The sequence below is a fragment of the Anaeromyxobacter soli genome (assembly GCF_022808855.1).
GTDB lineage: Bacteria > Myxococcota > Myxococcia > Myxococcales > Anaeromyxobacteraceae > Anaeromyxobacter > Anaeromyxobacter soli.
This window is the reverse complement of record NZ_JAKZLF010000010.1, coordinates 1-55,589: the sequence shown is the minus strand read 5'-3', so window position 1 is coordinate 55,589 and position 55,589 is coordinate 1. Positions and strand designations below refer to the sequence as shown.

Here is a 55,589-nt window from a genome sequence, read left to right as displayed (position 1 = left end):
GCAGCTCGTCGGCGCGGCGCTCCAGGTCCTGCGCGGTGGCCTCGATCTCCTGGGCCGCGCCCGCGGTGTGCTGGACGCCGGAGCTCAGCCCCTGCACGGCCCCGCTGATCTGCGCGGCGCCCGTCGCGAGCGCGCGCGTCGCAGCGGCCATGTCACGGACCTGCTCGGCGCTCTTGCGGATGTCCGCCACGAGCCGGCCGAGCACCGCCCCCGCCCGCTCCGCGACCGCCACCGTCGAGTCCGAGAGCTCGCCGATCTCCTGCGCCGCGCCGCGGCTCCGCTCGGCGAGGGAGCGCACCTCGGAGGCCACCACCGCGAATCCCCTGCCGTGCTCGCCGGCGCGGGCGGCCTCGATGGCGGCGTTCAGCGCGAGGAGGTTCGTCTGGTAGGCGATCTCCTCCACGATCCCGGTCTTCTCCGCGATCTGCCGCATGGCGGCCACGGCCTCGGTGACGGCGCGTCCGCCCTCCTCCGCCGACGCAGCCGACGCGAGCGCCGAGCGCTCCGCCGCGTCGGCGTCCCGCGCGGTGGCGACGATCGTCGCCGAGATCTCCTCGACGCTGGCCGCCGCCTCCTCCGCCGCGGCGGCCTGCTCGGAGGTCGTCCGGGCGATGAGCTCCGCGCCCCCCCGCAGCTTCTCGCTGCCCGACGCCACGCCGTCCGCCGCGTCGCGGACCTGCCCGACCGCGCCGCGCAGCTGGCCGACGGTGTCGCGCATGGCCGAGAGCACCTGCCCCGCCTCGTCCAGGGCGCGCGCCTCGATCCGGATCGAGAGGTCGCCCGCGGCCATCCGGGCGGACGCGGCGGCCGCCTCGCGCAGCGCGAACAGGCTGCGCCGCAGCGAGCCGTACAGCAGCGCCCCGGCGACCACCATCATCGCGGCGATGAGGGCCATCGTCGTCCAGCCGTCGCGCACCGACGCGGCGTGGAGCGCGGTCGCGTCGCGGAAGAAGAAGAGGACCCCGGCGACCTCCCCGCTCGCGTCCCGCAGCGGACCGATCCCGGCCACGTACCACGCGTCGCCGCGCCGGAAGAGCCGCGCGACCGGGGCCTCGAGCCCGCCGGCGAGCCCCACCGCGCCGCCGAGCTCGTGCGCGAGCGCCCGGTCGGTCGCCTCGAGCAGCTGGAACTCGCCGACGACCTCCTTCGTCGGCTCCGCCCCCTTGGCGCGCAGGTAGTCGGTGCGCAGGAACAGCGCGGCGTCCTCGCCGGTGACCGCCTTCGTCTGGGCGAAGAGGTGGTCGATCTCCTCGGCCACCTCGAGGTACCCGAGCGGCGCGCCGCCGAGCGACACCGGCCGGACGCTCCGCAGCGAGAAGAAGTTCTTGCCGAGCTCGATGCCGTGCGCGTTCCGGCCGGTCTTCGCGGCGGCGAGGAAGGTCGCGCGCTTGAGGACGTCGTCCCGCTGCTCGGGCTTGTGGGCGCGCAGGAAGACGCGCCCGTCCGGATCGATGAAGTACATGTGCGTGATCGCGTTCGTCGCCTTCAGCTCGGCGAACAGCGGGGCGGCCGCGGCGAGGAGCCCGTCGCGATCGTGGGTGGCGAACGGCGCGAGGAGGCGCTCCTGGTGCGCGAGCACGGTGAGCGCGCGCGAGAGCCCCTCCGCGTCGGCGGCGACCGCGGCGTCGAACGCCGCCACGTCGGCCAGCATCTCTCCGGAGGCGGCGTCGAGGAGCTGGCGCTCCCGCGCCGATCGCGTGACGAGGGCGGCGAGGGCGATGGTGAGAGAGAGCACCGCGGCGAGCGAGACGAGGAACCTGTTCCTGAGCGATGCGGTGCGCACGGCGAGCGACCTCCAGTTGGGGGCGCACCGAGTTTCGCATCCCGGAGGGGGTGTGCAAACTCCGATCGGCCCCCGTCGGCGAGCGACATGGCCGCGACCCGGGATTTGCCTGTAGAGCCGATATCGCTCGCATGTGCGTTGACGTAGGGTGAACGAACCCTCGGCCCCGACTCGCCCCGCCACCCCCCCCCGATCCCGGGCGCAGTCGCGTCGGCCCCTTCCCTCGGGTACAACCCCCGCGCGTGCAGCGGCTCCCCATCGACGACATCCTGGCGGACGCGGTCGCGGCGCTCCGCGCCGGGCCGTCCCTCGTCATCGAGGCGCCGCCGGGCGCGGGCAAGACGACCCGGGTCCCCCCCGCGATCCACGCCGCCGGGCTCGCGGGCAAGGGCGAGGTCGTGGTGCTCGAGCCGCGGCGGCTCGCGGCGCGGCTCGCGGCACGGCGGGTCGCGGAGGAGCGGGGCGAGCGCGCCGGCGAGACGGTCGGCTACCAGGTGCGGTTCGAGGAGGTGGCGGGCCCGAGCACGCGCATCCGCTTCGTGACCGAGGGGCTCCTCACGCGCCGGCTCCTCGCCGAGCCGTCGCTGCCCGGCGTCGGGGTGGTGGTCCTCGACGAGCTCCACGAGCGTCATCTCCAGGGCGACCTCGCGCTCGCCCTGCTCCGCCGCCTGCAGCGGACCTCGCGGCCCGATCTGAAGCTCGTCGCGATGTCGGCGACGCTCGACGCCGGACCGGTGGCCCGGTTCCTGGGCGCCGCCTCGCTCCGCTCGGAGGGCCGGCGCTTCGAGGTCGCCGTCGAGTACCTCTCCCCCGAGGAGGCGGCCCGGCCGGACGTCCGGCTCGAGGACGCGGTCGCGCGCGCCGTGCGCCGGCTTCACCGCGAGGGGATCGACGGCGACGTGCTCGTCTTCCTCCCGGGGGCCGCGGAGATCCGGCGGGCGCGGGAGGCGCTCGCGGCGTGGGCAGCGACCGCGGAGGTGGACCTCCTGCCCTTGCACGGCGATCTGCCGCCCGAGGAGCAGGACCGGGCCGTGCGGCCCGGGCCGCGCCGGAAGGTGATCCTCTCGACGAACGTCGCCGAGACCTCCGTCACCCTGGAAGGAGTGGTGGCCGTGGTGGACTCGGGGCTCGCGCGCGTCGCGTCGCACTCCCCGTGGTCGGGGCTCCCGACCCTCGAGCTCCGCAAGATCAGCCGGGCCTCCGCCGCACAGCGCGCCGGCCGCGCCGGCCGCACCCGGCCCGGGCGCGCGCTCCGCCTCTACACGCGCCACGATCACGACGCCCGCCCCGGGTTCGAGGTGCCGGAGATCCTCCGCGAGGACCTGTCGGAGACGCTCCTCGCCCTGGCCGCCCTCGACGCCGCCGAGGGGCTCGAGTGGTTCGAGCCGCCGCCTCCGGCCGCGTGGGAGGCCGCGCGCGGGCTGCTCGTCCGGCTGGGCGCCATCGACCCGCGCGGCGCCATCTCCGAGGCCGGTCGGCGCATGCTCCGCCTGCCCGTCCACCCCCGCCAGGCGCGGCTCGCGATCGAGGCGGCCGCGCGCGGCGCCCCCGACGCCGGCGCGCTCCTCGCCGCCCTCCTGGGCGAGCGCGACGTGCGCGATCGCCGCGCGCTCGCGGGCGGAGCGCTCCCGCCGACCGGCCCTTCCGACCTGCTCGAGCTCGCGCAGGCGTTCGAGGAGGCCGCGCGCGCGCGCTTCGCGCCGGAGCGGCTCCGGCGCATGGGGCTCGAGCCGGGCGCGGTGCAGGCCGTCGAGCGGAGCCGGAGGCAGCTGCAGCGGCTGCTGAGGTCGATCGGGCCGCCCTCGACGTCGTCCCCGTCCCCGGCCGCGCCCTCCTCCCCGCTCGCCGGCACCACCTCCGAGGAGCACGCGCTGCTCCTCGCCACCCTCGCCGCCTATCCGGATCGCGTCGCGCGGCGGCGCGCGCCGGGGTCGGACGAGGTGGTCCTCGTCGGCGGTGGCAGCGCGCGGCTCGACCCCGCGAGCGTGGTGCGCGAGGCGCCGCTCCTCGTGGCGGTCGACGCGGAGGAGCGCCGCGGCGATCGCCGCCCGCCGGGCGCCCGCGCCGCCGAGGCGCGGGTGCGCGTCGCGAGCGCCGTGACCGACGAGATGCTGCTCGATCTGTTCCCTGCGGCGCTCCGCTACGAGGACGCCGTCGGATGGAACGGCGCCGCCGAGCGTGTGGAGGCGACCGAGCGGCTCGTGTACGAGGACCTGGTGCTGGAGGAGGTCCGCGCGCCGAAGGCGGATCCGGAGAAGGTCGCCGCGCTCCTCGCCGAGGAGGCGCTGGCCCGCGGGCCGAGCGCGTTCGCGCCGGAGGGCGCCGTGGACCGGCTCGTCGCGCGCCTCGCCTTCGCGGCGCGGCACGCGCCGGACGCGGGCCTCTCGCCGCCCTCCGACGAGGAGCTCGCCGCGGCGCTCCGCGACCTGTGCGCCGGGCGGCGGAGCTTCGCGGAGCTGCGCGAGGCGGACCTGCCCGGCGCGATCCTCGCCCGCCAGGACCCGAGGGCCCGCGCCGCGCTGGAGCGGCTCGCGCCCGAGCGGCTGACGCTGCCCGGCGGGCGCAGCACCCGCGTCCACTACGAGGCCGGCAAGCCGCCCTGGATCGAGAGCCGCCTGCAGGACTTCTTCGGCCTCGCGCAGGGCCCGGCGCTCGCCGGCGGGAAGGTGCCGCTCGTCCTGCATCTGCTCGCCCCGAACCAGCGCGCCGTGCAGGTGACGACCGACCTCGCCGGCTTCTGGGAGCGGCATTACCCGTCGATCCGACGCGAGCTCGCCCGGCGCTACCCGCGCCACGCGTGGCCGGAGGATCCGCGCCACGCCTCGCCGCCGCCGGCGCGGAGGTAGCGGGCGCCTCGAGCGCGGCCTCGGCGGGCGGCGGGCGGAACCTCCGGGGCTTGGCCGGGCCTCCTCGCGTTGCGAGCTTCGGATCCGTGGCCTCACGCACGAAGGTCCAGCCTTATCGCGCACAGCTCGCGCAGCTCGTGGACGAGGCGCCCGAGGGCGCCGCCTGGGTCCACGAGATCAAGTACGACGGCTACCGGATCGGCTGCGCGATCGAGGACGGCGCCGTCACGCTCTGGAGCCGCAACGGCAAGGACTGGACGGCCCAGTTCCCGGAGGTCGCCGCCGCCGCGCGGAAGCTGAAGGTCCGCTCGGCGCTCCTCGACGGGGAGGTCGCCGCCGTACTGCCCGACGGGCGCACGAGCTTCCAGGCGCTGCAGAACGCCTTCGGCGCGGGGCGGCGCGAGCTCCTCTACTTCGTCTTCGACCTCCTCCACCTCGATGGGCAGGATCTGGCCGAGCGCCCGCTCCTCGAGCGCAAGGCCGTCCTCGCGCGGCTCGTCGGCGAGGGCGCCGGGATCATCCGCTACGCACAGCATTTCTCCGGGAGCGGCCGCGACGTCCACCGGGAGGCGTGCCGGCTCGGCCTCGAGGGCATCGTCTCCAAGCGGATCGACCGCCCCTACCGTCCCGGGAGGAACGCCACCTGGGTCAAGGCGAAGTGCGTGCTCCGGCAGGAGCTCGTCGTCGGCGGCTTCACCGATCCCGAGGGGGCGGCCCGCGACGCCATCGGCGCGCTGCTCGTCGGCTACCCGGAGGGCGGCGCGCTGCGCTTCGCCGGGAAGGTCGGGACGGGGTGGACGAACGAGGGCGCCCGCGCCCTGCGGGAGCGGCTCGCGCCGCTCTCACGGAAGGAGTCCCCGTTCACGCCGCCGCCCGCCGGCGGGCTGGGCCGCAGCGCGCACTGGGTCCGGCCCGAGCTCGTCTGCGAGGTCGCGTTCACCGAGTGGACGCACGACGGCAAGATCCGCCACCCGTCGTTCCAGGGGCTCCGGGAGGACAAGCGACCGGAGGACGTCGTGCGCGAGCGGCCGGGGGCGACCCCGACCTCGTCCCCGAACGATTCCCCCACCGCGAGCTCGACCCCTGGCCGCTCGGCCTCCTCGACCCGAAAGTCGACCCCGGGCCCGCGCCGGCGCCGGCGCTCGACCGGCCCGCGAGCGACTCCCGCCGGGCGTTCCCGAATCGAGCGCCGCCGTTAGATTGCCGACATGGGACGCGTCCGCGTCGGCACGAGCGGGTACCAGTATCGCCACTGGCGCGGCGTCCTCTATCCGGAGGGGCTGCCCCAGCGCGAGTGGCTCCCGCACTACGCCCGGTTCTTCGACACGGTCGAGATGAACGCGACGTTCTACCGGCTCCCGACGCCGGAGGCGGTCGAGCGGTGGCGCTCGGTGGTGCCGCGCGGGTTCACCTTCGCGGTGAAGGGCAGCCGCTACCTCACGCACCTCAAGCGGCTGCTCGACGCCGAGACCGGGCTGGAGCGCTTCTACGCGCCGGTGTCGCGGTTCGGCCGGAAGCTCGGGCCGGTGCTCTGGCAGCTTCCCCCGCACATGAAGCCCGACCTTCCCCGCCTCGATCGGTTCCTCGGACGGGTCCCCGCCGGCCCCCACGTCGTCGAGTTCCGGAACGAGGGCTGGTACTCGGAGGAGACGTGTGACGTGCTCGATCGTCACGGCGCCGCCTTCTGCGAGCACGACCAGATCAGGCGCCCGCCCCCCCGCCTCACGGGACGCTTCCGCTACGTGCGCTTCCACGGCACGACCGGGCGCTACTCGGGGCGATACGGGGTGGAGGCGCTCCGGCCGTTCGCGGCCGAGCTCCTCGCGTGGACGGAGAGCGGCGGCGACGCGTTCGTCTACTTCAACAACGACCTCGGCGGGCACGCCGTGCACGACGCCCTCACGCTCCTCGCCCTCGTGGGCGAGGAGCGCCCGGCGCTCGGCGCGTCGCCGTGACGCCCGTGCCCGGCGCGAGCCCCCGCCCCGGCGCCGAGCCGCCCGCTCGCCCGCAGCACGTGCGAACGCAGCGCGGCGTGCTCCCCCACGCGTGAGCGGGCGCGCGAGCGCGCCCGCGATATGGCTGCGACCATCCGGCACGCCGTCACGCACCGTGTGCCAGGGAGGTTCACCATGAGGAAGCGGATGGCAGCCGCCGTACTCTCGCTGGCGATCGCGATCCCCGCAGCGGCGGAGGGCGAGCGAGCCGCCGCGGCGCCGGATCTCGAGAAGCGCGTGGGGGAGCTCGAGGCGGCGTTCAACGCCCACGACGCGAACGCCCTGGCCGCGTTCTTCGCGCCGGACGGCACCTTCGTCAACCCGCGCGGTCAGCGCGCGTTCGGGCGGGAACAGGTGCTCGAGCGGTTCCGCGAGGATCTCGCCGGGCCGCTCAAGGGCTCGAAGCACCGCATCCGCATCGAGCGCGTCCGGACGCTCGGAGAGGCCGTGCTGCTCGACCTCGATCAGGACGTCACGGGGCCGAACCTCCCGGCCGCCGCTCCCCGTCCCGCCCACCCCCACGCCTCCGTCCTCATGAAGAAGGACGACTCCGGGCAGTGGATGGTGCTCGACGCGCGCGTCTACTTCTTCCTGCCCGGCGGACGACCCGGCGCCGCGCCCCCGGCCGCCCGCGGCGGTGCGAGAACGGGAGCCGGGCAGCGCTGAGCACGGCGGGCGATCCTCGCCCCTCTCGAGGGCTCCGGGGACGCCCGGCCGCCGACCCGTCCCGCCTCAGATCTCGAGCAGGATCCGCTCGGGATCCTCGATGGCGTTCTTCACCGCGATGAGGAACTGCACCGCCTCGCGTCCGTCGACGATGCGGTGGTCGTACGAGAGGGCGACGTACATCATCGGCCGCGCGACGATCGCGTCCCCCTCGACCACCGCGCGCTTCTCGATCTTGTGGAGCCCGAGGATCCCGGACTGCGGCGGGTTCAGGATGGGCGTCGAGAGCAGCGAGCCGTAGATGCCGCCGTTCGAGATCGTGAACGTACCGCCGGCGAGGTCGTCCATCGTGATGCGGTTGTCCCGCGCCTTCCTGGCGAGCTCGCCGATCGTCTTCTCCACGTCGGCGAAGGAGAGCGCGTCCGCGTCGCGCACGATGGGGACCACGAGCCCCTTGCCGCCGCCGACCGCCACCCCGATGTCGTAGTGGTCCTTGTAGACGATGTCGGTGCCGCGCACCTCCGCGTTCACCACCGGGAACGCGCGCAGCCCCTCGACCGCCGCCTTCACGAAGAAGGACATGAAGCCGAGCTTCACGCCGTGCTTCGCGAGGAACGTCTCCCCGTGCCGCTCGCGCAGCGCGAGCACGCGCGACATGTCGATCTCGTTGAAGGTGGTGAGGATCGCGGCGGTCTGCTGGGCCTCCACGAGCCGCCGAGCGACCGTGCGCCGGAGCGACGTCATCGCCACGACGCGCTCCCGGGCGGTCGCGCCGTCCCTGGGGGCCGGGGCGGGCGCGGGCGCGGGACCGCGCGCGGCCGCCGGCCGCTCGAGGGCGCGCACCACGTCCTCCTTGCGCACCTGGCCTCCGGGGCCCGAGCCCGCCACGGCGCCCAGCTCGAGCCCGTGCTCGGCGAGGAGCCGCCGCGCGCTCGGCGGGGCCCGGCGCGCACCCGCGGAGGGTGCGGGGGCCGCCGGCGCGGTACGCACGGTCGGTGGGGCCGCTGCAGGCGGGGTCGGAGCAGGGGGCGGAGGCTCGGCCCGCGCCACGGGGACGACGCCACCCGGCGTGGGGCCCGAGCCGAGCGGGGATGTCGCGGCCGCCTCGCCGGCGGCGCCTTCCTCGAGCTCCGCGATGGCCTCCCCCACCGCGACGGTGTCGCCGGTGCGCTTCAGCACCCGCTTCAGGACGCCCGCGGCGGGCGCCGGGACCGCCACCGTGGCCTTCTCGCTCTCGACCTCGACGAGCGGCTCGTCCACCTGGACGCGCTCGCCTTCGTTCTTGAGCCACGCGCCGATGGTGGCCTGCGTCACCGACTCTCCGAGAGACGGGACCTTCAGCTGGATGGACATGATCTTCAGCGCTCCTGGGCGGCCGCGCGCTCCGCGCGGATCCGCGAGACGGGCTCTCCGAGGGCCTCGCGCACGAGCTGCTCCTGCTCGAGCCGGTGGCGCGTCGCCGACCCGGCCGCCGGGCTCGCCGACGGTCCGCGCGAGACGAGCGCGATCCGCGACGGGAGCCGCGGCGCGAGGTGGGCGTTCACGTAGTCCCACGCGCCCATGTTCGACGGCTCCTCCTGCGACCAGACGATCTCGACCCCCGGGCGGAAGCGCGCGATGGCGGTCCGCACCGACTCCACGTCGAGCGGGTAGAGCTGCTCGAGCCGTACGATCGCCGCGTGCCGCGCACCCTGAGCCTCCCGCGCGGCGGCGAGGTCGTAGTAGAGCTTGCCCGAGCACAGGACGACCCGCGTCGTCTCCGTTGGGTCGACCCACTCGTCGTCGATCACGGGGCGGAAGCGCTCCTGCACGAGCTGATCGAGCGGCGACACGACCTTCGGGTGCCTGAGGAGGCTCTTCGGCGACATCACCACGAGCGGCTTGCGGTACGGCGAGCGCACCTGGCGGCGCAGCGCGTGGAAGTACTGGGCGGGGGTGGTGAGGTTCACCACGCGCCAGTTGTCGTCCACGGAGAGCTCGAGGAAGCGCTCGAGCCGCGCGGACGAGTGCTCCGGACCCTGCCCCTCCATGCCGTGAGGCAGGAGCAGCGCGAGCCCGGAGAGCCGGTTCCACTTGGCCTCTCCGGAGGAGAGGAACTGGTCGATGATGACCTGCGCCGCGTTCACGAAGTCGCCGAACTGCGCCTCCCAGACGGTGAGCGCGTCCGGCATCTCGAGGCTGTAGCCGTACTCGAACCCGAGCGCGCCCGCCTCCGAGAGCAGGCTGTCGCGGATCTCGACCGGACCCTGGCCGCTCCGCAGATGGGCGAGCGGCGAGTACGGGATGCCCGACTCGTGGTCGTAGAGCACCGCGTGCCGGTGGCTGAAGGTGCCGCGTCGCGTGTCCTGGCCGGAGAGCCGGATGCGCGTGCCCTCCCACGCGAGCGTGCCGAGCGCGAGCTCCTCCGCCATCGCCCAGTCCACCGGCTTCTCGCCGCGCACCATCTGGGCGCGCGCCTCGAGCACCTTCGCGAGCTTCGGGTGAACGCGGAAGCCGCGCGGGACCTCGACGAGCAGGTCGCCCACCTTCCGCAAGACGTCCGGCGCGACGCCGGTCTGCGGCTCCTCGCGGCCCATCGCCCCGCCGCGGAAGTCCTTCCAGAACCCGGTCATCGGCGGGGCGCCCGCCTGGACCGCGATCTTCGCCGAGTCGTGGTACGCCTCCTCGAGCCGCGCGCGGTAGCGCGCGACCATCTGCTCGAGCTCGCCGGCCGCGAGCGTCCCCTCCTTCACGAGCGCCTGCGCGTAGAGCGCCTTCAGGGTCGGCTTGCGCGCGATGGCCCGGTACATGACGGGCTGGGTGAACGCGGGCTCGTCCCCCTCGTTGTGGCCGTGCCGCCGGTAGGTCCACAGGTCGATCACCACGTCCCGGTGAAAGCGCTGGCGGAAGTCGACGGCGATCAGCACCGCCTGGGCGACCGCCTCCATGTCCTCGCCGTTCACGTGGATGATGGGGATCTGCAGCATGCGCGCGGGGCCGGTGCTGTAGGTCGTCGAGCGCGCGTCGCGGGGCGAGGTCGTGAAGCCGACCTGGTTGTTCACGATGACGTGGATCGTGCCGCCCACCGTGTACGCCTCGAGCTCCGACATCTGGAGCGACTCGGCGACGACGCCCTGGGCCGCGAACGCCGCGTCGCCGTGGACGAGGATGGGCAGCGAGCGCTGGCGCCCGGTGTCGCTGTAGCGATCCTGCTTCGCGCGCACCCGCCCCTGCACCACCGTGTCGATCCACTCGAGGTGGCTCGGGTTGAACGCGAGCGACAGGTGCACGAGGACGCCCTCGGCGCTCTCGCGGTCCGAGGAGTAGCCGAGGTGGTACTTCACGTCGCCCCCGCCGGCGTTCACGATGGCCGCGTCGCGGAACTCGGCGAAGATGTCGCGGAGCGGCTTGCCGACCACGTTGGCGAGCACGTTGAGCCGCCCGCGGTGCGCCATGCCGATGACGACGTTGCGCACCCCGTGGCCGATGGCCCGATCCACCGCGAGCTCGAAGAGCGGCAGGAGCCCCTCGGCGCCCTCCACGCTGAAGCGCTTCGCGCCGAGGAACTTCGTCCCGAGGTACTGCTCGAGCGTCTCCGCCTCGACGAGCTTCTCGAGCAGCCGCTTCTTCACCCCGGCGTCGAGCGACACGCGGTTGCGCGTGCGCTCCATCCGCTGCTCGAGCCAGCCGCGCAGGTCGGCGTCGTGCATGTGCGCGAGCTCGACGCCGATCGTCCGGCAGTAGGTCTCCTCCAGCCTCGCCACGAGCTGCCGGAGCGTGTCACCGCGGTGCCCCTCCGGGTCCGCCGCGGGCCGGTCGAGGTCCGCCTCGGAGAGCCCGAACGCCGCGAGTGAGAAGCGCTCCGCGCGGCGGGTGAGCGCAAGGGGATCGAGGTCGGCCCGCAGGTGGCCGTACTCGCGGTACGCGGTGACGAGCCGGTCCACCCGCGCCTGGAACGCGGCGTCCGCCGACGCGGTCGCCGCAGCAGCAGGGGCGGCGTGCGCGGCCCCGTTCGGCCGCCGAGGCGCGAACGCCTCCGGCGCCGGCTCGCTGCCCGGGGAGGCCGGCAGCGCCTCGAAGTACCTGCGCCAGCGCTCGTCCACCGCGCTGGGCTCGGCGAGCCACTCGTAGTACAGCTTCTCGACGAAGCTCAGGTTGTTGGCGCTCGGCGCCGGGACGGGAAGATCGGTCTCGGGTGATGACATGTCGCGACATAACTTAACTGGCCGACCGAACGCCGCCTCGTGGAACGGTGCCGCAACGAGCTTCCCCGGTGATCTCGCCCCCTCTGCTGATCTGGCGCACCCCGTCCGGTGAGCGCCGGGCCGCGTGGCTCTCGCAGCTCGTGCCTGCGCCGGCGCGGGCGGGCGCCGCCGACGACCGCACCACCGCCGCGGTCGCCGTCGCGCGCGCCAGCAGCGGGGAGGCCCTCGTGTACGAGGGCGATTATCACAATGCGCGACAGCTCCTCACCGCCATGGCGCGGCGGCTCGCCCGCCCCGGCCAGGCCCCCTCCGGCGCCAGACGGCGCGGCCGCCCTGCGCCCGGCGCCCGGCGGCCCGCTCTCCCGCTCCCTCCCCCCACCCAGGACCTTGCGTCGGAGTTCCGGCGGGAGCGCGCGCTGAAGCGGCTCGAGCACGAGGTGCTCACCCGCCTCGTCGTACCGGTCGAGGCGGGCTGGCGCGTCGCGCTCCCCCGGGCGCCGGACGTGGCCTCCGCCTGCGAGGAGGCCCTCGGCCCCATGCCGCAGGGGCCCGGGCTCCTGCCGCTGCGGGAGCTGCTCGGGATCGTCGGGGCGCACGAGTGGCGGCGGCGCGGCGTCGAGGTGCGGGCCCTCGGCGCGCGCGTCCACCCGCGCTATGGCGTCTACGCTCCGGTGCGCGCCGAGTACGTGGACCTCGTCGCTGCCGCGGCCGCCGAGTGGCCGGTCGCGGGGAAGCGGGCCTACGACGTCGGCACCGGCACGGGCGTGCTGGCGCTCGTCCTCGCCCGCGCCGGCGCGCGGGTCGTCGCGACCGACGTCGAGTCCGCCGCGGTCGCGTGCGCCCGCGAGAACGCGGCGCGGCTCGGGCTCGCGGATCGCGTCGAGGTGGTGCAGGCGGATCTCTTCCCCGAGGACGGCGCGCCGGTCGAGCTCGTCGTCTCGAATCCGCCCTGGCTGCCCGCCGAGGCGGCCTCGCCCCTGGAGCGCGCGGTGTACGACCCCGGCGGCAGGTTCCTCGACCGGCTCCTCCGCACGCTGCCCGCGCGGCTCGCGCCGGGCGGCGAGGCCTGGATCGTCATCTCGGATCTCGCCGAGCGGCTCGGGCTCCGGCCCCCCGGCGCCGTCGAGGCGCTCGCCGTCGCCGCGGGGCTCGTGGTCCGCGACGTGCGCGAGACGCGCCCGGCGCATCCGCGGGTCCAGGATCGCGAGGACCCGCTCCACGCCGCGCGCGCGGCGGAGCGGACCCGCCTCTACCGGCTCGGCGCGGCGCCCCCGGGCTGAGCCCGGGTGGGCCGCGCGCCGCCCGTCAGGATGCCGGGCCGCGGCAGCGCGAGCGGCGGGGCGCGCAGCGCGAGGGGCTGCGGCCGCGCGGGCGTGGCGGCGAACGCGCGGAGCACGCCCTCCACCGGCCGCCGCGGGGGAGCGCGCACCTCGAGACCATAGCCGAGCCTGAACATGATCTGGGGCGCGCCGCGCTCCCCGATCGCCTCGCGCAGCCGGTGGCGCAGGTCGGGGAGCTCGATGACCTGGGAGAAGTACGACGCGTAGAGCCCGGCGCAGGTGGCGCGGAGCAGCACGCGCTGCAGCGCCTCGCCGGCGGCGATCCAGCCGGCCTCCGCGTCGTCCGGCGTGGACAGGACGAGCAGGGCCTTCGTCCCGATCGCCCGGCGCCGGTCGCGGTCCGCCTCCGCGCGGCCGGTCCCCGCGAAGCGCACGGCGAGCGGGTGCACGAAGGCGGCGGCGTCGCTCATGCCGTAGGAGTAGCCCGGCAGGCCGTCCTGGCGGCTCGACGAGTTGGAGCGCGTCCAGGCGGCGAGCTCGGCCCGGAACCTGCCGCTCGCCCACTGGAGCCGGTCGCCCTCGGCCACGATCTCCGACACCGCTCGCCGCTCGCGCTCCTCGACGACCCGCAGGGACACGTGCTCCCGGCGCGCCTCGCGGAGCAGCGCCGTGAGGAGGCCGTCCGGTGGCTCGCGGCCGTCGAGCGGGAGCCGGTTCGTGCGCCGCAGCGGGATGGCGCGGAACATGGCCTCGGCCTCCGGCGTGGACGCCCAGCGCTCCTCGAGCCGCACCCGCGCGACGAGGCCGTCCGCGCGATGGGCGGGCATGGTCTCGACCGACAGGGTGTGGCCGAAGTGCTGGGCGGCGACGCGCAGGTTCACGAGCGCCGCGCCGCACGCCATGAGGAGCTGCCGGCCATCGGGGTCTGCGGCGGGGAGCGCGCGCGAGGCGTCGGCGAAGACTCGGACCTCGTCCCCCTCGATCTCGAAGATCCAGGGCTGGGTGTTGTGGCGCGACGGCGCGAGCACCGCGTAGCGGAGCAGTGACCGCAGGCGATCCGCGGCCCCGTCGCCCTCGCGGAACCCTCCCTCCGCGGGGTGCCCCGCGTGCTCCCTGCGCATTTGACGCTCCGCGTCAGCCCGGAGCCGGGCTGGTGATACTGTGGCTATGCCCGCGCCCTGCCCCGCGCGAGTCCCCTGCCGGGCGACTCCGCCGGCGGTACGCCCGCGCCGCGCCGGATCGCGTGGTAGACCACCCGAGGAGGCCCGATCCTGAACGACATCCTCGTCGAGCTCGCCATCGTCCTCGCCCTCGTGCTGGCGAACGGCGTCTTCTCCGGCGCCGAGATCGCGGTGCTCTCGATCCGAAGGACGCGGCTCGCCCAGCTCGTCGAGGAGGGCAGCGCGTCCGCGCGCGCGGTGAGGAAGCTGCGCGACCGGCCGGAGCAGTTCCTCGCGACGGTGCAGGTCGGCATCACGGTCATCGGCGCCACCGCGGCCGCGTTCGGCGGCGCCTCGCTCGCGCGGAGGATCGCCCCCGCGATCGCCACCCTCCCCGGCCTCGCGCACTACGCGGAGGCGATCGCGCTGGGCCTCGTCGTCGCCGCCGTCTCCTACCTGTCCCTCGTGCTCGGCGAGCTCGTCCCCAAGTCGATCGCGCTGCGGGCGGCCGAGCGCTACGGCCTCGCCGTCGCCCGGCCGCTCCTCGGCCTCGCGCAGGTCGCCCGGCCGCTCGTGTGGGTCCTGACGCAGTCCTCGAACCTGCTCCTCCGGCCGTTCGGCGATCGGACCACCTTCACGGAGTCGCGCCTGTCCGCCGAGGAGCTCGAGCAGCTCGTCGACGAGGCCGGGCGGGCGGGGGCGCTCGACGCTCCGACCGCCGAGATCGCCTCGCGCGCGCTGGCCTTCCGCGATCTCACGGCGGGGGACGTGATGGTGCCGAGGAGCCGGGTGGTCGCGCTGCCGCGGGACGCGTCGCAGGAGGACCTGAAGCGAATGCTCCTCGAGGAGGGGCACTCGCGCATGCCCGTGTTCGACGGCACCCTCGACAACCTGATCGGCTACGTGATGGCGAAGGACCTCGCCGCGATGGCGTGGGAGCGGCAGCTGATCGTCCTCGACGACCTCCTCCGCCCGGTGCACTTCGTCCCGGAGGCCGCCAAGGCGGTCCACGTGCTGCGCGACCTCCAGCGCCGCCGCACGCAGATCGCCGCGGTGGTGGACGAGCACGGCGGCATCGCGGGGCTCCTCACCCTCGAGGACCTCGTCGAGGAGCTCGTCGGCGACATCTTCGGCGAGACGGAGGAGCCCGAGGCGCTCTGGCACACCGAGGCGGACGGCGCCGCGCTCGTCCGCGGCGAGGCGCCCATCCGCGAGGTGAACCGCGGCCTCGCGCTCGACCTACCCGAGGGCGAGGACTACACGACCGTCGCCGGCCTGTGCATCGCGCTCGCCGGCGCCGTCCCCGAGCGCGGCGCGCGGCTGCGCACCGACGACGGGACCGAGATCGAGATCGTCGAGGCGTCGCCGCGGCTGGTGCGGCTCGTGCGGATCCGGCCGAAGGCCCCGAGCAGCGAGGAGGACGAGGCGGCCGGGGAGTAGGCTCGGCATGTTCGCACGGGGGCTGCGCCCCCGCTCGCCGGGTCCCGTGCGCCGCCGCGAGCGGCTTCGCCGCTTCCGCGGCGTCGCCCCGGCGGGCTCGCTTCGCTCGCCTACCCTGCGCCGAGCGCCCTCAGCTCCGGCGTCTCCGCCCGCAGCCGGCCGCGGGCGATCGCCCAGCGGAGCGTGTCCTTCACCATCTCGTCGAAGGGCCGGATCCCGTAGCCCAGCTCGCGCTCCGCCTTCGCGCTCGACACGAACGTGTAGAGCGCGGCGGCGCGGACGAGCTCGCGGGTCATCGCGGCCTGGCCGCCGCCGAGGCGGGCGAAGAGCTCCTGCAACCCCGCCGCGGCGAGCGCGGCGGCGAGCGGGATACGCGGCGGCGCCTTCACGCCGGACAGCTCGGCGACCCGGGTGACGAGCTCGCTCACGCGCAGGTTGTGGCCGCCGAGGACGTAGGTCTCGCCGGGCCTCCCGCGCAGGAGCGCCGCCACGTGACCGCGCGCGACGTCGCGCACGTCGCAGAACGACGCGCCGCCCTCCACGTAGGCGGGGATGCGCCGCCGCACGAGCGCCACGACCGTCGCCGCGGACGAGCCGTGCACGTCGCCGGGCCCGAGCACGTAGGCGGGGCGCACGACCACGACGGGGAGCCCGCGGGCGGCGAGCGCGAGCGCGACCTGCTCGCCGCGGAGCTTCGAGACGAAGTACGGGATGCCGAGCGCCTCGGCGTTGCCGGCGGAGGTCTCGTCGGCGATCCGCGCGTCGCGGGTCCCCCCGAGCACCGCGGTGGACGAGGTGAGTACCGCGCGCGCGACCCCCGACTCCCTCGCGGCCCCCAGCACGACCTCGACGGAGCGCGCGTTCGCCGCCATGAGCGCCTCGGGCGCGGCGCGGAAGCCGGCGAGACCGGCGGTGTGGACCACGGCGTCACAGCCGTCGAGCGCGGCCCGGACCGCCTCCGGATCGAGCGCGTCGCCGCGCGCGAGCTCCAGCGGCGCGGCATCGCCCTCCGGCGAGGCGAGGGCTTCCAGCCCCGAGGTGTCGGAGCGCTCCCGCGCCAGCGCGCGGACCGCGTGCCCGCTCGCGAGGAGCTCGCGGGCGACGGCGCCTCCGAGGAATCCCGTGGCGCCGGTCAGGAGGACGCGCATCGCGCGCTGGACGGCGGCGCCGAGTGGCGCTCGATCGTGTCGAGCAGCACGCCCAGCTCGAACGGCTTCGAGAGATAGCCGTTGACCCGAGGGAGCGGCATCGCGGGGGTGGACGCCGCCGCGGTCATGAGGACGATGGGGATGTCGCGCAGCGTCGCGTCCTCGCGCAGCGCGTCGATGAGCTGCGCGCCGTTCATGACCGGCATCACCAGATCCACCACGATGAGGTCGGGGGGCGCCGCGTCGCGGAGCCAGCGAAGCGCCTCCTTGCCGTTCTCGACCGGCGCGACGGCGTAGCCCTCGGAGACGAGGCACTCGGCCACGCTGTCTCTGATGCCGTCGTCGTCCTCGACGAGGAGGATGGAGCGGTTCATGTTCATGGGTCGGGACGGGCAGTTATACCCTGCCCCCCGAGGGGACGGCCGGCTCCGATGGGGAACCGTGCACTGGAGCAGGCGATCGGCGCCCCACCCGGTGACACGCCGGCGTCCAGCGGGACGGTGGCTCAGATCTCGAGCGTGCTCCCCGGCTGCGTCTCGAAGATCGGGACGGCGGGCGCGCCTCCGATCGGCGGGTGGCCCGGTGGGAGCCGGGGCGCGGCGGGAGAATGCCCGAGCGGCTCCTGGGACGCGCTCTCACCCGCCGGCCCGCCGCAGCCGTGCACCGCCCGGAGCTCGCCCACCATCGCCTCGAACCGTTCGCGGGCGTTCGCGTCGCCGCCGTGCAGGGCAGCGAAGTACTCCCGGGCGAGCTCGGGGTCCTGCAGCATCCGGGCTGCCGTGAGCCCGGAGCACAGGTCGGTCTCCGTGCCGTGTGAGCGGCGGGCGGAACCGATCACGACCCCGAGGGCCAAGGCCGCGACGACGACGGCAAAGCGCTTCATGACCCCTCCCGGGCGAGGGGAAACCCCACCCCTGGAGATCGATGTAAGCGCGACCTAGTCTCGCAGCCCGGCTGCACGTGCGCCCGGTAGGGGCTCGGCTTTGCACGCTCCGTGCGTTCGCGGACGAACCGGACGCTTCAGGGACGGAAGCGTCTCTCGATGCGGTGGCGGAGCTGGTCGAGCAGTGCCTCGGGCGAGGTGCCAGAGGACGGATCCACCGCGAGGCGAAGCTTCGCGCCGGGCGCCACCGGCGCGTCGGCGGAGAGCACCCCGCCGCGGGATGTGCCGAGCGACAGCGCCTCTCCGGGAACGTCGACGCCGTACTGGACGAGGTACAGCTCGGCGAAGCGGCGGAGCAGCTCTCCGGCGGTCAGCCGCTCGCGCTCTGCCGGGAGCATCTGGAACCCGATCGCCGTGCCGGCGAGCTGCGCGGTCACCTCCGCGACGAGCCCGAGCCTGAGGGCGTGCGGCGCGAGCGCCTCGAGCCCGTCGAGCTCGCCGTATCGCCAGTAGCTCCGCAGGATGGCGCCGCAGCCGGGGCAGACGACGCCGTGGCGCTCGTCGAGCCCGCGGGTGCGGAGGAGGTGCTGCGCCGGACCGCTCGCGCCGCAGCCCGCGCAGGCCTCGGCCGGCCCGAGCGTGGCGAGCACCGCGCGCGCGAGCGCCGCGACCTGCTCGCGCTCGAGCGCGATGCGGACGCCTGCGAGGAGCTCCGCCTCGGCGAGCTGGACACCCGCCACGACCTCCTCGCCGTGGGCGCGAGCGCCGAGCACGAGGTGCCGCGGCAGCCGCGCGAGCGCGCGCGCGAGCTCGGGCGCGTCGGGCAGCGCCGGACGCAGCCGCTCCCACGCCGCGCTCCAGCCCTCGGCCCGCGCGATCGCGTCCGGCGGCCGTCCCCCAGCCTCCTCCGCGAAGAACGCGAGGAGCGTCAGCGCCGCCTCGGCCGGCGACGCCTGCGCCGCATCCTCGAGCTTGCGCGCGAGGTCGCGCGCCGCGGGCGTGGCGCGCTGCCGCTCGAGCCGCGCCGCGCCCATCCGCACGAGGCCGCCCTCCGCCAGCGGGTCGAACGCCCGCCGCGCGCCGGTCGGTCCGCGTCTCTCGATCTTCGTCATGAACGCCGTCCTCGCGCGCGCGACCGCGCGCGCCGCCGTGCCCAGCAGCCCGAGGCGGACGAGCGCGTCCGCGTACGCCGCGCGCGCCTCGTCGGCGAGCTCGACGTGCGTCTCCCCGAGGAGGTCCCCGCCCGCCTGCGCGCGGCGGCGCGACTCGGCGAGGAGCCGCGCCGTGTCGCTCCGCAGGAGCCGCTCCCGCTCGCGCCCGAGCGCCGCGCGGATCCGCTCGAGCGCGCTCGTCCGCCGGTCGAGGTGGGCGCGCCGCTCCTCGGGCGAGACGTCCGGGTCGAGCTCTCCCGCGCCGAGCCGCTCCGCCATCAGCTCGAGCGTGGCGAGATCGCCAGCCTCGTACGCCGCGTTCGCGCGCGCCATGAGCTCGCCGAGCCGCTCGCGCGCGCCGTCCTCCTGCGCGAGGTCGGGGTGGAGCAGGCGGGCGAGGCTCCGGTGCAGCCGCTTCAGCGCGAGCGCCTCGGGCTCGAGCATCGCGGCTGCCTCCTCCGCGTCCCCCCCGTCACCGGCCTCGCCCTCGCGCTCGGCTCCGTCGTCGTCCTCGGCCTCGGAGCGCCGAACCCGGGCGGCGCGCGCCGCCGCGGCGGCCGCGGAGAGCGGGCCGCCGGAGCGTCGTGCCCCCGCCTGCGGTGCCGTCGCGCCGCCGTCACGGAGCTCGCCCTCGAGCACGGCGAGCCGGCCCTCGAGGGCCTGGATGCGCCGGACCAGCCGCTCGGCGGCGTGGAGCTCCTGGAAGGCCTCTCCGAGCGACCGCTCGTAGGCGCGCGCGAAGTCGGCGAGCGTGGCCGAGAGCGCCTCGACCTCGAGGTCGAGCGCGGTCACCTCCTCGAGCGTCGAGCGGAGCCGCGCCTCGGCGGCGAGCGTGGCCGGGTCGGGGGCGGGCCGCCCGACGTGCACCAGCGCCGAGCGCGCCCGCGAGTCGCCCATCGGCGACCGTTCTATCACCGGCCGGCGCCGGCCGCGAACCGCCCCGCCTCGCTCGCCGGCCCGGGGCGCCGGGACAGCTGCCACGCGCCGTAGGCGACGAGCACGATCACGGCGTACTGCGCGGGCGTGAGCCCGAGGTAGCGCGCGTCCGCGTAGGCCACGTCGCGCGCGCGCAGGAAGTCGAGCAGGAAGCGGGCGAGGCCGTACACCACCGCGAGGAGACCGAGCAGCCGGCCGCGCAGGATCCCGCGCCGGTGGAGCACCCACAGCACCGCGCCGAGCGACAGGAGCACGATGGCCTCGTAGAGGCCGAGGTCGTGGCGCCCGCCGTCCGGGAAGCGCACCGCCAGGAAGAAGTCGCTGTGGATGCCTGGGTGGTCGTGCACCGTGAAGCAGCCGACACGGGCGATGCCCCAGCCCGGCGCGACGCCGAGCGCGAACGCGTCCCCGTAGTCGTGGAAGCGGATCTTCTTGCGCCGGAAGTAGAAGGCCGCGGCGAGGACGCCGCCGAGGAGCCCTCCCATCGACGAGAGGCCCTCCCAGAACTTGAGGATGCGCCAGGGATCCTCGAGCTCCTCCGGGTGGTAGAAGAAGAGGTGCACGAAGTGCCCGGCGAGGACCCCCGTGAGCACCCCGACCACCGCGAAGTCCAGGATGACCTGAGGGTTCCTGCCGGTCTCGCCGGCGCCGCGCGCGGCGAGCTTCACCGCGGCGAGGATCCCGAGCGCGGACAGCACGCCGAAGGACTGGATGGTGAAGGGACCGAGCGACAGGCTCGGCAACTCGAACCACGGGATGAGGGCGAGCGGCATCGGGCCCGTGTTTACGACCGACCACTCGCCCGGCCAAGAGAAAATGCTGACCCCTCCCTCCCCCTGACGGACGCGGCCGCTCGGCGGCCTCCGCCAGCGGGCCCTCCGCGCCGCCCGAGCCCCCGGGCGCGTCCCTCGCGAACGTGGCGCCCCGCCGCGGTGGCGTCCCGAGCCCGCGCGTGCGCTATGAGCGCAGGGGGGGAGCGAGGGCATGGCGGAGATCCCGGAAGGCCTGCGCGAGCTCGCGGCGACGCTCTTCCCGGGCGCAGCGCTCGAGGCGGTCGAGCCGCTCGCGGCGGACGCGGCGGGCGGCGAGGCGGAGAAGGCGATCGGCTACGGCGAGCCGCTGCGCGTCACGGTCCGCCTCCCGGACGGCGCGCGCCGCCGGTTCGTCTTCCGGACGCAGCGCGCCGACGCCTTCGGCCACGACCGCCGGGCGGACCGCCTCGAGGGTGCGCTCCTCTCCCACGAGCTCTTCAACGCGCTGCCCGCCCACGTCCGCGCGCTCGACGTCGGGGTGGCGAAGGCGGACGGGCGCTTCCTCTCGCTCTCCGGGACCGGCGAGCCCTACCTCGTCACCGACTTCGCGGAGGGCGCGCTGTATGCGGAGGACCTGCGGCGCCTCGCGCGCGGAGGCGCCGCGCTGCCGCTCGACCTCGCGCGCGCGGACGCGCTCGCGGGCTACCTCGCCGCGCTGCACGGGGAGAAGCTCGACGACGCGATCGCGTGGCGGCGCGCGGTGCGCGATCTGGTGGGGCACGGCGAGGGGATCTTCGGGATGGTGGACGGCTATCCGCCCGCGGTGCCCGCCGCGCCGCCCGAGCGGCTCCGGGCGATCGAGGAGCGCTGCCTCGCCTGGCGCTGGCGGCTCCGCGAGCGGCCCGCGCGCCTCGCCCGCACCCACGGCGACTTCCACCCCTTCAACATCGTGTTCCGCCCGCCCGGCGCCGGCGAGGACGGCTCGGGCTTCGCGCTCCTCGACGCCTCCCGCGGCGGCAAGGGCGATCCCGCCGACGACGTCGTCGCGCTGGCGGTGAACTACCCGTTCTTCGCGCTCGATCACCCCGGCGCCTGGCGCGCGCTCGGCCTGCTGTGGCGCCGCTTCTGGGGCCGCTACCTCGCCGCGAGCGGCGACGCAGCGGTGCTCGAGAGCGCGCCGCCCTACCTCGCCTGGCGGGCGCTCGTGCTCGCCTCGCCGCGCTTCTACCCGCGCCTCACCGCCGCCTCGCGCGACGCCCTCCTCGGCCTCGCCGAGCGCGCGCTCGACGCCGGGCGGCTCGACCTCGACGCGCCAGCGGCGCTCTTCACGGAGGACGGGGCGTGACGCACGGGCCCGGCGGCGGTGCGGTCGTGTGGGTGACGGGGCTCCCCTCGTCGGGCAAGTCCACCTTCGCGCGCCGCCTGCGGGCGCGGCTCGCCGCCCGGGGGCGGCCCGCGGCGCTCCTCGACGGGGACGCGGTGCGCGCCGCGCTGCACCCGGCGCCCGGCTACGAGCCGGCCGCGAGGGCGGCGTTCTACGAGACGCTCGGCGATCTCGCGCTGCTGCTCGCGGCGGACGGGCTCGTCGCCGTCGTGGCCGCCACCGCGAGCCGGCGCGCCTTCCGCGACCGCGTGCGCGCGCGAGCGCCCCGCTTCGTCGAGGTCCACCTGGCGGTGCCCGCGGAGCTCTGCGCCGCGCGCGATCCGAAGGGCCTGTGGGCGCGCGCCCGGGCGGGCGAGGCGCCGGAGCTCCCCGGCGCCGGCCGCGCGTACGAGCCGCCCGTCGCGCCGGAGGTGGTCGCGACGGGCGGTGAGGACGACGCCGCGCTCGAGGCCGCGCTGGCGGCGCTCGGGTGAGACTCATCATCAGAGCTCGATCCCGACCCCTCCGACGACGCCGAAGGTCGTGCCGCCGGCCTCGTAGGTCGAGCGCGTCGTGGTTGCGCCGCCCGAGGACGGCACCGCGACGTCCTTCTTCACGAGATCCCAGCGCGCGAACGGCGCGCCGGAGAGGACGAGGCGCGTCGGGCCGAGCGGCAGGCGCAGGGACAGCGTGGGGCGGACGCCGACGTAGGGCAGCCAGACCGACTGCGCGTCGGTGCCGATGTTCGTGATGCGGTGCCCGCCGAGCTCGCCGAGGAAGTCCACGCGGACGAGGTCGGTGACGTCCCACTTGAAGCCGACGAGCGGCGTGAGGACGAAGCTGTCCGTCGCCTCGCGGAACGAGCCCTCGTACAGCGCGCCCACGTCGAGCCAGCCGAGGCGGAGGAGCGCGGAGGCGCCGTAGGTGTCGAGGTTGCCGTCGAGCGTGTCCCGATCGAGCGTCTCCACGCCGTGCTTCAGCCCGAGCACGTCGTAGCGGGAGGCGCCGCCCCAGACGCCGAGCGTGAGGGACCAGCCCGAGTTGGGGGCGGTGTCGGCGGCCGCGAGGCGAGGCCCCGCGAGGGCGAGGGCAGCGGCGATGATGAAGAGGCGGGGGGTGCGCATGAGCCACTCCTGTCGTCGAAGAACCACGATGTCGTCCGTCCCGGTCAGCTCCGCTCGCAGGGCGGCGGCGCCTCCGGGGCGTGATCCCGCCCATTCGACGGGATGGGCAGGCGTGGAGCAAGAACCGCACCGCCGCGCCCGGTTCGGCGGCGGGCCCGCGGCGCCGCTCTGCTATCCTCGCCCACATGGTCGCTCTCGATCCGGTCACGTTCGTCCGCTCGACCCCGCCGTTCGACGGGCTCCCGCAGGACGCGTTCGACCACGCTGCGCGCGCCATCGAGATCGTGTTCCACCCGGCCGGCACGCGGCTCCTCACCCGCGGCGGGGAGCCCTCGCAGCACCTGTACGTGATCCGCAAGGGGGCGGTCCGGCTCGAGCGCGAGGGCCAGACCGTGCAGCTCCTCGAGGAGGGCGAGATCTTCGGCTTCACCTCGCTCATCTCGGGCGAGGCGACGCTCGACGTGACCGTCGAGGAGGATCTGCTCGCCTACCGCCTGCCCCAGTCGGAGTTCGAGAAGCTGCTCGCGCACGCGGCCTTCGCGGGCCACTTCGCCTCGGGGCTCGCCGAGCGCCTCCGCAACAGCCTCGAGCGCTCGCAGGTGGCGAGCTTCCAGCCCGACCTCGGCGTCCCCGTCGCGACCCTGCTACGCGGCCGCGGGCCCGTGCGCGTCCCGGCGACCGCCACGGTGGGCGAGGCGGCGCGGGTCATGGCCGAGCGCTGCGTGGGGTCGGCGCTCGTGGACTCGGAGCCGCCGGGCATCGTGACGGATCGTGACTTCGGGCGTCGCGTGCTCGCGATGGGACGCGGCCCCGAGACGCCCGTGGTCGAGGTCGCGAGCGCGCCGCTCCGCACCGTGCCGGCGGAGACGCCGGTGTACGAGGCGTGGCGCATCCTCCTCGACTCGGGGGTGCACCACCTCCCGGTCACGCGGGGCGGAGAGATCACAGGCGTGCTCTCGTCCACCGACCTCCTGCGCTTCACCGCGGCGGGACCCGTGGCGGTGATGCGCAGCGTCGAGCGGCTCGCGAGCCGGGAGGCGCTGCCGGGGTACGGGGCGCGCGTCGCGGAGATGGCGTCGGCGCTGTTCGCGGGCGGGCTCGAGCCGATCGTGATCGGCGGGTTCGTGGCGCGCCTCAACGACACGCTCCTCGCCCGCATCCTCCGCATGGCCGAGGCCGACCTCGGCGCGCCCCCGACGCCCTACACCTGGCTCGCCTTCGGCTCCGAGGGGCGCATGGAGCAGACGCTCCTCACCGATCAGGACAACGCGCTCGTCTACGGTGAGGACACGCCGGCCGCCCGCGCCTACTTCGCGCGCTTCGCCGAGCGCGCCATCGCGGACCTGCAGGCGGCCGGGTTCCCGCGCTGCCCGGGCGGCTACATGGCGACGCGCTGGCAGGGCCCGCTCGAGGAGTGGCGCGAGCGGTTCCGCGGCTGGCTCGAGAAGCCCACCCCCACCGCGCTCCTCGAGGCGTCGATCTTCTTCGACTTCCGGCCCGTGTACGGCGGCCTCGACGTGTCGATGCTCCACGCGCTCGCCGGCCGGGCGGCCGGCGCGCGCACCTTCCTCTCCGCCATGGCGAAGAGCGCCCTCACCTTCCGACCGCCGGGCGGGCTCGTGCTCCGGATCCGCGGCGACGCCTCGAAGGTGGACCTCAAGCTGAAGGGCATCAGCTCGATCGTCTTCCTGGCCCGCGTCTACGGCCTCGAGGCCGGGGCGCGCACGTCCAACACGCTCGGCCGCCTGCGCGCCGCCTGCGAGGCGGGGCTCATCGCGAAGGACACGCTCGAGAACCTCTCGGAGGCGTACGGGTTCCTCCTGAGGCTGCGCCTGCGCGAGCAGCTCCGGATGATCGCCGAGGGCCGCCCGCCCGTGAACGTCGTCTCGATCGCCGATCTGTCCTCGCTGGAGCGCAGCCGGCTCCGCGACACGTTCCGCGCGATCGAGGACTGGCAGGAGCGGGCGGCCTACCACTACCGCACCGACATGTTCTGACCCGGCGCACGATCCCGGGCCTGCGACGGGGGTGCTCGCTCCTCGCGGCTCCGGCGTACCGAGGCAGTCTCAGGATTCGTCACATCTTCGGCTGCTGACCCGAGGGAGCGGCTTCGGTCGGCCGAGCGGCGCACCGCGCGCTCCGGCTCGGCATCGACGGGTCAGCACGCGCGCGCCGGGAACGCTCCGGGCGGAGCACTGCGGGCGACAGAGCGGTGAGCGTCACCGGCGGGGGCGCAGGGGTTCGGAAGCCCGGAAGTACGCGAGCGGCGAGTCGTCGCTCTGGCCGCGCGGCCATGCGACCCAACCCCGGTTCGCCGGAGGTTCTCCCAACTCCGGGCCGGCTGCCGCAGGGTCACGGCGCCCACATTCCCAGCTGCCTGACGGGACGCAGCGGCGCCACGTCAGCGAGCGAGAGCGACGATGGCCCGTCGCCCGCGTCGCGGCGGAAGCGATCCATGTGCTCGCGCCCGAAGGTGCTCTCTGCGTGAAGCAGGTTGTGAGCTCGGCAGGCGAGCCGAAGATTCTCGATCGTGGACGGCCCCCCGAGGGCGGCGGGCTGGATGTGGTCGAGCTCGAGCTTCCAGCGGCTGTTGCAGCGACAGCCGTCCGGGCCGACCCAGGCGCAGCGCCCGCCATCGCGCGTCCACACCGCGCGGCGCACTATCGCCGGGATCGTGGTCCTCTCCGCCGGCGGCTTCGCCGGGGTCTTCTTCGTCGCGGCGGCCTTCGTCGTCCCGGCCTGCTTCACTTCCTTCGTCTTCCGCTTCGACGCGACAGCGCCTTTGCGCTTGCCGTGCTTTTCGATCGCGCAGCGGATCGCCTCGTGGAGCACCGCCGCGAGGTCGCCGTCCGGGACCTTGTGCGACAGAAGCGACCGGAGCGTCTCGAGGTCCTCCTTGCAGGCGCGGTCGAGGGTGACACGGAGCGACCAGTGGCTCTCCGAGACGGCGAGCGTCTCGGCCCGTCGCTTCGGCTGCGCGACGGGGGGCGGGGGCGCCGGCAGCGCGCCGGCCGCGGGTCCCGGTTCGAGGGTCGGCTTCGCGGTGCCGCGCTCGGTCGTCGTCTCAGCCTGCCCAGTTCGAAGCTCCGGAGACGCTCCAGGCTCGCGCCTGCGCGGCGTTCTCCACGTCGCCCTCGTCGAGGCACTCCGGCGGTCGGCGCGCCTGCCACGCGCAAGAAGCGTGCGCGAGAGCAGCCTTTCCGCGCCGCCTGTATGCCGGAGCGCGATCGGGGCGAGAAGGCGTCAACGGGACATGTTTCACCCACCGCAACTGGGACGTCTTGCCTCGTCGCGAGAAGAGCCGCGACACCGGCCGGCACTACCGCTGGCGATAGTTGTCACCCACGGTGAATACAATCGACCACGAGCTGCGGAGGCGCCTTCTGAGACGGAAGCAGTACGCCTCGCCGCTCGTCGCTGCGCTTCCCCGTCTCGGCTCCGGTCTCGTGCGCCTTGCGTCCAGGCCGGGCGCGACGACGGCCGGAGCCGAGGCGCGCCCGCAGCCCGAGGTCAGTGCATCGTGGGCGTCTCGCCGTGCTCTCCGCCGGCCGCCGGGCGGCGCGCCTCGGCGGTGCGGTCGAGCTGCCGCAGGATGGCGGCGGAGAACGCGGCGAGGTCGCCGGGGTTGCGGGAGGTGATGAGGTTCCCGTCCTCCACCACCTCGCGGTCCACCCAGCGCGCGCCCGCGTTGATGAGGTCGGTCTTGAGCGACGGCCAGGAGGTGACGGTCCGGCCGTCGATGGCGTCGGCCTCGACGAGCATCCACGGGCCGTGGCACACGGCGGCGACCGGCTTCCCCGCCACGAACATGTCGCGCGTGAGCCGCACCATGTCGAGGCTCGTGCGGAGGTGATCCGGCGAGTAGCCGCCGGGGACGACGAGCGCGGCGAACTCCTCGGCGCGGACGTCCTTCGCCGCCCGCTCGACCGTCACCTTCTCCTTCTTCTGCTTGCCCTCGAGCTTCTTTCCCTGCTCGAGCCCGACGATGACCACCTCGTGCCCGGCCTCGCGGAGCCGGTCGTACGGCACGCGGAGCTCCGAGTCCTCGAACATGTCGTCCACGATGAAGGCGATGCGAGCCATGTGTTCCCCCGGGGTTCAACCGGAGACGTTTCGCACGCCGGGGGCCCTCGCCAACCGCCGCGGACACGACGCTCACGCGAAGGCCGCGCGGAGAGGGGCGCCGGAGGTGCCGGAGCCCGCGAGAGGCCTGACGAGGGGGCGGGCCGCCGTCGCCCGTGTCGGGCGACACGACGGCGGGCGCGGCGCATGCTAGGAACGGGCTCGTGCTCTGGCCCTCGCCGCCCTGGGACGGCATCACCTACTGGGCGCTCGACCTCGAGACCGGCGGGCTCGACGTGAAGTCCGATCCCATCCTCGCCGTCGGGATGGTCCCGATCCGGGCAGGCGCGATCCGGCTCGGGGAGGCCTACGCGACGCTCGTCCGCCCCGCGGCGACGGAGGGAATCCGGCCGGACTCGATGCGGGCGCACCACCTCGTCCCGCACGACGTACGCGAGGCCCCCCCGCTCGAGGAGGTGCTGAGGGAGGTCGATCGCCGGCTCGGCGAGGGGGCGCTCCTCGTGCACAACGCGGCGGTGGACGTCCGCTTCCTCCGCCGCGCCTATCGCGGCGCGGGGATGCGCTGGCCGGGGCCGCCCGTGGTGGACACCGTCGCGCTCCTGCTCAAGGCCGCGCGCCGGGCGCGCTTCGTGGATCCGGACGCGCCCGAGATCGAGCCGGAGCTGAACCTCGCCGCCGCGCGGCGCCGCGTCCACCTGCCGGAGTACGGCACGCACGACGCGCTCATGGACGCCGTCTCCGCGGCCGAGCTGTTCCTCGTCCTGCGCCGCCGCCTCGCGGCGAAGACGCTGCGCGACCTCCGCTGAGGCGAGCAGGTCAGTGCGCGAGCAGCGCCGCGAAGAGGAGCGTCACCGCCGCGAGCGTCACCGCCCACTCCTCCCACTCGGACGCGGCGGGGCGCGGCACGGCCAGGGCGAGGGCGCGGGGAGAGGTCGGGTGGCGTCGCATCGGTGTCTACCTCCGGGCGAGCGAGCGCGCGCCCGCCTCCCTGAGAGGTAGCCGGGGCCCCGCGCGGGCGCAACCGCCCCCTCGGGCCGGGTCACCGCCGCGAGGCGCACGATGGTGTCGCGCATCACGAGTCCGAGGACAGATCCGCGCGCAGGGCCTCGCGCTGCTCCACCTCGAGCGGCGCCTCGACGGTGAAGCCGGGCAGATCCGCGCCCGCCGCGACGGGCACCTCTCCCCCGACGTCGAACTTGAGGTACTGCACGGAGGACAGCCGGTCGTCGCCGATCTGGCGCGGATCGAAGCGGGGGCGGATCTTCCGGCCGTCGGCGAGCTTCAGGTACAGGTGGCGGGGCAGGTCCAGCCACTCGCGCAGCCTGCGGTCGCGCTCGGCGGGCTCGGGGAGCTCGATGAGCAGGGACACCCCGAGCTCGCCCTTCCCGCCGAGCAGCTCGTTGTAGGTCTCGAGCTCGTGCCGGATGTCCTCCTCGCGCGTCATCCGCTCGGCCCGGATCATCTCCTGCACCTGGTAGCGGACGGTGGCGGCGTTCTCGAAGAGGAAGGTGAGCACGCCGCCGACGTGCACGCGCCGGCGCCGCTTCGCCTCGATGATCCCGGGGCGGAGCTCCGCCCGCGAGCGCTCGTAGGTGGAGACGTCGAGGAGCTCCTCGCGCCGCACCGGCCTCATCGCGTGCCTCCCTCGCCGCCCTCGCCGAAGCCGTCGTCGCGATAGGCGCGCGCGAGCAGCGACAGCGGGTGGAGCGGCTTCTTCCCCGCGTGCTGCTCGAACTGCAGCGCCGCGAGGGGGCAGTCCGTGGCCCAGGTCGTGGCCTCCGCGGCCTTCATGCCGTCGAACGCCTTCCTGCCGATCCGCTGCGACGGCTCGAACCCCTCGACCGTCAGCGCGAAGGTCCCGTCGTGCCCGCAGCACTCCATCACCGTGGCGGTCACCGTGACGCCGGGGATCTTGCGAAGCAGGTCACGGCCCTTGAAGCCCACCCCCTGCGCGCGCAGGTGGCACGGCGCGTGGTAGGCGACCTTTCCGCCGGGGGGCGCGGAGCGGAACGCCGTCGAGAACCGCTCCTCGTTGCGGATCGACCAGAGGTACTCGGAGACGTCCATGACCGCGGGCGCGAGCCGCTCCGCGCTCCCCCGGTCGGCGCCCTCGAGCAGGTGGGGCCACTCGCGGCGCATCATCATCGAGCAGGTCGGGTTCACCACGAGCACCTTCGCGCCCCGCTCGACGTACGGCATGAGCAGCTCGAGATCGCGGTGCGCCTGGCGCCGGAGCGCCTCGAGGTCGCCGTGCTCCCACGCGGGCATCCCGCAGCAGACGAGCCCCTTCACGACGCGCACGTCCACGCCGCAGCGCCGGAGCACGAAGAGCGCGTCCTTGCCGATGTCCGGCTCGTTGTGCTGCACGAAGCAGGTCTGGAACAGCACCGCCTCGCCGCCCGGCTCCGCCTTCACGTAGCCTTGGCCCTCGGCCCACCGGTCGAACGGCTGGGCCGCGAAGTCGGGGAGCTTCTTGTCGCGGTGGATCCCGACCGTCTTCTCCATGAGCACGCGCAGGGGCCGCGAGCGGTTCGCGGCGTTCGCCGCGCCGAGGGACAGCCGCGCCAGGCGCCCGGCGCCGTCCGGATCGTTGAGCACGCGCTGGCGAAGCGTGCGCGGCTTGCCCCGCTGGTGGACGCCGCGGTAGCGGTGGACGAGGGCGGGGAAGTCGAGCTGGAACTCGTGGCCGTCCCGCGGCGTGTACGGGCACTGCACCTCGCAGAGCTTGCACTGGAAGCACGCGTCCATCACGTGCGCGACGTCGCCCGCGCCGAGCGCGTGCACGTCGCCGTCGTACTTCTGGTCGAGGAGGGTGAACAGGCGCGGGAAGCTGTCGCAGTACTTGAAGCACATGCGGCAGCCGTGACAGATCTCGAAGGCGCGGCGGACCTCCCCCTCGAGCGCCGCCCGATCCCAGTACCTCGCCTCGGACGGATCGTAGGAGAGCCCCGGCGTGGGCTGGTACGAGATCCTCTTCGGCTGCTCGGGCGTGGTCATGGCGGCGGTTTTCTCCGGGGCGGCTCGACGCGGAACGACCCGGCGCACGCCCGCGAAGGGGGCGCGCCGGGTCGCGGTCGGAGCGTGCGCGCCCTCAGCTGATGCTCTTCAGCATCTTGTCGAAGCGGCCGGCGTGAGACTTCTCAGCCTTCGCGAGCGTCTCGAACCAGTCGGCCGCCTCGGTGAAGCCCTCGTCACGCGCGGTCTTCGCGAAGCCCGGGTACATGTCGGTGTACTCGTGCGTCTCGCCCGCGATGGCGGCCTTGAGGTTCGTCGCCGTGTCGCCCATCGGCAGGCCGGTGGCGGGATCGCCGACCGCCTTCAGGAAGTCGAGGTGACCGTGCGCGTGGCCGGTCTCGCCCTCCGCGGTCTCGCGGAAGTTCATGGCGACCTCCGGGTAGCCCTCCACGTCGGCGATCTTCGCGAAGTACAGGTAGCGGCGGTTCGCCTGGGACTCCCCCGCGAACGCGTCCTTGAGGTTCTGCTCGGTCTTGCTGCCCTTGAGGTTCGCCATGGTGTCTCCTCGCCTCCGAGGCGATGGGGGACGCTCGAGATCCGGCCCGCGGGGTGCGGGCGTCGGGCGAGCGGAATCGGTGCGGGGAACCTATCGGAGCGACGTGGGATTGCATCGCCCCCGGTGGGTGGCCAGCGTGAGGATCGAGCAGGAGGGTGCGATGTCCGAGCGCAGGGATCCGATGTTCGATCGCGAGCTCGCGCGTCGGCGCGAGAACGAGAAGAAGGACCTCGACGTGGAGAGCCGGCACGGGGAACGGCCGCTGGAGGGGCTGTCTCCGGAGGGCGCGGGGACGACCTGGACGTCGGACCAGGACGAGCGCGAGGCGGAGCGCGTCCACGGTCACGACGAGGAGCGCTCGCGGGAGGCCTCGCGCCGGCAGATCCCCGAGCACCCCGGCGATCCGCTGCCGGAGGGGTAGGCGTTCACCTTCGGTGGACGGGGGGTCCCTCCCCCGCGGCGCGCCGGGCGGCGGCCGCGGCGCCGAGCGCGAGGAGCAGCGCCGCCACGGCGAGGGCCACCCCGCTCTGCACGGCGGGGGCGACGAGGCCCAGGCCGAGCCCGCCCGCGAGGGCGAGCGCGAGCCGCGCAACCCCGCCGCGCTCGACGGGCGCGGGGAGCCGCCACGCGGCGAGCGCGGCGACCGCGGCCCCTGCCACCGACGGGGCGAGCGCCCGGGCTCCTTCGGCGAGCGCCGCGATCCGGGGCGCGAGGACGGCGGCCGCGACCGCGACGCTCGCGACGGCGAGCGCGAGCACGGCGCCGGCGGCGGCGTCCTTCGCGAAGCGGGCGCGCGGATCCGGACCGGGCAGCACCACGTCGACGATCGTCTCGAGCGCCGAGTTCACCGCCTCGGCGGCGACGACCGCGCCCGCGCAGGCGAGGACGAGCGCGCGCTCCGCCGCGGTGAGCTCGAGCACCGCCGCGCCGCACGTCGCGAGGACGCCGAGCCCGAGGTGGATGCGGAGGTTCCGCTCGCGGAGGGCTGCGTCGGCGAGGCCCGCGCCCGCGCAGGCGAAGGCCCGGACGAGGGCGGCCGGCGCGGGGGGCGGCCTGGGCGAGGGGGTGGCCATCGCCCGACATGCTGCCACGGGGCGACGGCCGTGGATCAGATGTTCTGCGACAGGATGAGGTGCACGTACTGGGCTCGCTCGAACGCCCCGGGATCGCTCACCTCGCGCTGGGACAGCGCCCCCCGGAGCTCGTCCAGCGTCGAGATGCCGCGGCGGTCCAGCCAGTCCTCGAGCTCCGCGAGCACCTTTCCGAGGTGCGGCATCCCGTTCTTCATGAGCGCTGAGGCGAGCTGCACCACGTGCGCGCCGGCCAGGATCTGCTTCAGCACGCCGGCGGCGTCGTACACCCCCGTGGTCGCGGCGAGGTGGGCGCGCACCCGCCCGTGCAGCAGGGCGATCCAGCGCAGCGGCAGGAGCGACTCCGCCGGTGAAGAAGGGGTCATGGTCGGCGCCGCCGCCATGCGCTCGAGCGAGATGTCGGGCTGCAGGAACCGGTTGAAGAGGACGAGGCCGTCCACCTCGAGCGCGTCGAGCCGGGAGGCGAAGTTCGCGAGCGAGGTGAAGTACGGCGAGAGCTTCACCGCGATCGGGATGCGCACCGCGTGGCGAACGGCGGCGACGATCTCGAGGTAGCGCGCCTCGATCTCCGCCGCCGACACGGCCGGATCCGCCTCCACCGCGTACAGGTTCACCTCGAGCGCGTCCGCGCCCGCCTGCTCGATGTCGCGCGCGTACTCCGTCCAGCTCCCGGGCGCCGCGCAGTTGAGGCTCGCGATGACCGGGATCTCGAGCGCCCGCTTCGCGCGCTCGACGAGCGACAGGTAGTCGTGCGGCCCGACCCGCTGCGGCGGGAAGTAGGTGCGCGCCTCGGGGTTCGACTCGGCGCCGCGGAGGAGCTCCTCCTCGAGCGCGCTCGTCGACGACTCGAGCTGCTCCTCGAACAGCGACCGGAGCACCACCGCCCCCGCGCCGTGCCCCTCCGCGGCCTCGAGGTTCTCGAGGCGGTTCGAGAGCGCGCAGCTCGCGAGCACGAGCGGGCTGGGCAGCGCGAGCCCCATGTACTCGGTGACGAGCTCGGCCATGTGATCTCCGCGAGGCCCTCCTCTCCGGGTTTACCGAGCGGACCCGAGCGGCGCCAGCAAACCCCGCGCGCGGGCGCTATCGGGAGCGGCGAAGGCCCACCCCGGAGAGACCCCATGGCCCGCCGCTGGGTCCTCGAGCGCGCGCAGCTCGTGCCGCGCCGGCGCGAGGACGTCTTCGCCTTCTTCTCCGACGCGCACAACCTCGAGGCCATCACGCCCGGGTTCCTGCGCTTCCGTGTCGTCACGCCCGGCCCCATCGAGCTCGCGCCCGGCGCGCTCATCGCGTACCGGCTGTCGCTCTTCGGCGTGCCGTTCTCGTGGCGCACGCGCATCGACGAGCTCGTGCCCGGCGAGCGATTCGTGGACGTCCAGCTCGCGGGCCCCTACCGGCGCTGGCGCCACCTCCACACGTTCGAGGACGCGCCGGGGGGGACGCTAGTGCGAGATCGCGTCGACTACGAGCTGCCCTTCGGTCCCCTCGGCACGCTCGCGCACGCGCTCCTCGTGCGCCCCTCGCTCGCACGGATCTTCGCGCACCGCGCGGCGCGCATCGCCGAGCTCCTCGCGCCCGTCCCGCCTACGCCGCGGGCGGCCGGACCGTGAGCACCGGGCAGTGCGCCCTGCGGACGACGCGCTCCGCGATGGAGCCCATGAGGGCGTGCTCGATGCCGGTGCGCCCGTGCGTGCCGAGGACGAGCAGGTCCATCCCCCGCGCCCGCGCGAACGCGACGATCTCCGCCGCCGGCTCGCCGGCCTCCTTCGCGGTCTCGACGTGGGGCGCGCCGAGCGCCTCGGCGCTCACGCGCCACTCGTCGAGGTGGCGCTGGGCGCCCTCTGCGAGATCCTGGAGCATCTTCGGGCTCGCCACCACCGAGCCGTCGGGGAAGGTGTAGCCGGGGACCGGATAGGCGTGCAGGAGCCAGAGCTCCGCGCCCATCCGCCGCGCGAGGTCGGCGGCGACCTCCATCGCGGCGCGCGAGGCGTCGGAGAAGTCGATCGGGCAGCAGATCCGCTTCCACTCGGCGGTCGGCATCGGGGTGCTCCTCCCGCGCCAGTGTAAGCCCCGCGGCCGCCCCTCGCGCGGGTCCGCCCCGCGAGACCCGCCGCTCCCCGCCGCGGCCCCGGATTGCGCTCGCCTGCGCGCCAGCCGCGCACCTCGCCTGGGTGGTCGATGGGTTCTACCCCGCCACGGGCAGCGTGAACGAGAACCGCGCCCCGTCGCCGGGCTCGCTCTCCACCCAGACCTTCCCGCCGTGGCGCTCGACGAGCGTCTTCACGATCGACAGGCCGAGCCCCACGCCGTGCGCGCCGGACTCGCGCCCGCGCCAGTAGCGCTCGAAGATGAGCGTCTGCTCCTCCAGCGCGATGCCCGGCCCCTCGTCCGTGACGGTGAACAGCGCCTCGTCTCCCCGACGCCGGGCGGCGAGCTCGATGGTGCCCTTGCGCGGGCTCACCTTGGCGGCGTTCGAGAGGAGGTTCGAGAGGACGCGGTGCACCCGCTCGCGATCGCAGCGGACCACGACCCCCTCGGCGACCGTGCGGACCCGGAGCTCGCGCTCGCGCACGGCGGGCGCGACGCCGTCGAGCGCGTCGTCGAGCAGGTCGCGCGCCGCGTGCTCGCCCAGGTCGAGCTCGAGCCGCCCCGTCTCCGCACGCGCGAGGTCGAGCAGGTCGTGGACCAGGCGGTTCATCCGGTCGCCGGCGCGGCGGATGCTCGCCGCGCGCCGCGAGACGACCTCGCGCAGGTCGGGGCGATCGGCGGAGCGCTCGAGCTGCGCCGCCGCGAGGACGATCGACGAGAGCGGGTTGCGCAGGTCGTGCGAGACCTCGGCGAGCGTCTGCTCGCGGGCGCGCAGCGAGCGCGCGAGCTCGTCGTGGAGGCGCGCGTTCTCGAGGGCGATCGCCGCGCGATCCGCGATCTCCTCGCCGAGCGCGAGCTCGACGGGCGCGAGCTCGACCCCGCGCGCCGAGCGCACGAGCGTGAGCGCGCCGAGGACCCGGCCGCCGTGGGCGATGGGGAACACGGCCGCCGCGCCGACGCGGAGCGTGAGCAGCGCCTGCCGGTGGGCGGCGTCCTGCGCCGGCTCGAGCGCGTCGGGATCGTCCACGGGCTGGAGGTGCTGCGGCGCGCCCGCGGCGAGCGCGCGCGCGATCGCGCCGGCTCCTCCCGGCGCGCGGGCCTCGACGACCGCCGCGTCGGGCAGGCGCGCCGGCTCGGCGCTCGCCACCGCGAGCCGCTTCGTCCCGTCCTGGGTGACCCGGTCGACGATGCACCAGTCCCCGATCTCGCCCGCGCAGAGCACCGCGAGCCGGCGCATCGCCGTGGCGATCTCCCCCGGCGCGACCATGAGCGCGCTCGTGACGGAGAGCAGGAACGACATCCGGCGCTGCGCCGCCTCGGCGCGCGCGAGCGCGTCCTCGCGCTCGCGCTCGGCCCGCTTGCGCTCGGTGAGGTCGAGCACGAACGCCACGTGGCCGCCGCCGCCGGGGACCGCGGCGGCGCCCACCAGCACCGGCACGCGGCTGCCGTCCTTGCGCCAGAACTCCTTCTCGTACGGCCGCACGACGCCGCCGGACCGGAGCTGCTCCTCGGCGGCGGCGTCCAGCGCGCGCCACTCCGAGGGCGTCAGCTCGCCCTGCTCGGCGCGCAGCCCGGGGGCGAGCGAGACGCCGTTCACCTGGGCGAGGTCGTCCGCCCGCGCGAGCCCCAGGATGCGGAGGAGCTCGTCGTTCCCCTCGAGGAAGCCACCCCGGCGGTCGAACTCGGCGACCCCGAACATGCTCGAGTCGACGAACCGCCGGAGGCGCGCCTCCGCGAGGCGGACGCGCAGGAGCGCGTTCAGCGCCGCCACGAGGACGTGCGGCTCGACGGGGTGGGTGAGGTACAGGTCCGCGCCGCCCTCGAGCCCTCGCACGACGTCGTCCGCGTCGGCCCGACGCGCGGAGAGGAAGACGATCGGCAGCGCGGCGGTGGCGGGGTCCGCCTTGAGGTCGCGGCAGACGTCGAAGCCGATCGCGTCGGGGAGCTGCACGTCGAGGAGCACGAGCTCGGGGCGCGCGGAGCGCGCGAGCGCCCGGGCCTGGGCGCCCGTGGCGGCGACGCTCACGCGGAAGCCGGCGTTCGCGAGGATGCGGTTCACCGCGTAGCGGGTCGCCTCGTCGTCCTCGACGAACAGGATGTGCGCCCGGGAGTTCACGGCGGATCGACCCCTCGTCCGAGGCGCGCGAGCGCTTCCCGGATCTCGTGCAGCGCGGACAGCCGCGGTCGGCCCTTGGCGAGGATCGCCGCGGCGCCCGCCGCGCGCGCGCGCTGCTCGGGGCCGAGCTCCTCCCCGGTGTAGACGAGCACCGGCACGTCGCGCGTCCGCGGGTCGGCCCGGAGCCGCGCGAGCACCTCCCCCCCGTCCATCCCCGGCATCTTCCAGTCGAGGAACACCGCCGCGGGCCGGCGCTCCGCGACGCGCCGCAGCGCCTCCTCGCCGGAGGCGACGTCCACGACCGCGTAGCGCGTCTCCGAGAGGAGCGAGCGGAGCAGGTACCGCGAGGCCTCGTCGTCGTCGACGATCAGGAGCTCCTCGCGCGGCAGGAGCCCCGCCGCCTCCTCGAGGCGTGACAGGAGCCAGCCGCGCTCGAGCGGCTTCTCGGCGAAGTCGTCCGCCCCGAGCCCCTTCGCCTTGCCGCGGTTCTCGACCATGGTCACGACGTAGACGGGGATGCCGCGGGTGAGCGCGGAGCCCTTGAGCTCGGACAGGAGCGGCCACGCCGTCTCGGCGCCGAGCATGACGTCGAGCACGACCGCCACGGGCCGGAGCCGCTGCACCGCGCGCCGCGCCTCGAGCAGCGTCCCGACCGAGAGCACCTGGAACGGCGTCCCGCTCGTGAACTTCTCGTAGACGAAGATCGTCTCGGGGTTGTCCTCGACCACGAGCACGGGGTACCGGGTGGGATCGTGGAGCGCGGCGATGTCGGGGACCGCGCCGATCTCGGGGGGGCCCCCGTAGAAGAGCGGCACGTCCAAGGTGAAGGTGGAGCCGACGCCCGGCTCGCTCTGCAGGGTGATCCGGCCGCCGAGCAGCTCGGCGAGCCGCCTGGAGAGCGGGAGCCCGAGGCCGGTGCCGCGCACGCGCCGCTGCACCGGCGAGTCGAGCTGACCGTACTCCTGGAAGATGCGCTCCTGGTCCTCCGGCGCGATCCCGATGCCGGTGTCCGACACCGAGAAGATCGCCCGGCCGCCCTCGCGCCGGGCCGCGATGCGCACCTCGCCGCGCTCGGTGAACTTGAGCGCGTTGGAGATGAGGTTGCGGAGGATCTGCGAGATCTTGCCCTCGTCCGTGTAGAGCGCCGGCAGCCCCACCGGGTCCTCGAAGTGGAGCGCGAGCTGGGTGGTCGCGAGGAGCGGCCGCAGCATGCCACGCAGCGCCCCGAACAGCTCGCTCACCTCGAACGGCGCGGCGCGGACGGTGGTCTTCCCCGCCTCCACCTTGGCGAGATCGAGGAGGTCGTTCACGAGGTCGAGCATCCCCTCCGCCGAGCGGCGCGCGAACCCGATCTGCTTGCGCTGCTCGTCGTTGAGGGGGCCGTCGCTCTCGCCGAGCAGCAGCCCGCAGAACGAGATCACGGTGTTGAGCGGGGTCCGGAACTCGTGGCTCATGTTCGAGAGGAACCGGCTCTTCAGCTCCGAGGCCCGCCGCAGGTAGTCGGCCTTCTCGTCGAGCTCCGCGTACAGCGCGACCACCCCGCGGTTCGTGTCCTCGAGCTCGCGGTTCAGCTCGACGAGCTGGCGCTCGCGCTCCTTGAGCGCGTCGAGCGCGCCGAGCAGCTCCTGGTTCTGGGTGGTGAGCTCCTCGAGGGCGTCGTGCGGCCGCTCCCGCGAGAGCGCGTCGAGGAGGGCCGCGAGCTCGCGCGGCGTCGCCGGCCCCGCCCCCGGCGGCAGGTCCTTCACGAGCGTCACCGTCGTGCCCGAAGGTCCGCTCTGGATGTCGAAGCGGTCGACGAGCCGCCGGCTCCCGGCGATGCCGAGCCCCATGCCCGTGGGGGAGTGGTAGCGGCCGGAGAGGACCGCGTCGAGGTCCTTCACCCCTCGTCCCTGGTCCCGGACGCGCACGACGAGCGCGCTCGCCTCCTCGCCGTCCTCGAGCGCGATCTCCACCTTCCCGCCGCTCGCGTACTTCCAGGCGTTCCGCGCGATCTCGGAGACGGCCGTCGCGAGGCGCGTCTGCTCCGAGGCCGCGACGCCCACCAGCCGCGCCACCTGCCGCGCGCGCTGCCGCGCGAGGACGACGTCCTCCTCCCGCCGGATCGCGACGGTGAGGATGGGGCCGGTGCCGCCCGGTTGGCTCCTCACACGCCCCTCCGCGCGACGAGGACGGTCGCGTCGTCGCGGCCGCGCGCGTGATCGCGGAACAGGACCCCCGCCACGAGCGCGGGGTGCCGCGCGAGCAGCCCCGGGTACGCCGCGGCGTCCCAGTGGGTGGCGATGCCGTCCGAGTGCATGACGAGGACCGCGCCCTCCGGCACTTCGTAGGCGTACTCGTGGATCGATCGCGCCGCGTGCCCGGCGGTCCCTGCGAGCGACACGAGCCGGCGCACCGCGCCGGTGCCGACGATGGCGCCGACCACGTTCCCGAGCCCCGAGTAGCGCAGTGCGCCGGTGCCGAGGTCGAGCGTGGCGACCGCCAGCGCGGCGCCACGGGTCGCGCGGAGCGCGGCGTGGGCCCGGCCGACGATCTCGCGTGGCGGCTCGTCGGCCGCCTTGCGGATCGCCTCGAGCGCGACGTGCGCCGCGTCCGCCGCGTGGGGCCCGTGGCCGAGCCCGTCGACGACCGCCAGCACCGCCCGGCCGGCCTGCTCCACCACGAGCCACCCGTCGCCGCAGACGCGCTCGCCGGCCGTGGCGACCGAGATCGCGCCCGTCGCGACCTGGCTCGCGGGCGGGCGCTCCGCCCAGACCTCGGCGACGAGCGCGGTGCCCTTCCCCGGCGCGCTCCACACGTCGAACGCGTCGCCGACCCTCGCCATGGCGCCGAGCCCCTCGCCCGGCGTCCCAGCGGTCGAGTGGCCGTCGCGCATCGCGCGCGGGAGGTCCTCGATGCCGCGGCCCCGGTCGAGCGCGACGACCGCGACCCCACGCGGCGGGTGGCCGAGCGGCTGGACGCAGACCACGCCGCCGCCCCCGTGCGCGACGAGGTTCCTCGCCGCCTCGCTCGCCACGATGGCCGCCCGCTCGGCGACCACGTCGTCGAGCCCGAGGTCGCCCGCCAGCCGGCGCGCCGTGCGGCGCGCCTCCCCGATCTGCGAGGCCTCGTCGACGCGGACGAGGATCGTGTCACCATTGGTCAATGCCACTTCGTCACCGTGACGCGGGTCCCCGCGCCGGGGGCGGACTCCACCGCGAATTCGTTCACGAGCCGCTTCGCCCCGCCCAGCCCGAGGCCCAGCCCTCCGCCCGTGGTGTAACCGTCCTTCATCGCGAGCTCCACGTTCGAGATCCCGGGGCCCCGGTCGACGAAGACGAGCCTGAGCCCGGAGCGCGGCGGCTCCTCCAGCACCTGGAGCAGCATCTCGCCGCCCCGGCCGTGCTCGAGCGCGTTGCGCGCGAGCTCGCTCGCGGCGGTGACGAGCTTGGTCTGGTCGACGAGCGAGAAGCGCAGCTCCTGGGCGCGGCGCCGGACCCGCTGCCGGACCAGCACCACGTCTGCGTCGGAGCCGATCGCGACCGTCTCCTCCTTCACGACGGGCATGCGGTCGTCCTCACGCGCGGCTCCTCCGAGCCGCGCCCGCCCGCAGGAGCGCCATCCCCTTCTCCACGTTCAGGGCGGTCCGGATGCCGTGCAGCGTGAGGCCGAGCTCGACCAGGGTGATCGCCACCGACGGCTGCATGCCGACGACCACCGTCTCCGCGTTCATGAGCCGGGCCATGGAGGCGATCGAGCCGAGCATGCGGCCGATGAAGGAGTCGACGACGTCGAGCGACGAGATGTCGATGAGCACGCCGCGCGCGCCGGTGCGCGTGATCTGCGCCGTGAGGTCGTCCTGCAGCGTCAGGGCGAGCTGGTCGTGCATGTCCACCTGGATGGTGACGAGCAGGAACTCGCCCATCCGCAGGATCGGGATGCGGTCCATGTTCCGACCTCGTCAGCGACCGGGGAGCTGTGCCACGCCCAGCTTGTCGAGCGCCGCCTTGAAGGCGTCGGCGAGGTTCGCCTTCGTGACGACGGTGCCGAGATCGATCGCGAGGTGGACGATGGTCTGCGCGATCGCCGGGCGGATGCCGCTGATGATGCACTCGGCGCCCATCAGCCGCGCCGCCGCCACCGTCTTCATGAGGTGCTGCGCGACGAGGGTGTCGACCGTCGGCACGCCGGTGATGTCGATGATCGCCACCTCGGAGCCGGTCTCCACGATCTTCTCGAGGAGCGTCTCCATCACCACCTGCGTCCGGTTGGAGTCGAGCGTGCCGATCATCGGCAGCGCCAGGATGCCGTCCCACAGCTTCACGACCGGGGTCGAGAGCTCGAGCATCTCCTCCTGCTGGCGCACGATCACCGCCTCGCGCGCCTTCTGGTACACCTCGGTCGTGTAGAGGCCGAGCTCGTCCAGGAGCTCCGTCGCCGCCCAGGTCTCGTCGGCGAGCGCGACCGGGTCCCGCATGAGCTCCTCCCGCAGCCGCATGAAGAGCGGCCGCTTGAACGAGAAGACGAACTTGGCGGTCTCGCTCGGCGAGAACCCCTGCGCACCGCGCGAGGCGGAGACGTTGGCGAGCAGCTCGCGGAGCGGCCCGTACTCGGGACGGGTCATGTCGACGCCGCCCTTCGTCGTCGCCTCGCGGAACAGGCGCAGGAACTCGGCGCACTGCTCGCGCAGCTCCCCCTCCTTGATCGCGCCGGTCCGGGACCTCGACTGTAGCTGCTCGCGGATCCAGTCCGCGAGCAGCGCCTCGCCGTGACGCTCGAGGATGCGCGGGAGGTGGATGAGGTTGACGGCCATCGTTACGCTCCGTGTAGTTGGAATTTTGGGAAAAGCGGAATGTTACGCATCGCGGCCCCCGTCGGAAGGGAGGCCACGGCTCCAGCCCCGGAAGGGATGATCGCGGGACGCATGGCCTCTGCGTTGTCCCAGCCGGGCCCGAGGAGATAACGTTCGCCGCCCGCCGGAGCACCACCCGAGCATGTCGACGCCCAACCACGAGCTTCTCCCCGAGCCGCCGCCCGCTCCCTCGCCCGCCGTCCCTCGATTCGGCGTGACGCCCGCCCGGTGGACGAACCCGCACCGGCTCCTCCCGCGCGTCCGCTGGGCCGTGCAGATCGCGTATCTCGCCTTCCTGGCGCTCGTCGGGCTCGAGTTCGCCCGCTTCGTCTCGCAGGCGACGAGCGACGGACCGCTCACCGTCTCGCGCCCACCCGCGGTCGAGGCCTTCCTCCCCATCGCGGCGCTCTTGGGCCTGAAGCGCTTCCTCCTCACCCGCTACTGGGACGAGGTCCACCCGGCCGGCCTCACCATCCTCCTCGCGGCCCTCGCGACCGCGTTCCTCGCGCGGAAGGCGTTCTGCTCGTGGGTCTGCCCGGTCGGCACGATCTCGCGGGCGCTCGAGTGGATCGGCAGGCGAACCCTGTGGCGCCGCCGCTGGCCGGCGGTGCCGCGCTGGCTCGACCTGCCGCTCTCCTCGCTCAAGTACCTGCTCCTCGGCTTCTTCGTCTGGACCGTCGGGCAGATGCCGCTCGAGGCGATCGAAGGTTTCCTCCGGTCCCCGTTCAACACGGCCGCCGACGCGAAGATGCTCCTCTTCTTCCGGCACCCCGGGACGATGTCGCTCTTCGTGATCGGGGCGCTCGCGGCGCTCTCGCTCGTCGTGAAGCACTTCTGGTGCCGCTATCTCTGCCCGTACGGCGCGCTCCTCGGCGTCGCGAGCCTGCTCTCGCCGCTCTCCGTGCGCCGGGATCCGGACGCCTGCAACGACTGCCGCGCCTGCACGCGCGCCTGCCCCGCGGAGATCCCGGTGCACACGCGGCTCCGGGTGATCTCGACCGAGTGCACCGGCTGCATGTCGTGCGTGGCCGCCTGCACGACGCCCGACTGCCTCGGCGTGACGCGCAAGGGGGCGCGGGCGCTCTCCCCGTGGCTCGTCCCGGCGGTGGCGCTCTCGACGCTCCTCGGCTTCTGGGCGATCGCGCGCGCGACCGGCTTCTGGGAGACGAGCCTGCCCGCCGCGGCGTTCCGCTTCGCCTACCGGCTCATGGGCATCGAGTGACGGCGGCCGCGCGCGCCGGGCGGGCCAGGAACAACGCCCGCGCCTGCGCGGCGTAGCTCGCGCGCGGCCCCAGCAGGACGGCGGCGGGGTGGGGCGAGGCGAGCATCCCCTCGCGCTCGAGCACCCGGACGGTCGCGAGCGCCTCGCGCAGGTCCTCGGCGCCGTCCACCTCGAAGCGGATGAGCACCTCGAGCTCCGAGCGCGCCTCGCGGATGCTCCGCAGGATGCGCGCGAACCGCTGCTGATCCAGCGCGCTGCGCGACGCCGCGCGCGCGGCGACGGGGATGGTGACCTGCAGCGTCGTCACCCCCGCGCGCGACAGGCGGCGCGCGCCGAAGCCGTCGAGGAGCGTCGCGTTCGTGATCACCGTCGCGTCGTAGCCGCACCCGTCGCGCGCACACGCGTCGCGCACCCGCGCGGAGCTGGCGACCACGACGTCCGTGTCGAGGAGCGGCTCCCCCCCGAACAGGACGAGCGATACCGCCCCTGCGGCGGTCTCGGCGACGAGGTCGGCGAGCCGCTCCGCCACCGCGAGGGCGGCGGCGCGGTTGGGGCGGCCACGCTGGCGCCCCCGCGCGCATCCGCCGCAGGTCAGGTTGCACGGGAACCCGAGGTCGAGGAGCGCCTTGAGCCGCGGGCCCGCGAGCCCCTCCGTCGGGTCGAGATCGTACGTGAGGATCGCCACCGCGGCGGAACGTGGCCACGGCGCGCGCGCCCGGCCTCGGCCGTCGTCACTCTGAGCGAAGTCCGTCGGGGTACCCGGTGCGTCGCGGCGATCGCGTCATCAGGTGTCGCCATCAGGGCGGCAGCCGGCCCGTGAGCACCGCGAGCCGCACCTCGCGACCGACGCCGGGCAGCCACGTCGCCGCGCTCTCCACCGCCGACCAGAGCGCGTCGGCCCAGGGCGAGACCGGGCGCCCCGCCGCGGGCGCCGGGAGGCGCAGGACGCGGATCCCGGGGAGGTGACGTCGAACGAGCTCGAGCTCCCGCGCCCCGAGCGCGCCGGCGGTCGCGGCCCGCGGCGGGCTGCTGTCCCACGCCGCGGGGGCGAGCGGCTCCACGAAGGCGAACGGGGCGTCGGGCCTCACCCAGGCCCGCAGGCGGTAGAGGAGGGCCTCGATGTCCGCCGCGCGAGAGAGCAGCCCCTCCGCGGCCACCGCGTCGAACGACCAGGTCGGCAGCTCGATCGCGCGCCACGGCTCCGGGGCCGCGAGCGCGTCGGCACCGAGCGAGATGGGCGTCACGCGCGCGCCGTCCCGCTCGAGCGCCGCGGCGAGGGGGCCGGCCTCCTCGGCCGCGACGAGCACCTCCGCGTCGCGCACCTCGCCGAGGGCTTCCCGCGCGAGCTCGCGGGCGGTCGGGGACGGTCGGGACGCGCGCGGTCGGCGCCCCAGGGTCGGAGCAACGGTGTCGAGGGCCATTCGTGAGGTGCGATCCCCGCTCTGGCGGCGCCCGTCCGTCGGCGCCTCGGCGATCACGGGCGAACCATTCGCCCCCCGGGCGCGGGAAGCAAGGGCCCCTGCAGAGGACGCCCGCGGACGGGCTCGCCCTCCCGCGTCCCTACCCACCCGTGGTCAGCCGTCGCGCTCGCCGCGGCGGGGGGCGCGGTTAGGGAAAGGTCAACGCCACCCGCCCGCGCCAAGCGGAGGAGGTCGCCGTGATCCCGGAGCCCATCGACCGGTATCTGAAGCAGCACCACCTCGCCTACGAGCACTCGGTCCACGTCCGCGCCGTTCCGGCGCAGCGGCTCGCCGCCGCGGAGCACGTCTCCGGCGAGCGGATCGCGAAGCCGGTGGTGGTCGACCTCGACGGCAAGCTCGCGCTCGCCGTCGTGTCGGCCACGCAGCGCGTGGACCTCGAGGCGCTGCGGCGCGCCACCGGCGCGGCGCGCGCGGCGCTGGCGCCGGAGACCGCCTTCTCGGGGATGTTCATGGCGTGCGAGGTCGGCGCGGAGCCGCCGCTCGGGCTCTTCGGGATGCCCATCTACGTCGACGACGCGCTCGCGCACGAGGCGTGGATCGTCGTCCGCGGCGGCACGCACGAGGACGCGCTCCGCCTCGACACCGCCGCCTGGCTCCGCGAGGAGCACGTGGTGCCGGTCGAGCGGCTCGGCCTGCATCCGTTCTGAGCGGGCGAGCGCCGAGGGCGCGGCGCCGTCACCGCCGGAGGATCCTGACGTACGCGAGGGCTCCTCGCGCCGCGCCGGTCGCGGCGCGGTGCACCTCGGCGAGCGAGACGGCGCCGCGCGCGTCCGTGCGGAGGGCGAGGAGCGCGCTCGCGAGCCGGCCCAGGGCCGACACGACGAACACGAGCTCGAGGCCGGTCCCTCCGGCCCGGCCGAGCGTGGCGAGCGAGGGCGGCAGCGCGACCGCGGCGAGCCCCCCCAGCGTCACGGCGGCGGCGTAGGCCAGGCCGCCCGCCATCGCGAACGCGGCGAGGTGGAACGGGCGGTCGCGACGGGCGCCGATCTCGAGGGGGAGCGCGAGCGTCGCGAGCGCGTGGCCCCCCCAGGCCGCCCCGCCGATCGCGGCGTCGAGCGCGATCGGCCACAGCCGGTCCGGCGAGCTCGCCAGCCACAGGAGCGGCAGCCCCGCGGCGGCGAAGGAGCAGGCGGCGAGCACCGGCCGCGCTCCGGCGCGATCGAGGACCCGCCCCCACAGCGGCGCCGTCACGAAGCGGGTGACCGCCCCGATGGCGGCGTGGGCGGCGACGAGCATGAAGCCGGCCCGGAGGTCGTGCAGCAGGTAGAGCGTGAAGTACCCGCCCGCGAGGCCCACCGAGGCGTTCCAGGCGACCTGGTAGACGAGCACGGCGCGCGCGTCGCGATCCCGCAGCGGCCGGAGCGCGTCCCCGAGCGACGGCGGCGAGGGGGAAGGCGCGGGCGGCTCGTGCTGGCGCTTCATGAGCGCGGTCGTCACCGCGCCGAACGCAGACGAGGCGAGCGCCAGCCCCGCGAGCGCGAGCGGCGCGGCCCTGCCGGTCCCGACCGCGTCGAGCAGCCGCGCGACGCCGAGCCCCGCGACCGTGCCGCCGGCGGTGCAGAGCGCGGTGCGCCGCCCGAAGTAGCGGCCGCGGAGGCGCTCCGGGACGAGCTCGCCCATCCACGCGACCCACGCGTTGTTCCCGACCACGGCGAGGGCCGCGGAGAGCGCCGCGACCACGAGCAGGAGCGCCCGCGCCGCGGGCGCCGACAGCGGGAGGAAGGGGAGCGCGGCGAGCGGGAGGAGCGCCTGGCGCGAGAGCGTCACGGCGCTCACGGCCACCCGGCGTCGGCCGAAGGTCGCGGTGGTCCAGGCGGCAGGGAGCTGCACGACCTGCGCGAGCTGGGGGAGCGCGGCGATGAGCCCGACCTCGAGCGGCGTCGCGCCGAGGTGGAGCGCCCACGCCGTGAGCACGGTGGGACCGGCGGTCGCGGCGACGAGCTCGGCGAAGGCCCCCTCGACCGAGGAGGCGCGCAGCGAGCTGCGGACGCGGCTCTTGGACCCTGTGGCGCGCCCGCCTCCCATCGCGGGCGGAGCGCCGCGCAGGAGCCCGAGGGCGGGCGCGGAGGCAGCAAGGAACAGCCCGCGCAACAGCGCGGCAGGCAGGCGGACGATGGAGTGCATGGCGCGGCGGCGCTCCCCTCCCCGCGCGCGTCAGCGCACTCTGTCACGCACGGGGCGTCCCCGTAAAGGTGGCCGCGCGGGAGCTCGAACGCGCCTCGGCCGATCGTCCGATCGGGTGAGCCGTCGTCGGCTGCGACGCGATCTTCAGGTCAGTCGAGCGGCAGCTCGACGGTGAACGTCGAGCCCTGCCCCGGCGCGCTCGCGACGCGGATGCCGCCGCCGTGCGCGGCGATGATCTGCTGCACGATCCACAGGCCGAGCCCGAGGCCGGAGTAGTGCCGCCCGGAGACGGCGCGCTCGAAGCGCCCGAAGATCCGGGCCTGGTCGGCGGCGTCGATCCCGATGCCCTGATCGGCCACCGTCACGCGCGCCGTGCCGTTCGACGCGGAGACGCCCACGCGGACCGGCTTCCCGTGGCCGTACTTGAGCGCGTTCGAGACGAGGTTCGAGACGACCTGCTCGACGCGCGCCGCGTCGAAGGCGCAGCGGACCGGCCCGGGCGCGTCGCACGTGAGCGCGCACCCGGCGTCGGCGGCCTCCTCGGCGTAGCGGCCGGCCACCTCGCGGACGAGCGCGGCGAGATCCGCCTCCTCGCGCGCGAGCACGAGCCGGCCGGCCGTGATGCGCGACACGTCGAGGAGCGCCTCGGAGAGCCGCACCAATCGATCGGCCTGCCGCTCGATCATCCGGAGCCGTGCCTCGGGCGGCCTCGTCGCGGCTGCGCCGTGCGGGTCCCGCAGCAAGAGCTGCACTCCGAGCCGCAGCGTGCCGAGCGGCCCCCGCAGCTCATGGGAGGCGACCTGGAGGAACTCCTCGCGTGCCCGCGCCGCCGCCCTCGCGTCGCCGAGGAGCCGCGCGTGCGCGATCGCCAGCGCCGCGCGCCGCGCCACCTCGCCGATGAGGACCCGATCCGCCGCACCGTACCGCCGGCCGGGATCGGCGCTCGCCACCGCCAGGAGGCCCAGCGCCTCGCCGTCGGCCACGAGCGCCGCGACCACCGCGGACCGCGGCGCCGGCCCGGGCCCGGAGTGGTCCGGGAACTCGTCGATCGGCTCGGGCCGCGGCGGCTCGCCGGCGATGAGGAGCCGCTCGACCGCCAGCGCACGCGCCCGCGCCTCGACGGGCGCGCCCAGGCTCTCGGGGCCGAGCCGCGCCACGTCGACGAGGCCCTCCTCGCGCAGCGCCAGCACCCCCGCCCAGTCGCCGAGCGCGGGCACCGCCAGGCGCACGACCCCGGCGACCATCTCGGCCTCGTCGAGGGTGGCGGCGAGGTGCGCCGACACGTCGTCGAGGAACGCCAGGCGCCGCTGGGCCGCGACCGCCTCGGCGCGGGCGAGCCGCTCGGCGATGAAGAGCCGCGCGCGGTCCAGCGCCTGCGCGCACTGCGAGGCGATCGTGACTGCGAGCGCGCGCTCGACTTCCGGAAAGACGCGCGGGGCGTCGTAGCCCACGTAGAGCACGCCGAGCGGCAGCCCCTGCGACGGCAGGGGCAGCGCGACGAAGGCTTCCCCCCCGAGCCCCTCGTGCCCCGGGTACCTGGAAACGAGCGCGGCGCGATCCTCGAGGAACACGGGCGCCCGCGAATGGAACGCGTCCCGGACCGGCCCCGGTTCGGTGAGCCGCGCCGACGCCACGACCCCCGGCTCCGCGCCGTACGGGAGCACGTCCATGCCGCCGCCGGCGCCGGGCACGAGGAGGAGGCCCCGCGCCCCGCCGAGCGCGAGGACCCCGCGCCCGAGCGTGACCTCCGCGACCTCGTCCGGCGTCCGCGCGCGAGAGAGCGCGGCCGTGACGGACTGCAGCCGCTCCAGTCGGGCGGCCGACGCCTCTGCGTCCGCACGCGCGATTCGCTCCGCTTCCAAGGAGGGAGCGGTGCCGCCCGCGCGCGGAGACGCGGTGAATCCCTCTCGCCAGTCCAAATTGTCCCCCCGGACACGGACTGCGTGTTTGGCTCGCCATTAACCCAGAACGGGTGAGCGGATTCAAGGCCAGTGTGCGCGGGCATGACCCGCGTCCCCTCGCCCGTGGTAATCGCTTCGGGATCGAGGTGAAATGGTCGTCATGTCCAGGCGCGCCCAGAAGAACGCAGAGCTCCAGGTCAACGGGAAGAGGGCCCTCGGCCCCGTCCTGGAGTTCATGCGGACGCTCTGGGCCCTCGATCACGCGCTCCAGTCGGCCTCCAAGCGGATGGAGTCACGGCTGCGCATCACCGCGCCGCAGCGGCTCGTGGTCCGGATCCTCGGGCGCTATCCGGGCATCTCGGCGGGCGAGCTCTCGGAGATCCTGCACCTCCACCCGAGCACGCTCACCGGGATCCTGAAGCGCCTCGGCGACCGCGGTCTCCTGGAGCGCCGGCGAGATCCCGCCGACGCGCGCCGGGCACTCTTCTCCCTCACGGCGAAGGGGCGCACGGTGGACGACCTCCGGAGCGGCACGGTCGAGGCTGCGGTCCGGCGCGCGCTCACCCGCGTGCGCCCCGCGACCGTGCAGCACGCGCGCGAGGTGGCCGAGGTGCTCGCGGCCGAGCTCGCGCGGGCGGACTGAGCCCCCTGCCCGCCTGGCGGTCCGGTGGTACATTCACGCGCGTGCGAGTCCTGCTCTCCAACGACGATGGCGTGCATGCGCCCGGGCTGAAGGCGCTCGCCGCCGCCTTCGAGGGCGACGAGGTGTGGGTGGTGGCGCCCGACCGCGAGCAGTCGGCCTCGTCGCACGCGATCTCGCTCCACCACCCGCTGCGGCTCCTCGAGCTCGCGCCGCGCTGGTACGCGGTGGACGGGACGCCGACGGACGCCGTGTACATGGGCCTGAACCACGTGCTCCGCGCGGCAAGGCCCGACGTGGTCGTCTCGGGGATAAACCACGGCCCGAACCTCGGCAACGACGTCCTCTACTCCGGCACCGTGGCGGCGGCGATGGAAGGGGCGCTCCTCGGGGTGCACGCGATCGCCGCCTCGCTCGCGTCGCCCCCGACCCATGTCTTCGAGGAGGCCGCCCGCTTCGTGGCGGCGCTCGCGCGGCACGTGGTCGCGCGCCCGCCGCCGGCGCCGCTCCTGCTCAACGTCAACGTCCCGCCCGGCCCGGTGCGCGGGTTCCGCTTCGCCCGGCTCGGCCGGCGGACCTACGGCAACGAGGTCATCGAGAAGACCGATCCGCGCGGCCGCAAGTACTACTGGATCGGCGGCGAGGGCGGCCCCACGAACGAGGACATCCCGGGCTCCGACTGCAACTGCGTGCTGAAGGACGGTCTCGTGGCCGTCACGCCGCTCCACCTCGACTCCACGAACGACGCCGTGCTGCAGGAGCTGCGGAGCTGGACGCTGCCCGGGTACACGAAGGAGCCGGCGCTTTGACGAAGCCCCGCGCCGTCCGCGGCGCGGCGCCCTCCCGGCCCGCGCTCGGCGCCGCCGCCCTCGCGCTCGCCCTCGCCGCCTGCGCCCCGCCCCCGTCGCTCGCGCCCCGCGCCGCCGCGCCCTCCCGCGCCTCGCCCGACCCGGCGCCCGACCCCGCGCCACCGCCGGCCCGCGCCCTGCCCGTGCCGCTCGAGTCGGCGCCGCACCACGAGGAGCCGGGCGTCGTCGGCGTCGTACACATCGTGCGGAGCGGTGAGACCGTCTACCGCATCGCCCGCGCCTACGGCGTCGACGCGGCCGACCTGATGGAGACGAACGGCATCTCCGATCCTCGCGCCGTGGCGGCGGGCACCGCGCTGTTCATCGCGGGAGCGAGCCGGGTCGTGTCCCTCTCGCCCCCTGACGCGGGCGCGGCACCCGCGCCGCTCGCCGCCGGGCCCGCACCGCTCGCCGCCGGACCCTCGCCGCTCGCCGCCGGACCCGCGCCGCTCCCAGACCCGGCGCGCGCCGACCCCCGCGCAGAGCCTCCGGCGGCCGCCTCCCTCCCGACTCGCGCTCCGCCCCCGGCGGCGAGCGCCGCCCCCGCCCCGGCCGGCCTACGGGCGAGCGACGACGGCGCGCCGCTCGCGTGGCCCCTCAAGGGCGTGCTCTACGGACGCTACGGGGTCCGCGCCGGACAGCGCCACGACGGGATCGACATCGCCGCCCCCGAGGGCGCGCCGGTCGCCGCGGCGGCCGACGGCGTCGTCATCTTCGCGGGCGAGCAGCCCGGCTACGGCGCGATCGTCATCCTCAAGCACGCGGACGACCTCGTGACGCTCTACGCCCACAACTCGCGCGTCCTGGTGAAGGACGGCCAGCGGGTCTCGCGCGGCGATCCGATCGCGCGCGTCGGGCAGACCGGCCGGACGACCGGTCCCCACCTCCACTTCGAGGTCCGCAAGGCCACCCGCCCGCGGAACCCGCTCCTCTTCCTGCCGTGACGGCGCGCCCCGCCCGCCGCGGCCCTCGGCCTCGCTCCGGCGCGATACCCGTGCTGGGCCGTGGTAATGTCCGCGCCCATGGAAGCCGTCCGCGCCCGAATCCGAGACGTCCCCGACTTCCCTCAGAAGGGAATCGTCTTCAAGGACATCACCCCCGTCCTCGCGGATCCCACCACCTTCCGCGAGGTCATCGACGCGTTCGTCGCCCGCTGGAAGGACGAGCGGATCTCGAAGGTCGTGGGGATCGAGTCGCGCGGCTTCCTCTTCGCGGCTCCGCTCGCCTACGCGCTCGGCGCCGGGCTCACCATCGCGCGCAAGCCGGGCAAGCTCCCGTGGGAGACCATCCGCGAGGTCTACTCCCTCGAGTACGGCGAGAACGCGCTCGAGCTGCACATCGACGCGGTCAAGGCCGGCGAGCGCGTGCTCGTGGTGGACGACGTGCTCGCGACCGGCGGCACCGCCGACGCGGTCGGACGGCTCGTGACGCGCCAGGGGGCTCACCTCGTCGCGTACTCGTTCCTGGTCGAGCTCGGGTTCCTCGGCGGCGCGAAGCGGCTCGGCCGCGAGCACGTGCACGCGCTCCTCTCCTACTGACCGATCGCGCGCTGCCGGCGCGGCCCCACCGGATTAGAAACGGCCGGTGAGCCCGACCTCGCCCGCGCGCACGCTCAAGTTCCTCGGCACCGCCGGCGCGCGGTTCGTCGTGTCGACGCAGCTCCGCCACTCCGGCGGCCTCGTCTGGACGCTGGATGGCACGGTCGTGTGGGTCGATCCCGGGCCGGGCGCGCTCGTGCGCGCGCTCGCGTCCAGACCGCGCGTGGACCCGGCGAAGGTCGACGCCCTGGTGGTCACGCACCGGCACCTCGACCACGCAGGAGACGCGACCGCGATCGTCGAGGCGATGAGCAAGGGGGGCTTCGCACCCCGCGGGACGCTCCTCGCCCCGCGCGACGCGCTCGAGGAGGAGCCGGTGGTGTTCCGCTACGCGCAGCGGTTCGTCGCGCGGCGGCTCGTGCTCGCCGAGGGGAGCCGGCACGAGCTCGCGCCCGGCGTCTTCCTCGAGACGCCGCTCGCGCACGACCACGGGATCGAGACCTACGGCTACCGGCTCTCGGCGCCCGGATTCACGGCAGGTCACGTCGTGGACACGTTCTGGCTGGACGCGCTGCCGCGCGCGTACGCCGGCGTCGACCTCCTCGTCGTGAACACCACGCGCGAGCACGGCCGCGACCGGAGGTACCTCCACCTCGGCGCGGACGACGCGGAGGCGCTCGTGGCGGAGATCCGGCCCCGGATCGCCGTGCTCACGCACCTCGGCATGCAGCTCGCGCGGGGGCGGGCGGAGGAGCTCGCGCTCGCGATCTCCGGGCGCACCGGCGTCCCGACGGTGGCGGCGCGCGACGGCTGGCTGCTCGATCTGACCGAGCTCGAGGCCGCGGCGGAGCGCCGGCGCGTCCCTCCTCGCCCGCGAGGAGATGACGCTCGGTGACACGCCCCTCCCGAGCCGGCCGCCTCCCGCCGCCGCGGGCGCGCCGTGGAGCGCGCCCGGTGATAGGTTTCGCGCGATGACGGGCCCCACGCAGCACGCCGCCGTGCCGGTCCTCGCGGCCTGGGACGAGACCTCCGCCTTCCGGGGCCTGCGCGTCGCCTTGCCGCCCCCGCTCGCGGCGGCGCACGTCCTCCCCGGCCAGGTGGTCAAGATCCGCACGGACGCCGGGGAGGGGTTCTTCGCGCTCGCGAGCGCCCCGGACCCGAGCGGATCCGCCGACCTGCTCGTGAAGCGCGGCGGGCACGTCGCGGACGCGGTGATCGCCCGCGCGGTCCCCGGGGGCCACCTCGAGCTCACGCCCCCCTTCGGGAAGGGATTCCCGGTCGCCGAGGCGGAGGGCAGGGACGTGCTCCTCTTCGCCGCCGGCTCCGCGATCGCGCCGGTCCGCTCGCTCGTGCAGCACCTCGTGCGCGAGCGGGACCGCTTCGGGCGAATCACCCTCTTCTACGGCCAGCGCCTCGGCGCGGAGTTCGCGTACGTGGGCGAGCACCTGGCCTGGGAGCGCCGCGGCGTGCGCGTGATCCTCTGCCCCTCCGCCGAGGACGACGCGTGGCTCGGCCTCCGCGGCCGCGTCCAGAAGGTGGCGCGCTCGCTGGCGTTCGGCGGGGCGGCGCCCGGGGACGCCGTGGCGTTCGTCTCCGGGATGACCGCGATGGTGGAGGACGTCCGCCACACGCTCGCGCAGGCGGGGATCCCGCCCGGGCGCGTCCACGCGAACTTCTAGGGACCCGCATGCCCCCTCCCGTACACGCGCGCCGCCTGCTCGTCGCGATGCTCGTCGCCGCGATCGCGCTGACCGCCGTGCTGATCTGGCCGTTCTGGGTCGCGTTCTTCCTCGCGGCCGTGCTCTCGGCGACGCTGCGGAGCCCCATGGAGTGGCTCACGCGCAAGCTGCGCGGCCGCCGCCAGCTCGCCGCGACCCTCCTCACCCTCGCCGTGCTGCTCGCCGTGGTGGTGCCCGTGGCGGGGATCGGCACGTTCCTCGTCCGCCAGGTCCTCGACGGCATCGCCTGGCTCCGCGAGCTCATCGCGAGCGAGGGCTTCGGCGGGCTCCTGACGCGGCTCCCGGATCCCGTGGAGCGCGCCGCGCGGAGGCTCCTCGCGTCGACGCCGCAGCCGCAGCAGCAGATCCAGCGGATGGCCGAGCAGGGGCAGCAGGCCGCGGGCGTCGTCACCGGCGTGATCTCCGCCACCGGCACGGCCGTCTTCCAGACGACCATGATGCTCATCGCGTTCTTCTTCATGCTCGTCGACGGCGCGCGGCTCGTCGCCTGGCTCGACCGCCACGTGCCGCTCAGGCCCGGGCTCCTGCGCGAGCTCATCGAGGAGTTCCGCAAGACGAGCGTCTCCGTCCTCACCGCGACGCTCGCGACCGCCGGGATCCAGACGGTGACCGCGCTCGTCGGCTACCTCATCGCCCGCGCGCCGAACGTCATCTTCTTCACGCTCGCCACCTTCGTCATCGCGCTCGTGCCCGCGCTCGGCGCCACGTTGATGGTGATCACCGTGGCGGTCGTGCTGCTCGCGACCGGCCACCTCGTCGCCGGCGCGTTCCTCGCCGCGTGGGGCCTCGGCGTCGTGTCGATCGTCGACAACGCCGTGCGGCCTTACCTGCTCAAGGGCGGCATGGAGCTGCACGGCGGCGTCGTGTTCTTCGCGCTGCTCGGCGGTCTCGCCATGTTCGGCGGCATCGGGCTCGTGCTCGGACCGCTGATCGTCACGTTCCTGCTCGCCATCCTGAAGATGTACGAGCAGGAGTACGGGCGCGGGGTGAGGCCCGAGCAGTAGCGCGCGGCGCGCCGCACCGCCCGGCGCTCAGGCCGTCGGCTTGAACGCCCGGAACGCGAGCATCGTCACGGTGTGCGCGACCCCGGCGACCTTCTGCAGCCGATCGGGGATGAGATCGCCGAACGCCTCGTAGGTGGGGGCGTACAGCTTCACGAGCAGGTCGTGCTCGCCGGTGATCGAGTGCACCTCGGAGACGCCCTCGATCTCCATGATCGCGTTCGCGACCTCCTCGAGGCGTCCCAGCTCGCACTTCACGAGAACGAACGCAGCCTTCATCGCGGGCTCTCCGGTCGGGGGGATCCGAGAGCGTTCTACCACGCTCGGCCCCGCGCCGGCCGGGCCCGGAAGCGGCGCTTGCCATCGGCTCACGGCCAGGCCGGCCGCTCGCCGTGCCAGTCGGCGGTCACCTCGAGCCACATGGCGAGCCCGGCGTACGGACCGTACGGCGCATACCAGCGGCGCAGCGCGCGGTCCGTCGGGACGCGACGCCGGCCGCGGAGCCGCGCGAGCTTGGGCCGCGTCCAGGAGTCGAGGGCGAGGTGATCGTGCCGCCCCAGGAGTCGGAGCAGGTGCTCGGTCGCGTAGGGGCCGAAGCCCGCGAGGGCGCGGATGCGCCGCGCGAGCGCGTCGGTCGGCTCCGCCGAGACGCGCAGTGCCTCGAGCTCCAGCGCGCCGGAGGCCACGTCGCGGGCGAGCGCGCCGAGGAACGGCGCCCGGTACCCCGCCCGGATCTCCTCGCGGTAGAAGCGCTCCGGCATCGCGGCCATCGCGGCGGGCGTGGGGAACGCGCGCGTGCCGAGGGGCGCCCGGGCGCCGAGCGCGTCGCACAGGCGCGTCACCATCGCGCGCGTGAGCCCCCAGGAGCAGTTCGTCGTGCAGAGCGTCTTCACCGCGTCCTCGAACACGGTCGGGGAGCGGAGCAGGCGGCCCGCGCCGCGGGCGAGCGCCCAGCGCAGATCGGGGAGGTCCTTCCCCTCCCCCGCGGCGCGCCGCGCCTCGAGCGCCGCCGCCCGCGCGAAGAACGCGGACAGATCGTCGTCGAGCGCCAGGCAGTGACGGAGCGCGTCCCGGGCCGACCGCGCCTCCTCGACGCCGAGCCGGCCCTCACCGAAGGCGCGGAACGCGAGCCCACCCTCCCCCGGCGCGACCTCCGCGTACGCCGTCCGGCCCCCCGGCAGGAGCACCGGACGGCCGAGCACGCGGCGATCGACGTCGTAACGCCAGGGCGGCAGGTCGTACCAGCCGTGGCTGCGCACGGTGAGATCGAGATCGAAAGGCTCGGGGACTCGCACGTGGGGGGGCGCTCCAGGGAGCTACGGGAGCATCGGAACGTCCTGCTCGCGACATGATCGGCCGTCTAGAAGGCCTCCAGCACCAGCACGTACACCTCCGGCCCGGCGGGCCCGGCGGCGAGGTCGAAGCGGATGTTCGCGCCCTCGTCGGTGAGCCGCCAGCGAAGGCCCACGCCGCCGGCCACCTTGACGGTGTCGAGCCCGAGGTCGCGCGGCGTGTGCGCGACCTCGCCGAGCGCGCCGAAGGCCGTGGCGGAGAGCCGCCCGCGAACGGGCACGCGCAGCTCCGTCTGGGCGGCCCAGGACAGCCGATCGCGATAGCGCCCCTCGCGGATCCCGCGCAGGAAGCGGGTCGAGCCGAGCCGCGGGAGCATCGTGAAGGGCACGTCGCCGTTCGACCACTCCGCGATGCCCGCGAGGCCGAGGACCCGGCCGCCGCCCAGCGGCAGGAACCTGCGCGCCTCCGCGAGGCCGCGCCCGAGCCCTCCGTGATCGCCGAGCGCGCGCGGGTACAGCGTGTACCAGGCCTGCGCGAACGCGCCGCGGGAGGGCCAGAACGCGCTGTCCCGCGTGTCGAACGTGAGGCTCGCCCCCGCGCCCGCCCCGCGGAAGCCGCGCGCGCCCGGGACGTCGCCCGACGCGAGGGCCCCGCCGGCCTCGAGGTCGCGGATCTCCTCGGCGCGGAAGTCGAGGCGCGGGCCGGCGCGGAGCGCGGTGCCGGCGATGGGCCACTCCGCGACGAGGTACCCCTCCACCGTGCGGCGCGTGAACGGCTCGCGAGCGCCCTCCGACGAGCGCGGCCCGAGGCCGTAGAAGACGTCCGGGAAGTGCAGCGCGCGCACCCGGCCGCCGAGGAACGCCCCGCTGCGCGTCGTGAGGTCTCCGGCGACGTCGACCGAGCCCTGCCCCTCGAGCGTGTAGACGAGGGCGGCGAACACGGAGGACGCGCGCGGCGCACCGCCGACGTGCAGGTGCAGGCCGCCCGTCGCCCCGAGCCCGAGCTTCGTCTCCGGCAGCCAGAAGAGCACGGGCAGGGCGAACCCGCGCACGCCGCTCGGCGGCGCACCGACGCTCTCGGCGGCGGCCTTGGCGGCCGGCTCCGCGGGCGTCTCCGGCGCCGCCGCGCCCGTGGCCGGATCGCCCGCGTGCGCTCCGGCTTCGGCGCCGCGGGCAGCCTCCTCGGCCATGGCCGCGAAGGGCGCGCCGAGGGCGAGCGCGAGGAGCAGGGGAGCGGAGGAGAGCTTCGTCATCCGAAAGGCGGGAGAGATTAACAGGTCGGCGCCCGCGCCGCCCGAGCCGGGGGCACGCTCGGACGCCTCGGCACTCCGCAGCCGGATGAGGCTGTGCGGGAGCGAGCCGGGGGTCCGGGGGGCGCG

53 protein-coding genes (1 of these 53 running past the window's edge) are annotated in these 55,589 nt (G+C 75.1%); 21 read left to right on the top strand and 32 right to left on the bottom strand.

The genetic code is table 11. The annotated features are described in order from the left end of the window. Positions 1-1,783, bottom strand: the 5' portion of a protein-coding gene (locus MLV88_RS09645) for a methyl-accepting chemotaxis protein (protein WP_243337350.1). It extends 80 nt beyond the left edge of the window; only the first 1,783 of its 1,863 coding nucleotides appear in the window; it begins with the start codon at positions 1,781-1,783; its stop codon lies off the left edge, out of view. 242 nt (positions 1,784-2,025) lie between these two features. Between MLV88_RS09645 and hrpB the strand changes: the two genes are divergently transcribed. From hrpB to MLV88_RS09625, 4 genes are all read left to right on the top strand, one after another. Then, entirely contained in the window at positions 2,026-4,629 is a 2,604-nt protein-coding gene (gene hrpB, locus MLV88_RS09640) for an ATP-dependent helicase HrpB (RefSeq protein ID WP_243337348.1), read from the top strand. Between the two features lie 86 nt (positions 4,630-4,715). Then, the gene (gene ligD, locus MLV88_RS09635; protein ID WP_242334253.1) at positions 4,716-5,828 is read left to right on the top strand and encodes a non-homologous end-joining DNA ligase; all 1,113 of its coding nucleotides are present in this window, start codon (positions 4,716-4,718) and stop codon (positions 5,826-5,828) included. A gap of 9 nt (positions 5,829-5,837) precedes the next feature. Then, positions 5,838-6,584 (top strand): DUF72 domain-containing protein, encoded by a 747-nt coding sequence (locus MLV88_RS09630; protein WP_242334250.1) that lies wholly within the window; start codon positions 5,838-5,840, stop codon positions 6,582-6,584. A gap of 186 nt (positions 6,585-6,770) precedes the next feature. Next, positions 6,771-7,289 (top strand): SgcJ/EcaC family oxidoreductase, encoded by a 519-nt coding sequence (locus MLV88_RS09625; protein ID WP_242352602.1) that lies wholly within the window; start codon positions 6,771-6,773, stop codon positions 7,287-7,289. A gap of 66 nt (positions 7,290-7,355) precedes the next feature. On the opposite strand, the gene odhB is transcribed toward MLV88_RS09625, so the two are convergent. Next, a complete protein-coding gene (odhB, locus tag MLV88_RS09620; protein WP_243337346.1) occupies positions 7,356-8,642 on the bottom strand; it encodes a 2-oxoglutarate dehydrogenase complex dihydrolipoyllysine-residue succinyltransferase in 1,287 nt (428 codons plus the stop codon). A 5-nt stretch (positions 8,643-8,647) separates the two neighbouring features. Continuing rightward, positions 8,648-11,473 (bottom strand): 2-oxoglutarate dehydrogenase E1 component, encoded by a 2,826-nt coding sequence (locus MLV88_RS09615; protein ID WP_243337344.1) that lies wholly within the window; start codon positions 11,471-11,473, stop codon positions 8,648-8,650. Positions 11,474-11,541: 68 nt separating this feature from the next. Between MLV88_RS09615 and MLV88_RS09610 the strand changes: the two genes are divergently transcribed. After that, complete coding sequence (locus tag MLV88_RS09610; protein ID WP_243337341.1) at positions 11,542-12,753, top strand: methyltransferase; 1,212 nt, start codon at positions 11,542-11,544, stop codon at positions 12,751-12,753. Here MLV88_RS09610 and MLV88_RS09605 read toward each other — a convergent pair. Beyond that, positions 12,723-13,874 carry an Acg family FMN-binding oxidoreductase gene (locus MLV88_RS09605; protein ID WP_242341010.1) on the bottom strand — a complete coding sequence of 384 codons (1,152 nt, stop codon included), beginning with the start codon at positions 13,872-13,874 and terminating at the stop codon, positions 12,723-12,725. The genes MLV88_RS09610 and MLV88_RS09605 overlap by 31 nt on opposite strands. A 177-nt stretch (positions 13,875-14,051) precedes the next feature. On the opposite strand from MLV88_RS09605, the gene MLV88_RS09600 reads away from it, so the two are divergent. Continuing rightward, positions 14,052-15,353 (top strand): hemolysin family protein, encoded by a 1,302-nt coding sequence (locus tag MLV88_RS09600; protein ID WP_308197151.1) that lies wholly within the window; start codon positions 14,052-14,054, stop codon positions 15,351-15,353. Between the two features lie 110 nt (positions 15,354-15,463). Here MLV88_RS09600 and MLV88_RS09595 read toward each other — a convergent pair whose 3' ends face one another. From MLV88_RS09595 to MLV88_RS09575, 5 genes are all read right to left on the bottom strand, one after another. Next, positions 15,464-16,501 (bottom strand): NAD-dependent epimerase/dehydratase family protein, encoded by a 1,038-nt coding sequence (locus MLV88_RS09595; RefSeq protein WP_242352612.1) that lies wholly within the window; start codon positions 16,499-16,501, stop codon positions 15,464-15,466. Then, on the bottom strand, positions 16,486-16,875 hold the full coding sequence (locus MLV88_RS09590; protein WP_242341007.1) for a response regulator: 390 nt from the start codon (positions 16,873-16,875) through the stop codon (positions 16,486-16,488). The genes MLV88_RS09595 and MLV88_RS09590 overlap by 16 nt, the downstream gene beginning before the upstream one ends. 131 nt (positions 16,876-17,006) lie before the next feature. After that, positions 17,007-17,384 carry a hypothetical protein gene (locus MLV88_RS09585; RefSeq protein ID WP_242341006.1) on the bottom strand — a complete coding sequence of 126 codons (378 nt, stop codon included), beginning with the start codon at positions 17,382-17,384 and terminating at the stop codon, positions 17,007-17,009. Positions 17,385-17,521: 137 nt separating this feature from the next. Further along, a complete protein-coding gene (locus MLV88_RS09580; RefSeq protein ID WP_242341005.1) occupies positions 17,522-19,432 on the bottom strand; it encodes a coiled-coil domain-containing protein in 1,911 nt (636 codons plus the stop codon). Between the two features lie 14 nt (positions 19,433-19,446). Further along, entirely contained in the window at positions 19,447-20,244 is a 798-nt protein-coding gene (locus MLV88_RS09575; protein WP_242372366.1) for a prolipoprotein diacylglyceryl transferase, read from the bottom strand. A gap of 211 nt (positions 20,245-20,455) precedes the next feature. On the opposite strand from MLV88_RS09575, the gene MLV88_RS09570 reads away from it, so the two are divergent. Next, on the top strand, positions 20,456-21,568 hold the full coding sequence (locus MLV88_RS09570) for a phosphotransferase family protein (RefSeq protein WP_242341003.1): 1,113 nt from the start codon (positions 20,456-20,458) through the stop codon (positions 21,566-21,568). Then, the gene (locus tag MLV88_RS09565) at positions 21,565-22,080 is read left to right on the top strand and encodes an adenylyl-sulfate kinase (protein ID WP_242341002.1); all 516 of its coding nucleotides are present in this window, start codon (positions 21,565-21,567) and stop codon (positions 22,078-22,080) included. The genes MLV88_RS09570 and MLV88_RS09565 overlap by 4 nt, the downstream gene beginning before the upstream one ends. 9 nt (positions 22,081-22,089) lie before the next feature. On the opposite strand, the gene MLV88_RS09560 is transcribed toward MLV88_RS09565, so the two are convergent. Further along, positions 22,090-22,710, bottom strand: coding sequence for a hypothetical protein (locus MLV88_RS09560; protein ID WP_242341001.1), 621 nt, complete (start codon positions 22,708-22,710; stop codon positions 22,090-22,092). 185 nt (positions 22,711-22,895) lie between these two features. Between MLV88_RS09560 and MLV88_RS09555 the strand changes: the two genes are divergently transcribed. Further along, positions 22,896-24,707 (top strand): DUF294 nucleotidyltransferase-like domain-containing protein, encoded by a 1,812-nt coding sequence (locus MLV88_RS09555; protein WP_243337338.1) that lies wholly within the window; start codon positions 22,896-22,898, stop codon positions 24,705-24,707. Positions 24,708-25,062: 355 nt separating this feature from the next. On the opposite strand, the gene MLV88_RS09550 is transcribed toward MLV88_RS09555, so the two are convergent. Together MLV88_RS09550 and MLV88_RS09545 are read right to left on the bottom strand one after the other, a co-directional pair. Further along, positions 25,063-25,542, bottom strand: a complete 480-nt coding sequence (locus MLV88_RS09550; protein WP_408628794.1) for an HNH endonuclease — start codon at positions 25,540-25,542, stop codon at positions 25,063-25,065. 678 nt (positions 25,543-26,220) lie between these two features. Next, positions 26,221-26,793, bottom strand: coding sequence for a type 1 glutamine amidotransferase domain-containing protein (locus MLV88_RS09545; RefSeq protein WP_242341444.1), 573 nt, complete (start codon positions 26,791-26,793; stop codon positions 26,221-26,223). Between the two features lie 203 nt (positions 26,794-26,996). Here MLV88_RS09545 and MLV88_RS09540 point away from each other — a divergent pair, with 203 nt between their 5' ends. Next, the gene (locus MLV88_RS09540) at positions 26,997-27,599 is read left to right on the top strand and encodes a 3'-5' exonuclease (RefSeq protein ID WP_242341445.1); all 603 of its coding nucleotides are present in this window, start codon (positions 26,997-26,999) and stop codon (positions 27,597-27,599) included. Positions 27,600-27,609: 10 nt separating this feature from the next. Here the strand turns inward: MLV88_RS09540 and MLV88_RS24130 are convergent, their stop codons facing one another. The 4 genes from MLV88_RS24130 to MLV88_RS09525 all read right to left on the bottom strand — a co-directional run bounded on the left by MLV88_RS24130 (position 27,610) and on the right by MLV88_RS09525 (position 30,304). Next, a complete protein-coding gene (locus MLV88_RS24130) occupies positions 27,610-27,741 on the bottom strand; it encodes a hypothetical protein (RefSeq protein ID WP_255840998.1) in 132 nt (43 codons plus the stop codon). Positions 27,742-27,865: 124 nt separating this feature from the next. Further along, positions 27,866-28,426, bottom strand: a complete 561-nt coding sequence (locus MLV88_RS09535) for a DUF3501 family protein (RefSeq protein ID WP_242352616.1) — start codon at positions 28,424-28,426, stop codon at positions 27,866-27,868. Next, entirely contained in the window at positions 28,423-29,790 is a 1,368-nt protein-coding gene (locus tag MLV88_RS09530) for a heterodisulfide reductase-related iron-sulfur binding cluster (protein ID WP_242352618.1), read from the bottom strand. The genes MLV88_RS09535 and MLV88_RS09530 overlap by 4 nt, the downstream gene beginning before the upstream one ends. A gap of 94 nt (positions 29,791-29,884) precedes the next feature. Continuing rightward, on the bottom strand, positions 29,885-30,304 hold the full coding sequence (locus MLV88_RS09525) for a rubrerythrin family protein (protein WP_242341448.1): 420 nt from the start codon (positions 30,302-30,304) through the stop codon (positions 29,885-29,887). Positions 30,305-30,464: 160 nt separating this feature from the next. Here MLV88_RS09525 and MLV88_RS09520 point away from each other — a divergent pair, with 160 nt between their 5' ends. Further along, the gene (locus MLV88_RS09520) at positions 30,465-30,725 is read left to right on the top strand and encodes a hypothetical protein (protein ID WP_242352620.1); all 261 of its coding nucleotides are present in this window, start codon (positions 30,465-30,467) and stop codon (positions 30,723-30,725) included. A gap of 4 nt (positions 30,726-30,729) precedes the next feature. On the opposite strand, the gene MLV88_RS09515 is transcribed toward MLV88_RS09520, so the two are convergent. Next, entirely contained in the window at positions 30,730-31,377 is a 648-nt protein-coding gene (locus MLV88_RS09515; protein ID WP_242352622.1) for a diacylglycerol kinase, read from the bottom strand. A gap of 35 nt (positions 31,378-31,412) precedes the next feature. Then, a complete protein-coding gene (locus MLV88_RS09510; protein WP_242340585.1) occupies positions 31,413-32,399 on the bottom strand; it encodes a dihydroorotate dehydrogenase-like protein in 987 nt (328 codons plus the stop codon). A 114-nt stretch (positions 32,400-32,513) separates the two neighbouring features. On the opposite strand from MLV88_RS09510, the gene MLV88_RS09505 reads away from it, so the two are divergent. After that, on the top strand, positions 32,514-33,002 hold the full coding sequence (locus tag MLV88_RS09505; protein ID WP_242352624.1) for an SRPBCC family protein: 489 nt from the start codon (positions 32,514-32,516) through the stop codon (positions 33,000-33,002). Here MLV88_RS09505 and MLV88_RS09500 read toward each other — a convergent pair. The 7 genes from MLV88_RS09500 to MLV88_RS09470 all read right to left on the bottom strand — a co-directional run bounded on the left by MLV88_RS09500 (position 32,977) and on the right by MLV88_RS09470 (position 40,385). Next, entirely contained in the window at positions 32,977-33,432 is a 456-nt protein-coding gene (locus MLV88_RS09500; protein WP_242340587.1) for a universal stress protein, read from the bottom strand. The two genes, MLV88_RS09505 and MLV88_RS09500, sit on opposite strands and share 26 nt — an antisense overlap. A 145-nt stretch (positions 33,433-33,577) precedes the next feature. Beyond that, positions 33,578-35,596, bottom strand: a complete 2,019-nt coding sequence (locus MLV88_RS09495) for a hybrid sensor histidine kinase/response regulator (protein ID WP_242340588.1) — start codon at positions 35,594-35,596, stop codon at positions 33,578-33,580. Continuing rightward, the gene (locus MLV88_RS24570; RefSeq protein ID WP_243337337.1) at positions 35,593-37,743 is read right to left on the bottom strand and encodes an ATP-binding protein; all 2,151 of its coding nucleotides are present in this window, start codon (positions 37,741-37,743) and stop codon (positions 35,593-35,595) included. The genes MLV88_RS09495 and MLV88_RS24570 overlap by 4 nt, the downstream gene beginning before the upstream one ends. After that, positions 37,740-38,738 carry a SpoIIE family protein phosphatase gene (locus tag MLV88_RS09485; RefSeq protein ID WP_242340590.1) on the bottom strand — a complete coding sequence of 333 codons (999 nt, stop codon included), beginning with the start codon at positions 38,736-38,738 and terminating at the stop codon, positions 37,740-37,742. The genes MLV88_RS24570 and MLV88_RS09485 overlap by 4 nt, the downstream gene beginning before the upstream one ends. Beyond that, on the bottom strand, positions 38,735-39,139 hold the full coding sequence (locus MLV88_RS09480) for an anti-sigma regulatory factor (protein WP_242352632.1): 405 nt from the start codon (positions 39,137-39,139) through the stop codon (positions 38,735-38,737). The genes MLV88_RS09485 and MLV88_RS09480 overlap by 4 nt, the downstream gene beginning before the upstream one ends. 10 nt (positions 39,140-39,149) lie before the next feature. Further along, positions 39,150-39,521, bottom strand: a complete 372-nt coding sequence (locus MLV88_RS09475) for an STAS domain-containing protein (RefSeq protein WP_242340592.1) — start codon at positions 39,519-39,521, stop codon at positions 39,150-39,152. A gap of 12 nt (positions 39,522-39,533) precedes the next feature. After that, positions 39,534-40,385: an STAS domain-containing protein gene (locus MLV88_RS09470; protein ID WP_242340593.1), complete on the bottom strand. Its 852-nt coding sequence runs from the start codon at positions 40,383-40,385 to the stop codon at positions 39,534-39,536. A 181-nt stretch (positions 40,386-40,566) separates the two neighbouring features. Between MLV88_RS09470 and MLV88_RS09465 the strand changes: the two genes are divergently transcribed. Continuing rightward, positions 40,567-41,646 carry a 4Fe-4S binding protein gene (locus tag MLV88_RS09465; RefSeq protein ID WP_243337336.1) on the top strand — a complete coding sequence of 360 codons (1,080 nt, stop codon included), beginning with the start codon at positions 40,567-40,569 and terminating at the stop codon, positions 41,644-41,646. Here the strand turns inward: MLV88_RS09465 and MLV88_RS09460 are convergent. Next, complete coding sequence (locus MLV88_RS09460) at positions 41,630-42,331, bottom strand: radical SAM protein (RefSeq protein WP_242340595.1); 702 nt, start codon at positions 42,329-42,331, stop codon at positions 41,630-41,632. The two genes, MLV88_RS09465 and MLV88_RS09460, sit on opposite strands and share 17 nt — an antisense overlap. A gap of 112 nt (positions 42,332-42,443) precedes the next feature. Next, positions 42,444-43,067, bottom strand: a complete 624-nt coding sequence (locus MLV88_RS09455; RefSeq protein WP_242340596.1) for a methyltransferase domain-containing protein — start codon at positions 43,065-43,067, stop codon at positions 42,444-42,446. Positions 43,068-43,303: 236 nt separating this feature from the next. Between MLV88_RS09455 and MLV88_RS09450 the strand changes: the two genes are divergently transcribed. Further along, complete coding sequence (locus tag MLV88_RS09450; protein WP_242340597.1) at positions 43,304-43,774, top strand: aminoacyl-tRNA deacylase; 471 nt, start codon at positions 43,304-43,306, stop codon at positions 43,772-43,774. Between the two features lie 28 nt (positions 43,775-43,802). Here MLV88_RS09450 and MLV88_RS09445 read toward each other — a convergent pair whose 3' ends face one another. Continuing rightward, entirely contained in the window at positions 43,803-45,251 is a 1,449-nt protein-coding gene (locus MLV88_RS09445; protein WP_242340598.1) for an MFS transporter, read from the bottom strand. A gap of 149 nt (positions 45,252-45,400) precedes the next feature. Beyond that, positions 45,401-47,113, bottom strand: a complete 1,713-nt coding sequence (locus tag MLV88_RS09440) for a sensor histidine kinase (protein WP_242340599.1) — start codon at positions 47,111-47,113, stop codon at positions 45,401-45,403. A gap of 199 nt (positions 47,114-47,312) precedes the next feature. Here MLV88_RS09440 and MLV88_RS09435 point away from each other — a divergent pair, with 199 nt between their 5' ends. The 7 genes from MLV88_RS09435 to MLV88_RS09405 all read left to right on the top strand — a co-directional run bounded on the left by MLV88_RS09435 (position 47,313) and on the right by MLV88_RS09405 (position 52,921). Further along, a complete protein-coding gene (locus MLV88_RS09435) occupies positions 47,313-47,795 on the top strand; it encodes a MarR family winged helix-turn-helix transcriptional regulator (protein WP_242340600.1) in 483 nt (160 codons plus the stop codon). A 41-nt stretch (positions 47,796-47,836) separates the two neighbouring features. Beyond that, complete coding sequence (gene surE / locus MLV88_RS09430; RefSeq protein WP_242340601.1) at positions 47,837-48,601, top strand: 5'/3'-nucleotidase SurE; 765 nt, start codon at positions 47,837-47,839, stop codon at positions 48,599-48,601. Continuing rightward, on the top strand, positions 48,598-49,584 hold the full coding sequence (locus MLV88_RS09425; protein ID WP_243337335.1) for a M23 family metallopeptidase: 987 nt from the start codon (positions 48,598-48,600) through the stop codon (positions 49,582-49,584). The genes surE and MLV88_RS09425 overlap by 4 nt, the downstream gene beginning before the upstream one ends. Before the next feature lie 78 nt (positions 49,585-49,662). Further along, a complete protein-coding gene (locus tag MLV88_RS09420) occupies positions 49,663-50,178 on the top strand; it encodes an adenine phosphoribosyltransferase (protein WP_242341385.1) in 516 nt (171 codons plus the stop codon). A gap of 46 nt (positions 50,179-50,224) precedes the next feature. Further along, entirely contained in the window at positions 50,225-51,073 is an 849-nt protein-coding gene (locus MLV88_RS09415) for an MBL fold metallo-hydrolase (protein WP_242341384.1), read from the top strand. Between the two features lie 76 nt (positions 51,074-51,149). After that, positions 51,150-51,857: a ferredoxin reductase domain-containing protein gene (locus tag MLV88_RS09410; RefSeq protein WP_242341383.1), complete on the top strand. Its 708-nt coding sequence runs from the start codon at positions 51,150-51,152 to the stop codon at positions 51,855-51,857. An 8-nt stretch (positions 51,858-51,865) separates the two neighbouring features. Further along, positions 51,866-52,921 (top strand): AI-2E family transporter, encoded by a 1,056-nt coding sequence (locus MLV88_RS09405; RefSeq protein WP_242341382.1) that lies wholly within the window; start codon positions 51,866-51,868, stop codon positions 52,919-52,921. A 27-nt stretch (positions 52,922-52,948) separates the two neighbouring features. On the opposite strand, the gene MLV88_RS09400 is transcribed toward MLV88_RS09405, so the two are convergent. The 3 genes from MLV88_RS09400 to MLV88_RS09390 form a co-directional block, all read right to left on the bottom strand. Then, the gene (locus MLV88_RS09400) at positions 52,949-53,197 is read right to left on the bottom strand and encodes an Lrp/AsnC ligand binding domain-containing protein (RefSeq protein WP_242341381.1); all 249 of its coding nucleotides are present in this window, start codon (positions 53,195-53,197) and stop codon (positions 52,949-52,951) included. An 89-nt stretch (positions 53,198-53,286) separates the two neighbouring features. After that, positions 53,287-54,213, bottom strand: coding sequence for a DNA-3-methyladenine glycosylase family protein (locus MLV88_RS09395; protein WP_242341380.1), 927 nt, complete (start codon positions 54,211-54,213; stop codon positions 53,287-53,289). A gap of 65 nt (positions 54,214-54,278) precedes the next feature. Further along, the coding region (locus MLV88_RS09390; RefSeq protein ID WP_308197550.1) for a BamA/TamA family outer membrane protein at positions 54,279-55,589 on the bottom strand (1,311 nt) is incomplete at its 5' end.

Excerpts from the sequence above, each read along its gene's own strand:
- MLV88_RS09625 (WP_242352602.1), top strand. The coding sequence starts at position 6,771 with ATGGCAGCCGCCGTACTCTCGCTGGCGATCGCGATCCCCGCAGCGGCG.
- MLV88_RS09525 (WP_242341448.1), bottom strand. The coding sequence starts at position 30,304 with ATGGCGAACCTCAAGGGCAGCAAGACCGAGCAGAACCTCAAGGACGCG.
- MLV88_RS09420 (WP_242341385.1), top strand. The coding sequence starts at position 49,663 with ATGGAAGCCGTCCGCGCCCGAATCCGAGACGTCCCCGACTTCCCTCAG.
- MLV88_RS09470 (WP_242340593.1), bottom strand. The coding sequence starts at position 40,385 with ATGGCCGTCAACCTCATCCACCTCCCGCGCATCCTCGAGCGTCACGGC.
- MLV88_RS09555 (WP_243337338.1), top strand. The coding sequence starts at position 22,896 with ATGGTCGCTCTCGATCCGGTCACGTTCGTCCGCTCGACCCCGCCGTTC.
- MLV88_RS09585 (WP_242341006.1), bottom strand. The coding sequence starts at position 17,384 with ATGAAGCGCTTTGCCGTCGTCGTCGCGGCCTTGGCCCTCGGGGTCGTG.
- MLV88_RS09580 (WP_242341005.1), bottom strand. The coding sequence starts at position 19,432 with ATGGGCGACTCGCGGGCGCGCTCGGCGCTGGTGCACGTCGGGCGGCCC.
- MLV88_RS09455 (WP_242340596.1), bottom strand. The coding sequence starts at position 43,067 with ATGGCCCTCGACACCGTTGCTCCGACCCTGGGGCGCCGACCGCGCGCG.
- MLV88_RS09615 (WP_243337344.1), bottom strand. The coding sequence starts at position 11,473 with ATGTCATCACCCGAGACCGATCTTCCCGTCCCGGCGCCGAGCGCCAAC.
- MLV88_RS09570 (WP_242341003.1), top strand. The coding sequence starts at position 20,456 with ATGGCGGAGATCCCGGAAGGCCTGCGCGAGCTCGCGGCGACGCTCTTC.
- MLV88_RS09475 (WP_242340592.1), bottom strand. The coding sequence starts at position 39,521 with ATGGACCGCATCCCGATCCTGCGGATGGGCGAGTTCCTGCTCGTCACC.
- MLV88_RS09505 (WP_242352624.1), top strand. The coding sequence starts at position 32,514 with ATGGCCCGCCGCTGGGTCCTCGAGCGCGCGCAGCTCGTGCCGCGCCGG.
- MLV88_RS09630 (WP_242334250.1), top strand. The coding sequence starts at position 5,838 with ATGGGACGCGTCCGCGTCGGCACGAGCGGGTACCAGTATCGCCACTGG.
- MLV88_RS09560 (WP_242341001.1), bottom strand. The coding sequence starts at position 22,710 with ATGCGCACCCCCCGCCTCTTCATCATCGCCGCTGCCCTCGCCCTCGCG.
- MLV88_RS09405 (WP_242341382.1), top strand. The coding sequence starts at position 51,866 with ATGCCCCCTCCCGTACACGCGCGCCGCCTGCTCGTCGCGATGCTCGTC.
- MLV88_RS09500 (WP_242340587.1), bottom strand. The coding sequence starts at position 33,432 with ATGCCGACCGCCGAGTGGAAGCGGATCTGCTGCCCGATCGACTTCTCC.
- MLV88_RS09520 (WP_242352620.1), top strand. The coding sequence starts at position 30,465 with ATGTCCGAGCGCAGGGATCCGATGTTCGATCGCGAGCTCGCGCGTCGG.
- MLV88_RS09535 (WP_242352616.1), bottom strand. The coding sequence starts at position 28,426 with ATGAGGCCGGTGCGGCGCGAGGAGCTCCTCGACGTCTCCACCTACGAG.
- odhB (WP_243337346.1), bottom strand. The coding sequence starts at position 8,642 with ATGTCCATCCAGCTGAAGGTCCCGTCTCTCGGAGAGTCGGTGACGCAG.
- MLV88_RS09545 (WP_242341444.1), bottom strand. The coding sequence starts at position 26,793 with ATGGCTCGCATCGCCTTCATCGTGGACGACATGTTCGAGGACTCGGAG.
- MLV88_RS09595 (WP_242352612.1), bottom strand. The coding sequence starts at position 16,501 with ATGCGCGTCCTCCTGACCGGCGCCACGGGATTCCTCGGAGGCGCCGTC.
- MLV88_RS24130 (WP_255840998.1), bottom strand. The coding sequence starts at position 27,741 with ATGCGACGCCACCCGACCTCTCCCCGCGCCCTCGCCCTGGCCGTGCCG.
- MLV88_RS09575 (WP_242372366.1), bottom strand. The coding sequence starts at position 20,244 with ATGCCGCTCGCCCTCATCCCGTGGTTCGAGTTGCCGAGCCTGTCGCTC.
- MLV88_RS09510 (WP_242340585.1), bottom strand. The coding sequence starts at position 32,399 with ATGGCCGAGCTCGTCACCGAGTACATGGGGCTCGCGCTGCCCAGCCCG.
- MLV88_RS09435 (WP_242340600.1), top strand. The coding sequence starts at position 47,313 with ATGTCCAGGCGCGCCCAGAAGAACGCAGAGCTCCAGGTCAACGGGAAG.
- MLV88_RS09530 (WP_242352618.1), bottom strand. The coding sequence starts at position 29,790 with ATGACCACGCCCGAGCAGCCGAAGAGGATCTCGTACCAGCCCACGCCG.
- MLV88_RS09410 (WP_242341383.1), top strand. The coding sequence starts at position 51,150 with ATGACGGGCCCCACGCAGCACGCCGCCGTGCCGGTCCTCGCGGCCTGG.
- MLV88_RS09445 (WP_242340598.1), bottom strand. The coding sequence starts at position 45,251 with ATGCACTCCATCGTCCGCCTGCCTGCCGCGCTGTTGCGCGGGCTGTTC.
- MLV88_RS09590 (WP_242341007.1), bottom strand. The coding sequence starts at position 16,875 with ATGAACCGCTCCATCCTCCTCGTCGAGGACGACGACGGCATCAGAGAC.
- MLV88_RS09465 (WP_243337336.1), top strand. The coding sequence starts at position 40,567 with ATGTCGACGCCCAACCACGAGCTTCTCCCCGAGCCGCCGCCCGCTCCC.
- MLV88_RS09605 (WP_242341010.1), bottom strand. The coding sequence starts at position 13,874 with ATGCGCAGGGAGCACGCGGGGCACCCCGCGGAGGGAGGGTTCCGCGAG.
- MLV88_RS09515 (WP_242352622.1), bottom strand. The coding sequence starts at position 31,377 with ATGGCCACCCCCTCGCCCAGGCCGCCCCCCGCGCCGGCCGCCCTCGTC.
- MLV88_RS09480 (WP_242352632.1), bottom strand. The coding sequence starts at position 39,139 with ATGCCCGTCGTGAAGGAGGAGACGGTCGCGATCGGCTCCGACGCAGAC.
- MLV88_RS09400 (WP_242341381.1), bottom strand. The coding sequence starts at position 53,197 with ATGAAGGCTGCGTTCGTTCTCGTGAAGTGCGAGCTGGGACGCCTCGAG.